At 68.3% G+C, this 54291-nt stretch carries 65 protein-coding genes; 31 read left to right on the forward strand and 34 right to left on the reverse strand.

Annotated features, from left to right (window positions below; genetic code table 11):
* The 6 genes from VHD82_RS32280 to arfB form a co-directional block, all read left to right on the forward strand.
* Positions 1-276 (forward strand): Scr1 family TA system antitoxin-like transcriptional regulator (locus VHD82_RS32280; RefSeq protein WP_325712552.1); only part of this gene is annotated, 276 nt, incomplete at its 5' end.
* A gap of 238 nt (positions 277-514) precedes the next feature.
* The gene (locus tag VHD82_RS32285) at positions 515-754 is read left to right on the forward strand and encodes a DUF397 domain-containing protein (RefSeq protein ID WP_325712554.1); all 240 of its coding nucleotides are present in this window, start codon (positions 515-517) and stop codon (positions 752-754) included.
* A 31-nt stretch (positions 755-785) separates the two neighbouring features.
* On the forward strand, positions 786-1121 hold the full coding sequence (locus VHD82_RS32290; RefSeq protein WP_325712556.1) for a hypothetical protein: 336 nt from the start codon (positions 786-788) through the stop codon (positions 1119-1121).
* Between the two features lie 117 nt (positions 1122-1238).
* Positions 1239-2762, forward strand: a complete 1524-nt coding sequence (gene purF, locus VHD82_RS32295) for an amidophosphoribosyltransferase (RefSeq protein ID WP_325712557.1) — start codon at positions 1239-1241, stop codon at positions 2760-2762.
* A 28-nt stretch (positions 2763-2790) separates the two neighbouring features.
* The gene (purM, locus tag VHD82_RS32300; RefSeq protein ID WP_325712559.1) at positions 2791-3861 is read left to right on the forward strand and encodes a phosphoribosylformylglycinamidine cyclo-ligase; all 1071 of its coding nucleotides are present in this window, start codon (positions 2791-2793) and stop codon (positions 3859-3861) included.
* A gap of 45 nt (positions 3862-3906) precedes the next feature.
* Complete coding sequence (arfB, locus tag VHD82_RS32305; protein ID WP_325712561.1) at positions 3907-4341, forward strand: alternative ribosome rescue aminoacyl-tRNA hydrolase ArfB; 435 nt, start codon at positions 3907-3909, stop codon at positions 4339-4341.
* Here arfB and VHD82_RS32310 read toward each other — a convergent pair.
* From VHD82_RS32310 to VHD82_RS32325, 4 genes are all read right to left on the reverse strand, one after another.
* A complete protein-coding gene (locus VHD82_RS32310) occupies positions 4338-4916 on the reverse strand; it encodes a VanZ family protein (RefSeq protein WP_325712563.1) in 579 nt (192 codons plus the stop codon). The genes arfB and VHD82_RS32310 overlap by 4 nt on opposite strands.
* 134 nt (positions 4917-5050) lie before the next feature.
* Entirely contained in the window at positions 5051-5947 is an 897-nt protein-coding gene (locus tag VHD82_RS32315; protein WP_325712565.1) for a Gfo/Idh/MocA family oxidoreductase, read from the reverse strand.
* Positions 5944-6804, reverse strand: a complete 861-nt coding sequence (locus VHD82_RS32320; protein ID WP_325712567.1) for a 3-hydroxybutyryl-CoA dehydrogenase — start codon at positions 6802-6804, stop codon at positions 5944-5946. The genes VHD82_RS32315 and VHD82_RS32320 overlap by 4 nt, the downstream gene beginning before the upstream one ends.
* A gap of 88 nt (positions 6805-6892) precedes the next feature.
* Positions 6893-7084 (reverse strand): DUF3073 domain-containing protein, encoded by a 192-nt coding sequence (locus VHD82_RS32325; protein WP_325712569.1) that lies wholly within the window; start codon positions 7082-7084, stop codon positions 6893-6895.
* Positions 7085-7280: 196 nt separating this feature from the next.
* Between VHD82_RS32325 and VHD82_RS32330 the strand changes: the two genes are divergently transcribed.
* Positions 7281-8174 carry a hypothetical protein gene (locus tag VHD82_RS32330; protein ID WP_325712571.1) on the forward strand — a complete coding sequence of 298 codons (894 nt, stop codon included), beginning with the start codon at positions 7281-7283 and terminating at the stop codon, positions 8172-8174.
* Here VHD82_RS32330 and VHD82_RS32335 read toward each other — a convergent pair.
* Both VHD82_RS32335 and VHD82_RS32340 read right to left on the reverse strand, forming a co-directional pair.
* A complete protein-coding gene (locus VHD82_RS32335; protein WP_325712733.1) occupies positions 8171-8734 on the reverse strand; it encodes an aerial mycelium formation protein in 564 nt (187 codons plus the stop codon). The two genes, VHD82_RS32330 and VHD82_RS32335, sit on opposite strands and share 4 nt — an antisense overlap.
* Before the next feature lie 52 nt (positions 8735-8786).
* Positions 8787-9914, reverse strand: coding sequence for a folate-binding protein (locus VHD82_RS32340; RefSeq protein WP_325712572.1), 1128 nt, complete (start codon positions 9912-9914; stop codon positions 8787-8789).
* 31 nt (positions 9915-9945) lie between these two features.
* Between VHD82_RS32340 and VHD82_RS32345 the strand changes: the two genes are divergently transcribed.
* On the forward strand, positions 9946-10800 hold the full coding sequence (locus VHD82_RS32345) for an aminodeoxychorismate lyase (protein WP_325712574.1): 855 nt from the start codon (positions 9946-9948) through the stop codon (positions 10798-10800).
* On the opposite strand, the gene VHD82_RS32350 is transcribed toward VHD82_RS32345, so the two are convergent.
* The 8 genes from VHD82_RS32350 to VHD82_RS32385 all read right to left on the reverse strand — a co-directional run bounded on the left by VHD82_RS32350 (position 10785) and on the right by VHD82_RS32385 (position 16229).
* Positions 10785-11639 carry a biotin-dependent carboxyltransferase family protein gene (locus VHD82_RS32350; protein WP_325712575.1) on the reverse strand — a complete coding sequence of 285 codons (855 nt, stop codon included), beginning with the start codon at positions 11637-11639 and terminating at the stop codon, positions 10785-10787. The genes VHD82_RS32345 and VHD82_RS32350 overlap by 16 nt on opposite strands.
* Positions 11636-12247: a 5-oxoprolinase subunit PxpB gene (gene pxpB, locus VHD82_RS32355; protein ID WP_325712577.1), complete on the reverse strand. Its 612-nt coding sequence runs from the start codon at positions 12245-12247 to the stop codon at positions 11636-11638. The genes VHD82_RS32350 and pxpB overlap by 4 nt, the downstream gene beginning before the upstream one ends.
* Positions 12248-12250: 3 nt before the next feature.
* The gene (locus tag VHD82_RS32360; protein ID WP_325712579.1) at positions 12251-12865 is read right to left on the reverse strand and encodes an FABP family protein; all 615 of its coding nucleotides are present in this window, start codon (positions 12863-12865) and stop codon (positions 12251-12253) included.
* A gap of 229 nt (positions 12866-13094) precedes the next feature.
* The gene (locus VHD82_RS32365) at positions 13095-13403 is read right to left on the reverse strand and encodes a DUF1416 domain-containing protein (protein WP_325712580.1); all 309 of its coding nucleotides are present in this window, start codon (positions 13401-13403) and stop codon (positions 13095-13097) included.
* Positions 13404-14240, reverse strand: coding sequence for a sulfurtransferase (locus VHD82_RS32370; protein ID WP_325712582.1), 837 nt, complete (start codon positions 14238-14240; stop codon positions 13404-13406).
* A gap of 37 nt (positions 14241-14277) precedes the next feature.
* Positions 14278-14706, reverse strand: coding sequence for a DUF4395 domain-containing protein (locus tag VHD82_RS32375; RefSeq protein ID WP_325712584.1), 429 nt, complete (start codon positions 14704-14706; stop codon positions 14278-14280).
* Between the two features lie 214 nt (positions 14707-14920).
* Positions 14921-15358, reverse strand: coding sequence for a thioredoxin family protein (locus tag VHD82_RS32380; protein WP_325712586.1), 438 nt, complete (start codon positions 15356-15358; stop codon positions 14921-14923).
* A 4-nt stretch (positions 15359-15362) separates the two neighbouring features.
* On the reverse strand, positions 15363-16229 hold the full coding sequence (locus VHD82_RS32385) for a DUF2993 domain-containing protein (protein WP_325712588.1): 867 nt from the start codon (positions 16227-16229) through the stop codon (positions 15363-15365).
* A gap of 189 nt (positions 16230-16418) precedes the next feature.
* On the opposite strand from VHD82_RS32385, the gene VHD82_RS32390 reads away from it, so the two are divergent.
* The 8 genes from VHD82_RS32390 (at position 16419) to VHD82_RS32425 (ending at position 23892) form a co-directional block, all read left to right on the forward strand.
* Complete coding sequence (locus tag VHD82_RS32390) at positions 16419-17171, forward strand: response regulator transcription factor (RefSeq protein ID WP_325712590.1); 753 nt, start codon at positions 16419-16421, stop codon at positions 17169-17171.
* A gap of 10 nt (positions 17172-17181) precedes the next feature.
* Complete coding sequence (mshD, locus tag VHD82_RS32395) at positions 17182-18090, forward strand: mycothiol synthase (RefSeq protein ID WP_325712592.1); 909 nt, start codon at positions 17182-17184, stop codon at positions 18088-18090.
* 212 nt (positions 18091-18302) lie between these two features.
* Positions 18303-19430, forward strand: coding sequence for a phosphate ABC transporter substrate-binding protein PstS (gene pstS, locus VHD82_RS32400; protein ID WP_325712734.1), 1128 nt, complete (start codon positions 18303-18305; stop codon positions 19428-19430).
* 159 nt (positions 19431-19589) lie between these two features.
* Positions 19590-20510, forward strand: a complete 921-nt coding sequence (gene pstC / locus VHD82_RS32405; protein ID WP_325712735.1) for a phosphate ABC transporter permease subunit PstC — start codon at positions 19590-19592, stop codon at positions 20508-20510.
* A 3-nt stretch (positions 20511-20513) separates the two neighbouring features.
* On the forward strand, positions 20514-21440 hold the full coding sequence (gene pstA, locus VHD82_RS32410) for a phosphate ABC transporter permease PstA (protein WP_325712594.1): 927 nt from the start codon (positions 20514-20516) through the stop codon (positions 21438-21440).
* 6 nt (positions 21441-21446) lie between these two features.
* Positions 21447-22223, forward strand: coding sequence for a phosphate ABC transporter ATP-binding protein PstB (pstB, locus tag VHD82_RS32415; RefSeq protein WP_325712596.1), 777 nt, complete (start codon positions 21447-21449; stop codon positions 22221-22223).
* Between the two features lie 106 nt (positions 22224-22329).
* Positions 22330-23238: a DMT family transporter gene (locus tag VHD82_RS32420; RefSeq protein WP_325712598.1), complete on the forward strand. Its 909-nt coding sequence runs from the start codon at positions 22330-22332 to the stop codon at positions 23236-23238.
* Positions 23239-23247: 9 nt separating this feature from the next.
* A complete protein-coding gene (locus tag VHD82_RS32425) occupies positions 23248-23892 on the forward strand; it encodes a GTP pyrophosphokinase family protein (RefSeq protein ID WP_325712600.1) in 645 nt (214 codons plus the stop codon).
* Here the strand turns inward: VHD82_RS32425 and phoU are convergent.
* The 5 genes from phoU to VHD82_RS32450 form a co-directional block, all read right to left on the reverse strand.
* Positions 23868-24533, reverse strand: a complete 666-nt coding sequence (phoU, locus tag VHD82_RS32430; protein ID WP_325712601.1) for a phosphate signaling complex protein PhoU — start codon at positions 24531-24533, stop codon at positions 23868-23870. The genes VHD82_RS32425 and phoU overlap by 25 nt on opposite strands.
* 76 nt (positions 24534-24609) lie before the next feature.
* Complete coding sequence (locus tag VHD82_RS32435; protein ID WP_325712603.1) at positions 24610-26751, reverse strand: LCP family protein; 2142 nt, start codon at positions 26749-26751, stop codon at positions 24610-24612.
* Between the two features lie 206 nt (positions 26752-26957).
* On the reverse strand, positions 26958-27698 hold the full coding sequence (locus VHD82_RS32440) for a GGDEF domain-containing protein (RefSeq protein ID WP_325712604.1): 741 nt from the start codon (positions 27696-27698) through the stop codon (positions 26958-26960).
* Positions 27699-27962: 264 nt separating this feature from the next.
* Positions 27963-28310 carry an MmcQ/YjbR family DNA-binding protein gene (locus VHD82_RS32445; protein ID WP_325712606.1) on the reverse strand — a complete coding sequence of 116 codons (348 nt, stop codon included), beginning with the start codon at positions 28308-28310 and terminating at the stop codon, positions 27963-27965.
* 50 nt (positions 28311-28360) lie between these two features.
* On the reverse strand, positions 28361-30049 hold the full coding sequence (locus VHD82_RS32450; RefSeq protein ID WP_325712607.1) for a bifunctional metallophosphatase/5'-nucleotidase: 1689 nt from the start codon (positions 30047-30049) through the stop codon (positions 28361-28363).
* 179 nt (positions 30050-30228) lie between these two features.
* Here VHD82_RS32450 and VHD82_RS32455 point away from each other — a divergent pair, with 179 nt between their 5' ends.
* Positions 30229-30858: a VanZ family protein gene (locus VHD82_RS32455; RefSeq protein WP_325712609.1), complete on the forward strand. Its 630-nt coding sequence runs from the start codon at positions 30229-30231 to the stop codon at positions 30856-30858.
* 190 nt (positions 30859-31048) lie between these two features.
* Here VHD82_RS32455 and VHD82_RS32460 read toward each other — a convergent pair whose 3' ends face one another.
* Together VHD82_RS32460 and VHD82_RS32465 are read right to left on the reverse strand one after the other, a co-directional pair.
* Entirely contained in the window at positions 31049-31414 is a 366-nt protein-coding gene (locus VHD82_RS32460) for a hypothetical protein (protein WP_325712610.1), read from the reverse strand.
* Positions 31393-31611: a class I SAM-dependent methyltransferase gene (locus VHD82_RS32465; RefSeq protein ID WP_325712611.1), complete on the reverse strand. Its 219-nt coding sequence runs from the start codon at positions 31609-31611 to the stop codon at positions 31393-31395. Before VHD82_RS32465 ends, VHD82_RS32460 begins: the two co-directional genes overlap by 22 nt.
* Before the next feature lie 70 nt (positions 31612-31681).
* Here VHD82_RS32465 and mug point away from each other — a divergent pair, with 70 nt between their 5' ends.
* The 3 genes from mug (at position 31682) to VHD82_RS32480 (ending at position 35194) form a co-directional block, all read left to right on the forward strand.
* Positions 31682-32236 (forward strand): G/U mismatch-specific DNA glycosylase, encoded by a 555-nt coding sequence (gene mug, locus VHD82_RS32470; RefSeq protein ID WP_325712612.1) that lies wholly within the window; start codon positions 31682-31684, stop codon positions 32234-32236.
* A gap of 198 nt (positions 32237-32434) precedes the next feature.
* Complete coding sequence (locus tag VHD82_RS32475) at positions 32435-33229, forward strand: response regulator transcription factor (protein WP_325712613.1); 795 nt, start codon at positions 32435-32437, stop codon at positions 33227-33229.
* Positions 33230-33364: 135 nt separating this feature from the next.
* On the forward strand, positions 33365-35194 hold the full coding sequence (locus VHD82_RS32480) for an acyl-CoA dehydrogenase (protein WP_325712615.1): 1830 nt from the start codon (positions 33365-33367) through the stop codon (positions 35192-35194).
* A gap of 62 nt (positions 35195-35256) precedes the next feature.
* On the opposite strand, the gene VHD82_RS32485 is transcribed toward VHD82_RS32480, so the two are convergent.
* Positions 35257-35745 (reverse strand): SRPBCC family protein, encoded by a 489-nt coding sequence (locus VHD82_RS32485; protein ID WP_325712616.1) that lies wholly within the window; start codon positions 35743-35745, stop codon positions 35257-35259.
* Complete coding sequence (locus VHD82_RS32490) at positions 35742-36056, reverse strand: metalloregulator ArsR/SmtB family transcription factor (protein ID WP_325712619.1); 315 nt, start codon at positions 36054-36056, stop codon at positions 35742-35744. The genes VHD82_RS32485 and VHD82_RS32490 overlap by 4 nt, the downstream gene beginning before the upstream one ends.
* Positions 36057-36166: 110 nt before the next feature.
* Here VHD82_RS32490 and VHD82_RS32495 point away from each other — a divergent pair, with 110 nt between their 5' ends.
* On the forward strand, positions 36167-36442 hold the full coding sequence (locus VHD82_RS32495) for a GlsB/YeaQ/YmgE family stress response membrane protein (RefSeq protein WP_325712621.1): 276 nt from the start codon (positions 36167-36169) through the stop codon (positions 36440-36442).
* 49 nt (positions 36443-36491) lie between these two features.
* Here VHD82_RS32495 and VHD82_RS32500 read toward each other — a convergent pair whose 3' ends face one another.
* Complete coding sequence (locus tag VHD82_RS32500; RefSeq protein ID WP_325712623.1) at positions 36492-36824, reverse strand: hypothetical protein; 333 nt, start codon at positions 36822-36824, stop codon at positions 36492-36494.
* Between the two features lie 135 nt (positions 36825-36959).
* On the opposite strand from VHD82_RS32500, the gene VHD82_RS32505 reads away from it, so the two are divergent.
* Together VHD82_RS32505 and VHD82_RS32510 are read left to right on the forward strand one after the other, a co-directional pair.
* Positions 36960-37676 carry a leucine-rich repeat domain-containing protein gene (locus tag VHD82_RS32505; RefSeq protein WP_325712625.1) on the forward strand — a complete coding sequence of 239 codons (717 nt, stop codon included), beginning with the start codon at positions 36960-36962 and terminating at the stop codon, positions 37674-37676.
* Between the two features lie 14 nt (positions 37677-37690).
* Positions 37691-37897 (forward strand): hypothetical protein, encoded by a 207-nt coding sequence (locus VHD82_RS32510; RefSeq protein ID WP_325712627.1) that lies wholly within the window; start codon positions 37691-37693, stop codon positions 37895-37897.
* An 84-nt stretch (positions 37898-37981) separates the two neighbouring features.
* On the opposite strand, the gene VHD82_RS32515 is transcribed toward VHD82_RS32510, so the two are convergent.
* Positions 37982-38431 (reverse strand): hypothetical protein, encoded by a 450-nt coding sequence (locus tag VHD82_RS32515; RefSeq protein WP_325712629.1) that lies wholly within the window; start codon positions 38429-38431, stop codon positions 37982-37984.
* A 128-nt stretch (positions 38432-38559) separates the two neighbouring features.
* Here VHD82_RS32515 and VHD82_RS32520 point away from each other — a divergent pair, with 128 nt between their 5' ends.
* Entirely contained in the window at positions 38560-38754 is a 195-nt protein-coding gene (locus tag VHD82_RS32520; RefSeq protein ID WP_325712631.1) for an amidohydrolase family protein, read from the forward strand.
* Here VHD82_RS32520 and VHD82_RS32525 read toward each other — a convergent pair.
* Genes VHD82_RS32525 through VHD82_RS32535 form a run of 3 tightly spaced genes read right to left on the reverse strand, consistent with a single transcriptional unit; the run spans position 38724 to position 42310 of the window.
* The gene (locus tag VHD82_RS32525; protein WP_325712633.1) at positions 38724-40586 is read right to left on the reverse strand and encodes a VanW family protein; all 1863 of its coding nucleotides are present in this window, start codon (positions 40584-40586) and stop codon (positions 38724-38726) included. The genes VHD82_RS32520 and VHD82_RS32525 overlap by 31 nt on opposite strands.
* Before the next feature lie 19 nt (positions 40587-40605).
* Positions 40606-40902: a co-chaperone GroES gene (locus VHD82_RS32530; RefSeq protein ID WP_325712736.1), complete on the reverse strand. Its 297-nt coding sequence runs from the start codon at positions 40900-40902 to the stop codon at positions 40606-40608.
* A gap of 49 nt (positions 40903-40951) precedes the next feature.
* Complete coding sequence (locus tag VHD82_RS32535; protein WP_325712635.1) at positions 40952-42310, reverse strand: carboxypeptidase regulatory-like domain-containing protein; 1359 nt, start codon at positions 42308-42310, stop codon at positions 40952-40954.
* A 57-nt stretch (positions 42311-42367) separates the two neighbouring features.
* Between VHD82_RS32535 and VHD82_RS32540 the strand changes: the two genes are divergently transcribed.
* The gene (locus VHD82_RS32540; protein ID WP_325712637.1) at positions 42368-42961 is read left to right on the forward strand and encodes a TetR/AcrR family transcriptional regulator; all 594 of its coding nucleotides are present in this window, start codon (positions 42368-42370) and stop codon (positions 42959-42961) included.
* Here VHD82_RS32540 and VHD82_RS32545 read toward each other — a convergent pair.
* Positions 42939-44732, reverse strand: a complete 1794-nt coding sequence (locus tag VHD82_RS32545; protein ID WP_325712738.1) for an NHL domain-containing thioredoxin family protein — start codon at positions 44730-44732, stop codon at positions 42939-42941. The genes VHD82_RS32540 and VHD82_RS32545 overlap by 23 nt on opposite strands.
* A gap of 385 nt (positions 44733-45117) precedes the next feature.
* Between VHD82_RS32545 and VHD82_RS32550 the strand changes: the two genes are divergently transcribed.
* Positions 45118-45345 (forward strand): hypothetical protein, encoded by a 228-nt coding sequence (locus tag VHD82_RS32550; RefSeq protein WP_325712639.1) that lies wholly within the window; start codon positions 45118-45120, stop codon positions 45343-45345.
* Here the strand turns inward: VHD82_RS32550 and VHD82_RS32555 are convergent.
* Positions 45327-46640 carry a hypothetical protein gene (locus tag VHD82_RS32555; RefSeq protein WP_325712641.1) on the reverse strand — a complete coding sequence of 438 codons (1314 nt, stop codon included), beginning with the start codon at positions 46638-46640 and terminating at the stop codon, positions 45327-45329. The two genes, VHD82_RS32550 and VHD82_RS32555, sit on opposite strands and share 19 nt — an antisense overlap.
* 69 nt (positions 46641-46709) lie before the next feature.
* Between VHD82_RS32555 and VHD82_RS32560 the strand changes: the two genes are divergently transcribed.
* Positions 46710-47141 carry an FxsA family protein gene (locus tag VHD82_RS32560; RefSeq protein ID WP_325712642.1) on the forward strand — a complete coding sequence of 144 codons (432 nt, stop codon included), beginning with the start codon at positions 46710-46712 and terminating at the stop codon, positions 47139-47141.
* On the opposite strand, the gene VHD82_RS32565 is transcribed toward VHD82_RS32560, so the two are convergent.
* The gene (locus VHD82_RS32565; protein WP_414637607.1) at positions 47138-47707 is read right to left on the reverse strand and encodes an SCP2 sterol-binding domain-containing protein; all 570 of its coding nucleotides are present in this window, start codon (positions 47705-47707) and stop codon (positions 47138-47140) included. The two genes, VHD82_RS32560 and VHD82_RS32565, sit on opposite strands and share 4 nt — an antisense overlap.
* A 35-nt stretch (positions 47708-47742) precedes the next feature.
* Here VHD82_RS32565 and VHD82_RS32570 point away from each other — a divergent pair, with 35 nt between their 5' ends.
* Positions 47743-48396, forward strand: coding sequence for a TetR/AcrR family transcriptional regulator (locus VHD82_RS32570; RefSeq protein WP_325712646.1), 654 nt, complete (start codon positions 47743-47745; stop codon positions 48394-48396).
* Here VHD82_RS32570 and VHD82_RS32575 read toward each other — a convergent pair.
* Together VHD82_RS32575 and VHD82_RS32580 are read right to left on the reverse strand one after the other, a co-directional pair.
* The gene (locus VHD82_RS32575; RefSeq protein WP_325712650.1) at positions 48389-49216 is read right to left on the reverse strand and encodes a MaoC family dehydratase; all 828 of its coding nucleotides are present in this window, start codon (positions 49214-49216) and stop codon (positions 48389-48391) included. The genes VHD82_RS32570 and VHD82_RS32575 overlap by 8 nt on opposite strands.
* Entirely contained in the window at positions 49216-50559 is a 1344-nt protein-coding gene (locus tag VHD82_RS32580) for a 3-oxoacyl-ACP reductase (RefSeq protein WP_325712651.1), read from the reverse strand. Before VHD82_RS32580 ends, VHD82_RS32575 begins: the two co-directional genes overlap by 1 nt.
* An 83-nt stretch (positions 50560-50642) precedes the next feature.
* Between VHD82_RS32580 and VHD82_RS32585 the strand changes: the two genes are divergently transcribed.
* The gene (locus tag VHD82_RS32585; RefSeq protein ID WP_325712654.1) at positions 50643-51914 is read left to right on the forward strand and encodes an acetyl-CoA C-acetyltransferase; all 1272 of its coding nucleotides are present in this window, start codon (positions 50643-50645) and stop codon (positions 51912-51914) included.
* Positions 51915-51947: 33 nt separating this feature from the next.
* Here the strand turns inward: VHD82_RS32585 and VHD82_RS32590 are convergent, their stop codons facing one another.
* Positions 51948-52451 carry a DoxX family protein gene (locus tag VHD82_RS32590; protein WP_325712655.1) on the reverse strand — a complete coding sequence of 168 codons (504 nt, stop codon included), beginning with the start codon at positions 52449-52451 and terminating at the stop codon, positions 51948-51950.
* Positions 52452-52632: 181 nt separating this feature from the next.
* On the opposite strand from VHD82_RS32590, the gene VHD82_RS32595 reads away from it, so the two are divergent.
* Both VHD82_RS32595 and VHD82_RS32600 read left to right on the forward strand, forming a co-directional pair.
* Positions 52633-53829, forward strand: a complete 1197-nt coding sequence (locus VHD82_RS32595) for an ATP-binding protein (protein WP_325712657.1) — start codon at positions 52633-52635, stop codon at positions 53827-53829.
* A 141-nt stretch (positions 53830-53970) separates the two neighbouring features.
* Entirely contained in the window at positions 53971-54120 is a 150-nt protein-coding gene (locus VHD82_RS32600; RefSeq protein WP_325712659.1) for a hypothetical protein, read from the forward strand.
* Positions 54121-54291 lie beyond the last annotated feature (171 nt).

Genomic DNA, 54291 nt, shown 5'->3' on the forward strand with positions numbered 1-54291 from the left:
CACCTGCTCGACCTGATCAAAATGCCCACCATCTCCCTGCAGATCGTCCCGTTCGACATGGCCGGATACGCCGCGGAAAGCGCTTTCTCACTCCTGCAGTTCGCCGAACCCGAACTCCCCAACATCGCCTACCTCGAACACCTCAACGGCGCGACCTACCTCGAAAAACCCGACGAACTCGAACTCTACGGACGCGCCTTCGACCGCCTCACCGTCGACGCCGAAACACCCGATCGAAGCAGGCAGTTGCTCATCAAGCGGCTGGCCGAGATCTAAGGCCGTTTTCGGTTACTGAGCGTTAGTCGCACCCCGGCGGAGATCGCCGCAACTTCACCCGAAAGATAAAGGGATTCTCGCTCCTATTTACCCAGCGGTAGGTCATTTCCGCGCCGCCGTGCACGTGCATTTACTCGTGCATTTACTCGTGCACGGCCCAGTGGTAGCTTTCTTCCTACAGTGCAGATGCACGTGCATCTGCACTGGCCGAATCAGTCGATCGGGGAAGGTGACGGCTATGGCTGAGGGAATCTTCAACGGCATGGCGGCAAACCTGTTGACCGACGCGACCTGGCGCAAGAGCAAACGCAGCGGCGCGCTGGGGAACTGCGTCGAGGTCGCGGAGCTGCCCTCGGGCGAGATCGCGGTCCGCAACTCGCGCTTCCCGACCGGCCCTGCCCTCGTGTACACGCGGGCAGAGGTCGAAGCGTTCGTCCTCGGTGCGAAGGATGGCGAGTTCGACGATGTGCTCAGCTGAGCAAGGCTGCGCGTCCGTCGACGCACGCCTGATGGACCTCATCGACCGTGGCTACCGGTTCCTGCACCCGCGGGACGGCGACGGCCGCGTGCTGGCTGTCGTCGGGATCCGGGCACACGGCGCGGTCATCGACGTCATCCGGCTCGACGCCGAGGACGACGTCGCGGCCTTCCGGGTGCCCGGTGACGAGACGAACGTGCTGGAGCCGCGCAAGATGCTGTGGCGCTGCCGGGGCGGGGCGCACGAGGTGCTGGACGAGCTGCTCGCGCTGTCCGACAGCTACCAGAACTCGGGTGGCCGTCCGGTGCAGGGCTGCTGGGTGCCCGGCGAGGGCGGCCGCGCGAAGTGGCTGACGCCCAGTCACTGAGGGTCACCCGTCCGGCGGAAGAAAGCGAGCCGAACGTCACGTTGAGTTCACCGCTGCCAAGCCGCCGGGGCGACTTACACTGGTGATGGCCTGCCCTCGTCTCCAGGGAGCTCCTTCGTGGTTGCCGACCACAACTCGCTCGACCAGCCGGAATCCGAACCCAAGGAAGAATGCGGCGTCTTCGGTGCCTGGGCACCAGGCGAAGAAGTCGCGAAGATGGCTTACTACGGGCTGTACGCGTTGCAGCACCGTGGCCAGGAAGCCGCCGGGATATCGGTGGCCGACGGCAAACAAGTCGTCGTGTTCAAAGATCTCGGCCTGGTCAGCCAGGTCTTCGATGAGCAGGTGCTGTCCTCGCTGCAGGGCCACATCGCCGTCGGGCACTGCCGCTACTCCACCACCGGGTCCTCGACCTGGGAGAACGCGCAGCCGACCTTCCGCACCACCGCGACCGGTAGCGGGATTTCCTTCGCCCACAACGGGAATCTCGTCAACACCGCCGAGCTGCGGGACCGCACGCTGGCCGCCGGGCTCAAACCGCACGGCGGGCTGACCGGCTCGTCCAGCGACTCGGACCTGGTCGCCGGCCTGCTCGCGGCCGAGGCCGCGGACAAGGGCATCGAGGCCGCGGCGCTGGAGCTGCTGCCCACCTTGCGCGGCGCGTTCTGCCTGGTCTTCTCCGACGAATCCACTCTCTACGCCGCGCGTGACCCGCACGGGGTGCACCCGCTGGTGCTGGGCAGGCTGGAGCGTGGCTGGGTGGTCGCGAGCGAGACGGCGGCGCTGGACATCATCGGCGCCTCGTTCGTCCGGGAGGTCGAGCCGGGCGAGCTGATCGCGATCGACGCCGACGGGCTGCGCTCGTCGCGGTTCGCCAACCCCGAACCCAAGGGCTGCATCTTCGAGTACGTGTACCTGGCCCGCCCGGACACCTCGATCGCCGGCCGCAGCGTGCACGGCACCCGGGTGGACATCGGGAAACGGCTGGCGCAGGAGAACCCGGTCGAGGCGGATCTCGTGATCCCGGTGCCGGAGTCGGGCACGCCGGCCGCGATCGGGTACGCCCAGGGGTCGGGCATCCCGTACGGGCAGGGCCTGGTCAAGAACGCCTACGTGGGGCGCACCTTCATCCAGCCGTCGCAGACCATCCGGCAGCTGGGCATTCGGCTCAAGCTCAACCCGTTGCGCGAAGTGATCCGCGGCAAGCGCCTGGTGGTGGTGGACGATTCGATCGTCCGCGGCAACACCCAGCGCGCGCTGGTGCGGATGCTGCGCGAGGCCGGAGCGCTGGAGGTGCACGTCCGGATCGCTTCGCCGCCCGTGCGGTGGCCGTGCTTCTACGGCATCGACTTCGCCTCACGCGCCGAGCTCGTCGCGAACGGCGCCGACCTGGACGGAATCCGCAGGCTGATCGGCGCGGACTCGCTGGGCTACGTCTCACTCGACGGGCTCATCGCGGCCTCCGAGCAGCCGAAGTCCCGCCTGTGCACGGCCTGTTTCAGCGGCGTGTACCCGATCGCGCTGCCTGACGACGCGCTCATCGGCAAGCATCTGCTGGAAGGCATGGACGGCGGCACAGGGCCCGCCCTCGCGGTCACCCCCGCCGGGTACGGTGCTGAGGATGCCGTCCGGCGTCCGTGAGTCCTGATCAGTCTGGAGTCGTCTTGCCGTGAGCGAGTCCGCCAACGCCACCTATGCCGCCGCCGGGGTCGACATCGATGCCGGTGACGAAGCAGTCGAACTGCTGAAACCGCATGCCGAGCGGACGAGCAGGCCGGAGGTGCTCGGCGGGGTCGGCGGTTTCGCCGGGCTGTTCTCGCTGAAGCTGGACCGCTGGAAGGAGCCGGTGCTCGCCTCCTCCACCGACGGCGTCGGCACCAAGATCGCGGTCGCGCAGGCGATGGACAAGCACGACACGGTGGGTATCGACCTGGTCGCGATGGTGGTCGACGACCTGGTGGTCACCGGGGCCGAGCCGCTGTTCCTGCAGGACTACATCGCGGTCGGCAAGGTGCGCCCGAAGCGGATCGAGGCGCTCGTCAGCGGGATCGCCGAAGGCTGCGTGCAAGCAGGCGCCGCGCTGCTCGGCGGCGAGACTGCCGAGCACCCCGGGCTGATGGGCGAGGACGACTACGACCTGTCGGCTACCGGGATCGGCGTGGTCGAGGCGTCCGACGTGCTCGGCCCGGACCGGGTGCGCCCCGGTGACGTGGCGATCGCGATGGGCTCCTCCGGGCTGCATTCCAACGGCTTCTCACTGGCCCGCCGGGTGCTGCTGGAGATCGCCAGGATGCCGCTGGGCGGGCACGTCGAGGAGTTCGGCCGCACGCTGGGCGAGGAAATGCTCGAGCCCACCCGGATCTACGCGAAGGACTGCCTTGCGCTCGCCGCCGAGGCCGAGGTGCGCACGTACGCGCACATCACCGGCGGCGGGCTGGAGGCCAACCTCGCCCGCGTGATCCCGCGCGGGCTGCAGGCGCGCCTGGAGCGCGGCACGTGGACCCCGGCGCCGGTGTTCGCCTTGATCGGGCAGCGCGGCAAGGTCGAGCGCGCCGAGATGGAGAAGACGTTCAACATGGGCGTCGGCATGGTCGCCGTGGTCGGCGCCGAGGACGTGGACCGCGCGCTGGCCGTGCTCACCGCGCGGCACGTGCCGGCGTGGGTGCTCGGCGAGGTGCGCACGGCGGAAAACGCCGACGACCCGCGCGCGGTGCTGTCCGGCGACCACCCGCGGTTCTGAGCAAAAGAAGTCGTCAACCGCCGGGCGGGCCGGGATCATTGGGGTATGGCTACCGACGCTGATCTCGCGATCACCCGCCGGCTGGTGATCCCGGCCGGCGAGTTGCGCGAGCGTTTCTCCCGTTCTTCCGGTCCCGGTGGCCAGGGCGTGAACACCACGGATTCGCGGGTGGAGTTGTCCTTCGACGTCGCCCGCTCACCGTCCATTCCGGACGATCTGCGGCCGAGACTCTTGGCACGACTGGGTTCCCGGTTGTCCGATGGCGTGCTGACGATCGCGGCGAGCGAGCACCGTGCCCAGCTGGCCAACCGGGAGGCCGCCCGGCTCCGGCTCGTTTCGGCATTGCGGGACGCGGCCGCGCCACCGCCCCCGAAGCGGCGCCCCACCAAGCCGAGCCGTGGTTCCAAGGAACGCCGCCTCGCCGAGAAGAAGCGCCGCGGCGACGTGAAGCGTGGGCGCGGTGGCCGGTTCGACGACTAGGAAACCGGCTCCCGCACAGCGGAACGGACCGACTGCGCGGGAATCGCCACGGGTCCGTCACGGCGGACCCAGCCGCAGGTGAGAGTCGCGGCGGCGGCGACGCCGAGCGTGTTCAGCAGGACGTCGTCGGTCGAGGTGACCCGGCCGGCGTGCAGGAAATGTTGCGCCAGCTCGATTGTCGCCGAGACGACGAAGGCGACGACCGTGATCCGCGGAATCGAGCGCAGTGCCGAAACCCGCAACGGCACCAGCACCCCGAGCGGGGCCAGCAGCAGCAGATTCCCCGCGATCTGCCACAGCGAACCATTGCCGGTGAACTCGGTGAGGATGTCCGAACCAGGCATCAGATGCAGCGAACTGCTCCGGACGGATCCGATGGGCATCATCGTCAACGCCAGGATTTCCAGTGATACCAGGAGAATCCCGACATCCAGGCCGGCCGTGCTCGCCGCGACCCATGCCGGGCGCGTGCGGGCCCGCCAGTTCGTGAGCAGCCGCCAGCCGAACAGTGCGAACGGCAACGCGATGATCGTGACCGGAACCAGAACCCCGAAACTGACCGACAGTACTTCCACGCGCACCCCTTCCCCGACGTACAAAAACGATCTTTGCAGCGGGAGGTGAGAACGGCAGAGCCAATCGAGTGCTCTTTGCGGTGAAACCCGGATGGTTTCCGCGTGTCGTTTCCGGCGTGTTAACCGGGGTTCTGCTATCGGGTCGCGATGGCCCTTGCGCGGTCGAGAATCCGCTGCAGATGCAGGCCGCGGCGGACATCGCAGGGGTGCGTCGCGGTGCCGGTGGCGATCATCGCGGCGAAGTCGTCGAGCAACGCCGTGAAGCGCTCGACTCCCGCGACCGGGTGACGGACCAATGTTCGGTAACCGTGCTCCCCGAACACCGCCACATCAGCCACCGTGGGCCGGACGGGCAGGTTGATCGACAGGGTCGCACTGCTGGTGGCGCCACCTTCATGGGTGAACACCAGGTGCCACAGATCTTCCCGCGTACGGTGCGCCGCCACGACTTCGGCGATCGGACCCAGTGCGGCGTCGAGCAAATCGATGACGTGCGGGCCGACGTCGGCCAGCGCCCCGTCCTCGTGACGCCACGGCGAAGCGCTGTATGGACCGGCGAGCAGCGCGCCCGAAAGCCAGCGCGCACTGCCACCACGCCAGCCACCGTCGGCCTTCAGCGCGTCCAGCCATTCGCGGGTTTCCATGGCATAGCGCAAGGTCAGCATCACCAGGCTTGCGACGCCCGCGCCCGTCACCGCCTCGACCAGCCGCTCCGCCGCGGCCACGTCCGGCGCGATCGGCTTCTCCAGGATCACGTGCTTGCCGGCCTCCGCCGCGCGCACCGCCAGCCCGGCCTGAACTCCGGGCGGTACCGCGAAAGCGACCGCGTCGACCTGGTCGAGCAGCTCGTCGAAGGACTCGGCGACACCGGCGCAGTGCTCGTCCGCCAACTCACGCGCGGCCTCCGCGCGGCGAGCCCAGATCGCTGTCAGCGCGACGCCAGGATGATTGCCCAAACCCGGCGCGTGCACCGATTTCGCCCACGGACCGGCACCGACGAGACCGACCCGGAGCGGCTCGTCGGAAGTCATTCGTAGGAGTAGAAACCGCGAGCGGTCTTCTTACCGAGCAGACCCGCGTCGACCATGCGCAGCAGCAACGGCGGCGGCGAGTACAGCGGCTCCTTGAACTCGTCGTACATCGACTCGGCGATGGCCTTGATGGTGTCCAGGCCGATCAGATCGGACAGCCGCAACGGCCCCATCGGGTGTGCGGTGCCCAGCTCCATGCCGCGGTCGATGTCCTCGGCCGAGGCGAACCCGGACTCGATCATGCGGATCGCCGACAGCAGGTACGGCACCAGCAGCGAGTTGACGATGAAACCCGCGCGGTCCTGCGAGCGGATCACCGTCTTCCCGAGCAGCCCCGTCGCGTGCTCCTCGGCGCGCTTGATCGTCTCCTCGCCGGTCAGCAGCGAGGGCACCAGCTCCACCAGCGGCAGCACCGGCACCGGGTTGAAGAAGTGGATGCCGATCACCTGCGCCGGGCGTTTCGTCGCCATGCCCAGCTTCATGATCGGGATCGACGAGGTGTTGGACGCGAAGATCGCGTCCTCCCGCTCGACGATCTTGTCCAGCGAACGGAAGACCTCCAGCTTGGCGGCCTCCTGCTCGATGACCGCCTCCACCACGAGATCGCGATCGGCGAAAGCCCCGAGCTCAGTGGTGAACTCAAGCCGGTTCAACGCCGCGGCCGCGTCCTCCTCGGTGAGCTTGCCGCTGCGCACACCGCGCTGCAGCGACTTCTCGATCCTCGCCTTGCCCGCGTCCAGCGCCGGCTGGTTGACCTCGGTGACCACCACGTCGGCGCCCGCTCGCGCGTGCACCTCGGCGATCCCCGAGCCCATGAGCCCGGCACCGATGACACCGACCCGCTCAATGTCCGCCACGAGAGCCTCCTTGCTCGGATCCGGACAGCACGAGGAACGAGGGCGGACCCCGGGTACCCCCGGTGCCCACCCTCGTTCTCGTCAGTCGTCAACGACGGAAGTCGTCGTCGTACTCGTCCGCGTACGGATCGTCGTACTTGTCGTCCTCGTCGTGGGAGTTCTGATGAGAGGAATTACCTGACAGCTCGCGCTGCAAAGCATCGAAGTCGGTGTCGTGAGTGCTGTATTTGAGCTCTCGTGCCACCTTCGTCTGCTTGGCCTTAGCCCGGCCGCGCCCCATGGCTCGACCCCCTCGCACAGGGACGGGGCGGCCGGGGGAAACGGCGGCCCCGCATGTCTCGACAACTATTTCCTGTCCATACCGTACCTTGTCGCGGGGGGAGAATGCGATGCGGCTTCTCCTCTCGTGGCGAGTGTCTCTCCCGCTTCCTCGAGTCGGTGCGCACCGACGGGTGGCGACGTGCCACGATTCAACCGTGGTCCGACCGTTCGTTGCCTATCTCCGGGTCTACGAACCCCTGTCCGCTTTCGGCGAACCGCCCTCTGACCAGCTGAAAAAGGCCGTCGAGGCCGCCGCGCTGACGCGAGCGTCAGCAGGCGAGCGAGAGCAGCACATGTGGCTCAAATCACAGGCTGCCGCGCCGGTCCGGCTGCTCCCGGCGGAGCTCGCCGACGGGCGCGCGGCGCCCAGCACGAACACCGACGTCCTCGTCCTCGATCCCGCCGAGGTACCCGGCCGGACCGGGCCCGGGCCGCTGGTCTGCCCGCTGGAACTGCGGGCCCGCGCGGCTGCCGCGCTCGTCAGCTTTCTCGGCGATGCGTCGCCCGCGCTCAAGGCGACAGTGCTGGAGGCCGGCGGGGTCACGGCGGAGACGGTGCGCTCCCGCACGAGCGCCGCGCTCAGCTCGCTGAACAAGGCCGCCGTACACGTCCTTTCCACCACCTGGACGGTGCCGCTGCCGTGGTTCGCGCTGGTCGACCCGGACCAGCGGCGGCTGACGCTCGGCACCGGCCTCGACGATCCCGAGCGCGAGCTGTCCTGGCGGATCTCGATGTCCGACGCGCTGAGCCGCGCGGCCGAGGCGCGCGAGCTGGTCGAATCCACCCTCGGCGATTCCGGACCGAGCCGGATCCTGGCCGAGACCGAGCGCTGGCTGGGCAACTTCGACCCGCGCTCTGCGGTGGAACTGGACTACGGCGGGCTCGTACAGCTGATCGCCGACCCGATCCTGGAGTCCGACACCTCGGCCGAAGAGGTGCACTCGATCCTGGCAGCCCTGCGGTCGGGCGAGATCGAGCAGCTAGCGGAGCTCTTCAACGACCTGCGTGAGTACTGGAGCGAGCTGGCCGCCCGCGAGCACTTCAACTAGGAGTCGTCGCGGGCGCGTTCGGCGGCGAGCAGGTCGTCGACCGACGCGGTGCCCTTCGCGTAGCGGGCGGCGATCTCGGAGTTGAACAGGTCGACCACCGCCTGCACCTCACGCCGCCGGGCCGAAACCGAGGACTCCTCCTCGGCGTAGTCGTGCACGGTCTCGACGAGCTTGTCGTCGGAGAGTGCGCCCACGTCGGTCAGATCCGAGTTACCCACCAGGGCTTCGGCCTGCCTGCGATGTTCACCCGCCCGGGACGGCTCCAGGATCTGGTGCCTGCCCGAACCACGCGCCGGCCGCAGCGCGTTGTCGGACAGGATCGTGGCCAGCCGGTCGACGATGCTCTCCCCGCCGGTACTGCGGCGCTGCTGCTCCGCGCGCACGATGTCGATCCTGGCGTGCAGGAGTCTGCGCAGGTAGGACAGGTCGGTCTCTTCCTGCGCTGCCTCGTCACGGCGCTCGCGCAGCTGCCCGAGGGACAGCTTTTCGAGGCCGTGCACGTAACCGGGAGCCAGGACGCGGTCGATGCGGCGGCGTCCTCCCGGCCGGACTTCGATCACGCCGACATCCTGCTCCATGCCGGACCTGGGCGCCAGGTCGGGTTCGTCCTCATCAGCCGCGCAGCTTCGCCGCCGCGACCCGGCCGGGCGCGGCGCCTTCCGCCGGGACCGAATCGGGGTCGACCGCCGCCTGCACCACCCTGTCCTCGTCGCCGGCGAGCAGCTCCGCATCGACCGGCGCGGATCTCTTCAGCAGCGCGAGCGCGACCGGGCCCAGCTCGTGGTGCTGGGCGACGCTGCCGACCCGGCCGACCACGCGCTCACCAAGGCGCACCGCGTCGCCGGTCTCCGGGTAGACCTCGGGCGAACCGTCCAGGTGCAGCAACACCATCCGCCGGGGCGGGCGGCCGACGTTGAACACCTTCGCGACGGTTTCCTGCCCGCGGTAGCAGCCCTTCGCGACGTGCGCCGCGGAGCCGATCCAGTTGACCTCGTGCGGGATCGTGCGATCGTCGGTGTCCACCCCGAGCCGGGGCCGCAGTGACTCCACCCGCAGCGCGTCGAAGGCCCAGCTGCCCGCCGGGCGCGCGCCCGCGTCGGTGATCCGTTGCCACCAGCCGGCCAGTTCCGATCGCGGCACCAGCAGATCGACGCTGGCACGGCCCGGCCACGGCATCCGGCGCGCGAACCCGCCCTCGACGGCCGCCACCGCGTACGGCTCCGCGCCGAGCGAGATGTCCAAAGTGGACAGGATGCGGTCGGCGTCCGGGCCGAGCAGGGTCAGCAGTGCCAGCTCGCCGGTCACGTCCGTGATCTCCACCTTGGACCAGAACTTCATGGCCTCCAGGTACTCGCGCAGGGTTTGCGGGCCACCCTTCGGCAACGCGCTGGTGGCCTTGGCGCCCGGGTCACTGTCCAGGAAGACCGCCTCGCCGATGTGCGCCAGCACCATGTGCGTGTCGACATGGCCCTGGCTGTCCAGCACCAGGGCCTCGGTGCCGGCACCCTCGGCCAGTTCCGTGACGTGCTGGGAGATCACCAGATGCAGCCAGGACAACCGTTCCGGCCCGGTCACCTTCAGCACTTCGCGATGCGACCTGTCGACCACCGCGACGCCGCGGGTGGCCGTGCGCTGCTCGGCGAACGGGTCACCCCAGTGCCATGGCACGCCTTGTTCCGGGTGGCCGTCCGGCGGCGCGATGGATCCGGGCGCTTCGAGCAGGGGTGACTGATAAGTCATACCTTCGATGGTAGGTGAGTACGGTGGGTCCATGCGCGTACTGGCTTTCACCGACGGCACGATCGCCGATCCCGACGCCCCGCACATCCGGGTGGACGACCTCGGGCTCATGCGCGGGGACGGCATCTTCGAGACAGTGCTGGTCGTCGGCGGCGAGCCACGGGAGCTCCGCCCGCACCTGGACCGGCTGGCGCGGTCGGCCTCGATGCTCGACCTGCCCGAGCCGGACGACGACGCCTGGCAGCGGGTCACCCGGCAGGTCATCGAGAAGTGGACCGCGGGCCCGGAGTTCGCGCTCAAACTCGTCTACACGCGCGGTATCGACGGAGATCCGCAGGCCAGGCCGACGGCGTTCGCGATGGGCATCCCGATCGACGAAAAGGTGATCCGCGCCCGTGCCGAAGGCGTCGCCGCCGTGACGCTGGAACGCGGTATCGACCCCGGTCTCGCCGAGCGCGCGCCGTGGCTGCTGCTGGGCGCGAAGTCGTTGTCCTACGGGCTGAACATGGCCGCGAGCCGGGAGGCGGCGCGGCGCGGCGCGCAGGACGTGATCTTCACCGCAACCGACGACTCGGTGCTCGAAGGCCCCACCTCGAACGTCATCCTGGCGCGCGGCAGGACGTTGTACACCCCGCCGGCCACAATCGGCATCCTGCCGGGCACCACCCAGGCCGCGGTGTTCCGCGGGGCGGAGCGGATCGGCTGGAGCACCAAGATCGAGCCGCTGCGGGCATCAGACCTTCCTTCCGCCGACGGGGTTTTCCTCGCGTCCTCGGTGCGGAAGCTGACCAGGGTGCACACCCTCGACGGCGAGCGGCTGCCCGACTCCACCGAGATCCACGCCGAACTCGCCGCCGCGTACGAAGACGTCTACGCGGGCAGGTAGCGGAAGCGCACGCCTGTACCGGGGCGGGCCTGCGCAAGCGCGGGCAGCGCCTTCGCCGCCACCACCCCGATCACCGGGTAACCACCGGTGGTCGGGTGGTCGGCGAGGAACACCACGGGCAGCCCGTTCGGTGGCACCTGGATCGCACCGGTGACCAGGCCCTCGCTGGGCAGCTCGCGATCTTCCTTGCGGCGCAGGGGAGTTCCGTCGAGCCGCAGCCCGACCCGGTTCGACTGGGCGGTCACCGTCCAGCGCGTCGCCAGCTGGCGGGCGGCGTCGTCGAACCAGTCGTCGCGCGGGCCGAGCAGCACCGGCACCACCAGTTCGAGAGGCGCGCGCGAAGCGGCCAGCTCGTCTTCGCCGGTCGGGACGCCCTGTGGCGTACCGAGCGGCAGCACATCGCCCGGCGCCAGCGGGGGTGGCCCTATTTCGGACAGCACGTCCCGAGACCGGCTGCCGAGTTCGGCCTCGACCGCGATCCCGCCGGAAACCGCCAGGTAGCAACGTAATCCGGTGTCCGGGGTGCCGACGCGCAACGTCTGCCCGGCGGCGAGGAACACCGGGGAATGCGAGCCGGCGGGCCGATCGCCGACCGCGACGGAAACCGGCGGCCCGGTCACCGCGACGGTGCAGGAAGCGTTGGCACGCACGGAAAACCCGCCCAGCAGCAGTTCGAGCCCTGCTGCGGCCTCGGGGTTGCCGACAAGCCTGTTGGCCAGGCGCAGCGCCGGCACATCGAGCGCGCCGGACGGCGGAACGCCCAGATGCCCCAGCCCGGTGCGGCCAAGGTCCTGCACCAGCGCGGACGGCCCGACCTCGAGCACTTCCAGCGACCTCACCGCACGCTCCGGAACCGCACGCGATCGCCCGGCGCAAGCAGCACCGGCCGTTCGGCGTGGGGATCGAACAGCTGGGCGTCGGTGTGCCCGAGCAGCCGCCAGCCGCCAGGCGAAGAACGGGGATACGCACCGGTGAACTCGCCCGCCACCCCGACCGAACCGGCAGGCACCTTGGTGCGCGGGGTGTCCAGCCTCGGCTGGCGAAGCTGTTCGGGAAGCCCGGTCAGATAAGCGAAACCGGGCGCGAAGCCGGTAAACGCGACGGTGTACTCGGCGCCCGTGTGCAGCGAGACCACCTCGTCGACGCCCAGACCGGCCGTCTCTGCCACCAGTTCCAGATCCGCGCCGTCGTAGCGAACGTCAAGCACGACGTCGCGCGGATCGACGGCGGGTGGGTTGGCCAGGTCGGCGGCCTCGACGAGCGCGCGCACCTCGGGCAGCGCCTTCGAACCGGGGCTCGTGACGACGAGTACCGTGCTGGCGCCGGGAATGACCTCGAGGACGCCCGGCACCTCGGCGGCGGCGACCGTGGCCCGCACCGCGGTCATCTCGTCCAGCGAATCGCATTGGACGAGCACCGCGTCCGCGCCGTACGGCAGCCAGCGCACGCGTCAGCCGACGACTCGGCGCAGGTAGAGGGACACATGCGGCTGCATCGGCTCGCCAACCATCGCGCGCTCCTCGACATAGCCGAGGTCACCATTGTTGACCAGGCCGTAGAGCCGCTGGGCGCCGACGACTTCCTTCGCGGTGGCCGTGCGGACCACCGCGTCGGTACCCAGCTCCCAGGACGTCTGCGAGCGCGGCTTGCCGTAGAAGATCTCGGCGATCCCGCTGGAATGGGTCAGCAGCAGCTCGATCGTGTCGTCCTCCTGGGGACGCCACCAGCCGACCTCGCGCGCGGCGGGCCGGATGACCTTGCCGTCCTCGTCGAGCAGCCAGGACCGCGCCTCGTGGTACAGGAACGGTCTGCCGTCGTGGGCGATGGTGAGTTGCTGCGCGCACCGCACCGGCCCGTCGACCGTCGGGTAGTTGATCTCGCCTTCCCCACGCCAGACCCCGACCAGTGGCAGCAACGCCAGGCAGGCGTCGTTGAGGTTCGGGCCCTCGCGAAGGTTTGCGGTGTCAGCGGGGACGGGCAGGTCCTCGAACTGCGGGAGGTTGCGCTCCCGGGTGCTCTCGGCCCGCTCTTCCGCGGCCTGGATGGCTTCGTCGCCAGTCGACATGGCCTCAGCGCTGGTCGGCGTAGAGCCGGTAGACGACGTAGACGGTGAACCAGACGATGGCGATGGCGGCGATCACCAGCAGGGTCGTAAAGAGTGCTTCCACGCCAAGCAGGATAACGCCCCCGACCCTGGTCAGCCCCCTCGCCCGTGGTGGCGAAGGACACGCACGCCGGCGCAAAAAACATGGGGCCACCGGCGGCTGCCGGTGGCCCCATGGGCGCGGAGTGGATCAGGCCACCGAAATGGCCACCTGGTGCAGCCCAGGGCCCTCGGCCGTCACCGAGGCTTCGCCGTTGCCGGAGCGGTGCAGGGCGCGCACCGTCCAGGCGCCGGGGGCCGCGTAGAAGCGGAAATCCCCTTCGGACGAAGCCTGCACTTCACCGGCGAAGTCACCTTCGCCGTTGAGCAGGCGCACGTAGGCGCCGCCAAGCGGGCCGTCGCTGCCGGACACCTTGCCGGCCACCACGACCTGACCCTGCGTGTCGATGTCGGCCGGGGTGGCCGTCTGCGCCGGGGCGCCGCAACCGTCAGCACTCATTTACTTCGCTCCCGTCTCGATCGGCACGCCGACCAGCGAGCCGTACTCGGTCCACGAACCGTCGTAGTTCTTGACGTCGGACAGCCCGATCAGCTCGTGCAGCGCGAACCACGTGTGGCTGGAGCGCTCGCCGATGCGGCAGTAGGCGATGGTCGCCTTGCCGGTGTCCAGGCCTGCCTCGTTGTACAGCTCGGTGAGCTCCTCGGCGGTCTTGAAGGTGCCGTCCTCGTTCGCGGTCTTGGCCCACGGCACGTTCAGCGCCGTCGGGATGTGGCCGGCGCGCTGCGCGGACTCCTGCGGCAGGTGCGCCGGGGCCAGCAGCTTGCCGGAGAACTCGTCGGGCGAGCGGACGTCGACCAGGTTCTTGGTGCCGATCGCGTCGACGACCTCGTCGCGGAAGGCGCGGATCTTGGTGTCCGGCTCCTTCGCGGTGTAGCTGGTGGCGTCGCGCTTGACCTCGTCGGCGTTCAGCTCGCGGCCGTCCAGCTCCCACTTCTTGCGGCCACCGTCGAGCAGCTTGACCTTGTCGTGGCCGTAGAGCTTGAAGTACCAGTAGGCGTACGCGGCGAACCAGTTGTTGTTGCCGCCGTAGAGGACCACGAGGTCGTCGTTGCCGATGCCCTTCTCCGACAGGAGGGCTTCGAAGCCCGCCTTGTCCACGAAGTCACGGCGGACCGGGTCCTGCAGATCGGTCTTCCAGTCGATCTTGACGGCACCGCGGATGTGCCCGCCGTCGTAGGCGGTGGTGTCCTCATCCACCTCGGCGAAGACCACGCCGGGGGTGTCCAGGTTCTCCTCGGCCCACTGCGTAGTGACCAGGACGTCTTCTCGGCTCATTGCTCTCTTTCTTTCTTCTTCTACTGGGTGGACTTGATCAGGACGCTTGGGGCGTGAACCGGCGGATCAGCAGGTACATCTCGCAGCCGAGGCAGAAGTTGAACGCGGCGTTGAGGAAGGCGGCCAGCAGCGCGAACGCGGTGGCCACGACCCCGACCGGCGTGCTGCCGAACGCGTAGCCGAGGGTGCCTACCACGGCGAAGACGAACCCGACGGCCTGCGCGAACCGCAGCGGGGCGGCCTCCTCGCGTTCGGTCGTCGGACCGAGGCGTGGCGCCACCAGCTTGCGGTACAGGATCGAGTACGGCGCCGGCTTGAGCCCGACGAACGCACCGATGGCGAAGACGACGGCCTGCACGGCGAGCAACGGCCACCAGCTGGTGATCAGCACGATCGCCAGCACCACGGTGGTCACGACGGCCGCGAACCTCGGGCCACGAGGGTCGACTGCTGGTCCTGCTGACATGGTGTGCCTCCCGGGGCGGGCGCGCGCCGGTACGCGCGTCGAAAACGGATTTACTACCGGGGGAAAGCGAGCTGGGAAGGCTCGTCACACCAGACACAGGCTGCTGCGCACGCGGCAGAAATCGACCGCGCGGCGTTGCGTCAGCAAAGTGGTGGGCAGCCTGTTCACGACGCCAAGGGTACTTGGCCTTCCCTACCCGTGGGAACCTCGTTCATCAGTTGGACCCCGGCGAAACCGGACGAAGGTGCTCGTCCAGGGCTTCCAGCACCGCAGCACCCTTCGGCACCCCGCTGATACGCAGCAGTTCCGTCCCAGATGGTGAGAAAGCGAGCGTGGTCGGGGTGCGCAGCACACCCAGCGCCTGCGCGACCTCGGGCTGGTCCGTCACGTCCAGTTCGACGTGACGAAGTCCTTCAGTCCGCTCCGCGAGCGGTTCCAGCACGGCGCGGGTGTGCCGGCACGGGGCGCAGAACGTGGTGGAGATCTGCACCAGGGTGACCGGCGTCCGCGGGTCGAGGGCTTCGGCGACCGAGGCGGGCAACTCCCGCTCGGGCCGCTTCGCCGCGCTGATCCGCCCGTTGCGGGCTCGCAGCAGTAGACCGGCGACCGAACCGATCACCAGCACGCCCAGCACTACCCAGACGCCGACCATGTCCTCACCTTCCCGACGAGGCCCCGCTGAACGTCACGTTCTTCGCCTCGCCCTTGATGGTCACCGAGCCGCTGTTCACCTGCACGGCGGTCGGCGTGACCTCGAAGGGCAGGCTGCCGGTGTCGATGGACGCCTTGAAGTTCGGCAGCAGGGCCTTTTGTACAGCAGCTGGAACGACAGTGGTCTCCTTGTCATTCCCGTACTGCAGCCGCTGCGGGACGATGTCGATCGAAGTGCCGTGCAGTTCGATCAGCGCGAAGCAGAAGATCTCGATCTTCTGCCCGGCGATCTGCACGTCGCCGGAGACCCGGATGCCGGCCTTGGACTTGTCCTGGTCCTCGGTGTTGGTGGCGGTCGAGTCGGAGTTGTCGGTCGCTTCCTGGCCGGTCTGCACGTACTCGATGCTGGAGGGCTCGATGCGCAGGTCCTCGATCTTGGTGAGCGGGTCGACCCTGGCGATGTCGCTGGCCTTGATGGTGACCTGCGCCTGGAGCTGACCGATCTTGATCGCGTCGGTGTTGCCGTGAATCAGGTCGGACAGCGGGGCGGTCACGTCGTTGAGCTCGGCGTTGACGGCCACGTCACGCAGCTCCTGGATCGGCACCCCGGACGCCGAAAGCGAGATGTGGCTGTAGTCACCACTGATGGCCTGCGTGGTGAACGGGAACCCGTGGATGGTCACCGACGGGTCATCGGTCAGCTTGAGCTGCTCGCGCGCCTTCTGGGACACGGTGTGCTCGGCGTACGCGGCGAGGCCGAAATCGGCCGCTACCAGCACCGCGACCAGCACCGCAAGGCTGATGACGATGCGGCGGGCGCGCCGGCCACGGCGTTTGCCATGGCCGGACGAGGCGGGGCGATCCTGGGTCACAGGTCTGCTCACTCTTCGTATCCGATCTGTCCGAATGTTCGTGCGCGCGACTGCACGGTACGGGTCACCAGTGTGACGGCACTGTGACGAGTACAGCAGAGGGGAGGTGTTTGCGGGTTCAACCGATTAGGCTCTACAGGCACCGGCCAGGGGCGTTCGACGCCCGGACAGAAAAAAGGCGGTGGGCGAATGAGCCTGGACCTGCTCGTACTCACTCCCGAGCCGGAGGCCACTGCGGTTCTGCCGGCCCTTGATCTGCTGCCCCACACCGTACGCGTGCGCGCACCGGAAGTCACCGCGCTGCTGGACGCCGGGCACCGCGACGTCATCCTGCTCGACGCGAGAACCGATCTGGCCTCGGCGAAGAGCCTCTGCCGTCTGCTCAAGGGCACCGGCGAGGACGAGGCCAGCACGCCGATCATCGCCGTGGTCGGCGAGGGTGGCCTGGTCGCGGTCAGCGCGGAATGGCGCACCGACGACATCCTGCTGCCCACCGCGGGCCCGGCCGAGGTGGACGCCCGGCTGCGGCTGGCCACCACCCGCGACGGCGGCTCAACCCAGGTCGACGCCGAGCTGCGCGTCGGTGAGCTGGTGATCGACGAGGCCACCTACACCGCGCGCCTGCGCCGCCGCACCCTCGAGCTCACGTACAAGGAGTTCGAGCTGCTCAAGTACCTCGCCCAGCACGCCGGCCGGGTCTTCACCCGCGCCCAGCTGCTGCAGGAGGTCTGGGGTTACGACTTCTTCGGTGGCACCCGCACCGTGGACGTGCACGTCCGGCGGCTGCGCGCCAAGCTCGGCCCGGAGCACGAGCAGATGATCGGCACCGTGCGCAACGTCGGCTACAAGTTCGAGCGGCCCGCGAAGGGCGGCCCCAAGCCGGGTGTCACGTCGCTCAACTTCGACACCAGCGAGCTGCCCACCGAGGTCCCCGCGCAGTAACTTCGAACCCATGCTGAACGTGGTGTGGGTGCCGGAACTGAACGAGCTCGTGACCGGCGAGGTGCGCGAGCTGCTGCTCGCCGCCCGCGCGGTGGACACCCGGCCCGAGGTGAAGGCCGAAGGTCCGTTGCCGGGGGAGTTCTCGGGTGGTCTGCACCTGCTCGGCCACGACGAAGGCAAGCTGGTCGGCTACGCGCATCTGGACACGAGTGGCGATGCCTTCGGCCGTCAGGTCGCCGAGCTGATCGTGCACCCTGATCGACGGCGGCAAGGCGTCGGTACGCGGCTGGTCGAGGCGCTGGTGGAAAAGGTCGGCGAGCCGGACAAGCTGCGCGTCTGGGCGCACGGAGATCATCCGGCCGCCGCCCGTATCGCCGAGCGCGCCGGCTTCGCCCGCGCCCGTGAACTCCTTGTCCTGCATGTGAATGTGGCCGGCGCGGACTGGCCGGAGCCGGTTCTGCGGGACGGTGTTTCGCTGCGCACGTTCGTCCCGGGGCAGGACGAGCAGGCCGTCGTCGACGTCAACGCGCGCGCCTTCGACTGGCACCCCGAGCAGGGGCAGCTCACCGTCGCCGAACTGACGAACACGGAGCGTGCAGACTGGTTCGACGCCGAGGGCTTCTTCCTCGCCGAACGCGAAGGCAAGCTGCTCGGCTTCCACTGGACCAAGATCCATCCCGCCGACCCCGGCCAGTTCGGCGGCGAGCCCGTCGGCGAGGTCTACGTCGTCGGCGTCGATCCGGACGCGCAGGGCGGTGGCCTCGGCAAAGCGCTCACCCTGGCCGGGCTGCGTTACTTGCGGGACAAGGGCCTCGCTCAGGTGATCCTGTACGTCGAGGGCGACAACACCCCGGCCATCGCGGTGTACACGAAGCTCGGCTTCACGCGCTACTCGGTCGACGTCCAATACGCACGGTGATCACGGTTTCGATCTGTTAACCGCGAGCGCGCAACCTGTCACGGATCGCAAACCCGCAGGTCACGGCTAGGACACGACAAGCTTTCGGGTGAACTATCCCACGCCTGTTCAGCGGCCTTGTTCACCTTGCGTTCACCCATACACGGCCACCCGGCCACCCTGTCTGCCTAATGTCCGGTCCCGACAAGCTCAGATAGCTGGAGGACATGACAGTGAAGATCATGCGGCCGATGGGTGCAGTCGGCATCGTGGCGAGTGCGGCACTCGTGCTCGCCGCTTGTGGTTCCGACCCGGCCTCGTCCAACAACAGCACCCCGACCTCGGGCGCGGCCGCCGCGGCGACCGGGACCGCCAAGGTGGACTGCGGGGGCAAGACCCCGCTGTCCGGCGAAGGCTCGACCGCGCAGAAGACCGCGGTGGACGTCTTCGCCCAGCAGTACGCCAAGGCGTGCCCGGGCCAGGTCGTGAACTACAACGCGACCGGCTCCGGCGCGGGCGTGAAGCAGTTCAACGCCAAGCAGGTCGACTTCGGTGGTTCGGACTCGCCGCTCTCCGGCGCCGACGTGCAGGCCGCCGCCACCCGTTGCGGTGGCAACCCCGCCTGGAACCTGCCGCTCGTGGTCGGCCCGGTCGGCATCGGCTACAAGCTCGACGGCGTCTCCTCGCTCACGCTTACCGGTGAGGTCGCGGCCAAGATCTTCAACGGCCAGATCAAGACCTGGAACGACCCGGCGATCGCCGCGATCAACCCCGGTGTGAACCTGCCGGCCAAGCCGATCCAGGTGTTCTCGCGCTCCGACGAGTCGGGTACCACGGACAACTTCCAGCACTACCTGGCCGCCGCCGGCAAGGGCGCGTGGACCCAGGGCACCGGCAAGGCCTTCAAGGGCGGCGTCGGCAACGGTGCCTCCGGTTCGAACGGTGTCGCCTCGGCGATCCGCGCGGCCGACGGCGCGATCGGCTACCTGGAGTCCTCCTACGTCAAGGACGGCATCACCGCCGCCAAGATCGACAGTGGCTCCGGCGCGGTCGAGCTGAGCCCGCAGAACGTGGCCAAGGCGCTCGACGCCGCGGTGTTCAAGACCCCTGGCAGCAACGACCTGGCGATGGACCTGGACAAGATCTACGCCGCCAACACCCCGGGTGCGTACCCGCTGCTGCTGACGACGTACGAGATCGTCTGCTCCAAGGGTTACGACGCCGACACCGCCAAGGCCGTCAAGGCGTTCCTGACCTCCTCGGCGACCACCGCCCAGCAGCCGATCGCGGACAAGGGCTTCGTGCCGCTGCCGCAGAGCCTGCAGGACAAGGTGCTCACCTCGATCGCCGCCATCTCGTAGTACCGCACCAGCTGGAAATGGGTTGGACCAACAAAACCCGATGAGCGAGCCAACCTCGACACGGACGCCCTCCGGATACCCCGGTGGGCGTCCGTTGTCGTCTCAACTCCCCCGGAGGCCACGATTTCGGCGCAACCAGTGACCACGAACCGGACGAAGGTGCGGCCGGGAGACCGCATCTTCAAGAACCTCACCACGGGCGCGGGTGTGTTCGTGGTGGCGCTGATCGGCCTGATCGGCCTTTTCCTGCTGATCCAGGCGATCCCGGCGCTGAAGGCCGACCAGGTCAGCTTCTTCTCCAACACCTGGGACACCTCCGACCCGAACAATCTGAAGTTCGGTATCCGTGACCTGTTCCTGGTCACGGTCTACATCTCCCTGGTGGCGCTGATCATCGCGATGCCGATTTCCCTTGGTATCGCGCTGTTCCTGACGCAGTACGCGCCACGACGACTGGCCAGGGCCTTCGCCTACGTGATCGACCTGCTGGCCGCGGTCCCCTCGATCATCTTCGGCCTGTGGGGCATCCTCGTGCTCGCCCCGAAGCTGTCGCCGGTCGCGCAATGGCTCAACGACGCGCTCGGCTTCATCCCGATTTTCGGGCAGGGCAACGTGTTCCCGAACTTCTCGGGCACGATCTTCACCGCGGGCGTGGTGGTCGCGGTGATGGTGCTGCCGATCATCACCTCGCTCACACGTGAAGTCTTCGAGCGCACGCCCACCACGCACATCGAAGGCGCGCTGGCGCTCGGCGCGACGCGCTGGGAGGTCATCCGCACCACGGTGCTGCCCTTCGGCAAGGCGGGCTACATCGGCGCCTCCATGCTGGGCCTCGGCCGTGCGCTCGGTGAGACCATCGCGATCGCGGTGATCCTGTTCATCCCGCGGGGTGGGCATTTCGACTGGACCATCTTCGACGGTGGCGCCACCTTCGCTTCGCAGATCGCGGCGAACTACTCCGAGTTCAACAACCCGACGTCGGCCGGTGCCTACATCGCGGCCGGCCTCGTGCTGTTCGTGCTCACGTTCCTGGTGAACTTCGCGGCGCGCGCGGTCATCGGTGGAAAGAAGGGTGACTGAGCGATGACGAGCACACTCTCCGACACCGACCGCCCGGCGCTCACGCCGGCGTTCCAGAAGATCGGCACCGCGCGCAAGGTCAGGAACGCCGTCGCCACGATCCTGGTGTGGCTGTCGTTCCTGATCGCGCTGGTACCGCTGGTCTGGGTGCTGTACACGGTGATCGCCAACGGGATCAAGCGGATTCCGTACAGCAACTGGTGGTCACAGGACTTCGGCTCGGTGCTCTCGGACGAGGTCGGCGGCGGCGTGCTGCACGCCATCATCGGCACCCTGGAGCAGGGCCTGGTCTGCGCGGTCATCGCGGTGCCGATCGGCCTGCTGGTGGCGATCTACCTCGTCGAGTACGGCGCGCGCAGCAAGCTCGCCAAGATCACCACGTTCATGGTGGACATCCTTTCCGGTGTCCCGTCGATCGTGGCCGCGCTGTTCATCTACGCGCTGTGGATCACCACGCTCGGCCTGCCCCGCAGCGGTTTCGCCGTGTCGCTGGCACTGGTGCTGCTGATGATCCCGGTCGTGGTCCGCTCGGCCGAAGAGATGCTGCAGATCGTCCCGGATGACCTGCGCGAAGCGTCGTACGCGCTCGGCGTGCCCAAGTGGAAGACGATCATGCGGGTGGTGCTGCCGACCGCGCTGTCGGGCATCATCTCGGGTGTCATGATGGCGCTGGCCCGCGTGATGGGTGAGACCGCACCGCTGCTGGTGCTGGTCGGTTACTCGGCCTACGTGAACTGGGATCTGTTCGATCATGAGCAGGCGTCACTGCCGTTGCTGATGAACAACGAACGGGCCACCAACACGATGGATCCGGGTAGCGTCGGTTTCGACCGCATCTGGGGTGCGGCGCTGACGCTCATCATCATCATCGCCCTGATCAACCTCCTCGCCACGCTCATCTCCCGCGTGGTCGCACCGAAGAAGAAGTGAGCTGGGATGGCTAAGCGAATCGACGTCAAGGACCTCGACATCTACTACGGCAAGTTCCACGCCGTGGACAGCGTCACGCTGTCGGTGCCGCCGCGCAACGTGACGGCGTTCATCGGCCCGTCCGGCTGCGGCAAGTCCACGGTGCTGCGCACGCTCAACCGGATGCACGAGGTGATCCCGGGTGCGCGCGTGGACGGCGACGTGCTGCTGGACGGGGAGAACATCTATGCGTCCAATGTGGACCCGGTGCAGGTGCGCCGGACCATCGGCATGGTGTTCCAGCGGCCCAACCCGTTCCCCACGATGTCCATCAAGGACAACGTGGTCGCGGGGCTGAAACTGGCCGGGGCCAAGAACAAGAAGCAGCTCGACGGGATCGCCGAGCGCGCGCTGCGCGGGGCGAACCTGTGGAACGAGGTCAAGGACCGGCTGAACAAGCCGGGCGGCGGTCTCTCCGGTGGTCAGCAGCAGCGGTTGTGCATCGCCCGGGCGATCGCGGTGCGCCCGGACGTGCTGCTGATGGACGAGCCCTGCTCGGCCCTGGACCCGATCTCCACACTGGCGATCGAGGACCTGATCGGCGAGCTGAAGAAGGAATACACGATCGTCATCGTCACCCACAACATGCAGCAAGCGGCGCGGGTGTCGGACCAGACGGCGTTCTTCAACCTGGCCGGGGTCGGTCAGCCCGGCAGGCTCGTCGAGCTGAACGACACGGAGAAGATCTTCTCCAACCCCAACGAGAAGGCGACCGAGGACTACATCTCGGGCCGCTTCGGCTGAGCCATTCCCCACATCGGACGGCCGGTCTCCCTGGTGGAGGCCGGCCGTCCGGCGTTGTGGCGGAAAACCGGTCGGAAGTGTCGGTGGCAGGCGATACCGTCGTGGCGTGGTTTCGGTGAACGTCGACGAATTCGGAGGGCGGCTGCCGCGGCCGCGCACACTGGCGCTGGCCGGTCGGGTACTGGGGGCCGTTCCGCCGCCGTTGCAGGTGCTGGTCGGCATCGTCAGCGTGCAGGTCGGTGCCTCGCTGGCGAAACAGCTCTTCGCGGTCGCCGGCGCGGCGGGCACGGTGTCGCTGCGGCTGTTCTTCGCCGCAGTGGTGCTGCTGCTGATCTGGCGCCCGGCGCTGCGGCTCGGCCGTCGGGCGTGGCCGGTGGTGCTGGGCTACGGCATCGTGCTCGGCGGCATGAACCTGCTCTTCTACCAGGCGCTGGCGCGGATCCCGCAGGGCATCGCGGTGACCATCGAGTTCCTCGGCCCGCTGACGGTGGCGCTCGCCGGCTCCCGCCGCCTGCTCGACGCGGTGTGGGCGCTGCTCGCCGCGGGCGGGGTGGTGCTGCTCACCGAGAACCGCGGCGACCTGTCCATGATCGGGATGCTGTTCGCGCTCGGTGCCGGGATCTGCTGGGGCCTCTACATCCTGCTCGGCGCGGCGCTGGGCGACCGGACGTCGGAGGGCAGCGGGCTCGCCGTCGCGATGGCGGTCGCGGCGATGGTGGCGATGCCGGTGGGCGTCGTCGAGTCGGGCACCGCGCTGCTTTCGCCGTGGATCCTGATCATCGGGCTCGCGGTCGCGCTGCTGTCCTCGGTGATCCCGTACTCGCTGGAGCTGGAGGCCCTGCGCAAGATCCCGCCGCGCGTGTTCGGCGTGCTGATGAGCCTGGAGCCCGCGGTCGGCGCGCTGGCCGGGCTCGTGGTGCTGCACGAGGCACTGAAGCCGATGCAGTGGCTGGCGTTGTGCTGCGTGGTCGCGGCCTCGATCGGCGCCACCCGGTCGGCCCGCTCGGCTGACTAAAGTGGACCTGTGACCGTCCTCGACGACCAGCCCCACACGGCGATCCTGCAGGACCTCGGCCGTGAGCTGATGGTCTACAAGTTCGCCGTCGACGAGCTCATGACCAAGCTGCGGATCCTGTCCGAGGAGTTCGACTTCGCGCACCAGCACGATCCGATCGAGCACATCACCAGCCGCGTGAAGCAGCCGAAGGCGATCATGGGAAAGCTGCGGCGCAAGGGTTTCGAGCCGAGCATCGAGGCGGTCCGCGAGCACATCGAGGACGTGGCGGGCATCCGCGTGGTGTGCCCGTTCATGCCGGACGTGTACATGGTGGCCGGGATGCTGGGCCGCCAGGACGACGTGGAGATCGTCAAGACCAAGGACTACATCGCGGCCCCGAAGCCCAATGGCTACCGCAGCCTGCACCTGATCGTGCGGATCCCGGTGTTCCTGTCCGACCGGGTGGAGAAGGTCAAGGTGGAGATCCAGATGCGCACGATCGCGATGGATTTCTGGGCCGCCGTCGAGCACAAGCTGTTCTACAAATACGAAGGCGAAGCCCCCGAGGACTTCGCCGCCGAACTGAGGGCGGCCGCCGCGACGGCAGCCGACCTCGACACCCGGATGACGGCGTTACACCGCCAGGCTCAAATATCCTCGTCGGCGCCGTAGCCGGGCATCTTGCCGGTGGAAACGAACACCATCCGCTTGGCGACCGAAACGGCGTGGTCGGCGTAGCGCTCGAAGAAGCGGCCGAGCAGGGTCACGTCGACAGCGGCGGGCACGCCGAACTCCCAGTCCTTCGCCATGATCACGCTGAACAGGTGGCGGTGGATCTCGTCGACCTGGTCGTCGTCGGCCTCCAGCGAGCGGGCGGCCTCGACGTCCTTGGACTTGATCACCTCTTCGGTGCGCAGCGCCAGCCGGACGACTGCGTCGCCCATCTCCGCGAAGTACGGCTTGACCGGCTCGGGCAGCGCGCTTTCCGGGTGCCGGCGGCGGGCGGCCTTGGCGACGTGCAGGGCGAGGTCACCCATCCGCTCCAGGCTCTCCGCGGCGTGGATGACGGCGAGCACGGTGCGCAGATCGGTGGCGACCGGCGCCTGCAGGGCCAGCAGTGCGTACGCCTGCTCCTCGCATTCCGCGCGCGCGTCGTCGATCTCCGCGTCCCCGCCGATCACCTGCTCGGCGAGGGAAAGGTCGGCGGTGAGCAGGGCCTTGGTGGCCTTCTCCATCGCATGGGCGACCTGGACCGACATGTTCGCCAGATTGGCGGCCAGCTCTTCGAGTTCGACGTGGTATTGCTCGCGCATGGCCACACCTTACGGCGACGGCCAGGCGAACACCGCATCGCGGAGTGAACCCCGAGTGAACCCCGGCTAACGAATGTTACTGCTCGGACTTGCTGGTGGAGCTGGGCGCGCTGCTCCGCGACCCGGCGGCGGTGGAGGTCGACTCCGGGGTCGTACCCGGTAACGCTGTGTTGTCGATGAGGGCCTGGAAGATCGCTTTCGCCTTGCTGTCCAACAACACCTCGTTACCGCGGCTGTTGGACTCGCCGGTGGTCGGCACGGTCATGAAGTTGACCTTGCTCGCGTCCAGACCCTTCATCGACTGGGCCAGTGTGAGCATCTGGTCCACGCCGATGTTGTCGCCGAAGGTCGCTTTCGCGAAGGCGGTGACGAACCCGGAAAGCTGGCCAGGGTTCGTCAGCACCCCGTGCGACATGACCTTCGTCATGAGCGAGCCGATGAACTCCTGCTGGCGCTTGATCCGGCCGTAGTCGGAGGTGACGTCCCCGATGACGTGCCGCGCGCGGACGAAGCTGAGCGCCTGGTCGCCGGAGATCGTGACGTCGCCGGTCTGCGAGACCACCATGCCCAGCACGGTGTCCTTGATCGGGGAGTCGACGTGCACGGTCACCCCACCCACGGCGTCCACCATGTCCTTGAACCCGCTGAAGTCGATGCCGACGAAGTGGTTGATCCGCATCCCGGTGAGCTGCTGGACCCATTTGGTGAGACAGCGCGGGCCACCGACCGCGTACGCGGTGTTGAGCTTGACCTTGGTGGCGCCGGGGACGACCTCGTCGCTGTAGTCGTTGGTCCCGGAGTCGAACCGGTTGCAGTCCGGGCGGGAGATCTCCAGGTCACGCGGGAAGGAGATGACCACGGCTCGCTGCCGGTCGGCCGGGATGTGGGCGAGCATCACGGTGTCCGAGCGGGCGCCCTCGACGTCGTCGGCGCTGCCGACGTTCTCCTCGGCCGTGGAACCGGCCCGGGTGTCCGAGCCGGCGATGAGGAAGTTCTCGTCACCGGTCTGGGCCGGCGCGTCCTGGATGTCGGACGAGTTCTCGTCGAGCGCGGCGATCTCGGTGAACTTGCTGTTGAACCAGGTTTTGGTACCCCAGGCCGCGCCGGTGCCGAGGAAGACCAGCGCGGCGAGCACCGCGGCGGCGATCCGCCAGCTCAGCACCGACCGGCGGGTCTTGCGTTCTTTCTTTTCCTGCAACCGGGTTTGCGGCGCGGGCTCGTCCGGGGAGGCGACCGAGCGGGTCGGCTCGGCGGCCTCGCTCTTGATCGCGCGCTGGAACGCCGTGCGGGTCTGCTCGAACAGCTGCGCCGGGCGCGCGGTGAACCTTTCCAGCCGCTGCTTCCGTTGCGCCTCCTCCGCTTCGAGCTGGTCGTGCGCAGCGGAGAACCGGGCGAGGGTGTGGTCGATCTTGCGACGCACCTTGGTGCTGTCGTCGATCGGCTCCATCTCGTCGGTCATGGTCAGCCGGTCTTCCGGCGTGATCGGCGGCCGACGCGAGAGCCCGTTGGCGCGCGGCGGCTTCGGCACTTCGGGCGGGCGACGCGCTTCCGGCGGCATCGGCGGCTCGGCACGATGCGATGCGGCGGGCGGCGCCTCGGGCGGGCGGCGCGCTTCCGGCGGCATCGGCAGTTCGGGGGCACGCCGGTTTTCCGGCGGCATCGGAGGTTTGGGCGCGCGGACCGGCGGGGCCTCAGGCGCGCGGCGCGCCTCGGGCGGCATCGGAGTCGGCTCGGCGTGACGCGGCTCGCCGGGCGCGCGGCGCACGTCAGGCGGCAGCATGGATTCGGAGCCGCGGCGGCCGTCGAACGGCTGTTCCGGCGCGCGGCGCAGTTCCGGTTCGACCACCGGGGGCCTCGGGGCGGGCGAGGGCGGGACCGGCCGCGCGGGCGGGCGTCCGGCCGGCGGTTGCGCGGGCGGCGCGGGCGTCCGGCGTTGCACCGGCGGGCCGGGTTTGACCCGCGGTGGCGGGGGCGGGGCCTGTCTACGTGCGACCGGGGGCAGCGACGGGTGCGGATCCTCCGGCTCCGGCTCGCGCTCGTGCGACGAGGGGGCGGCCGGACCGCCCGTGGCCTCGAAGTTCGGCCGGATGCCGGTGTGCTGCGCGAGCACGTCGGAGACGCTGATCCCACCGTGGGTGTCTATCGAGCGACGGCGGCGGGCACGCGGAGAGCCGCTGCTACCACGAGAACCGGGGCCGGCGGTGCGGTCGTCTGGCACCCGGTCTCCTCTCAGTCGCTAGGAGGCGGTTTTCCACCGCCACAGTGTTGATCGCCGGGGCGGCGAGCATCGTTATCGTACGGATACTTGCTGTTCCTGACGACACCCTCCCGGCACTTTTTTCACACAGAGTGCGAGAACTAGCGTTGCGCGAGACAAACCGGGTGAACCGAACGGCAGAAATAGAACGTAAGACCGCGAAAAAACTACGGACAGTACCCAATAACGGCGGCGTCGGACCAGTCGCGATAAGCAACGCGATTGCGTCCGGCATGTTTCGCGGCGTATAGGAGGTGGTCCGCCTCCAGCACCTGCCGCCGGTCACCGAAAGCGCTTTCCGCCTCATACGCGAGCCCGACACTGATGGTCACCGAAAGCCCCGGCCATAGTGCTGACCAGGGGTGTTCCGCAACCCGGGTGCGGGCTCCCTCGGCCACCCGCACCGCATCATCGGGCTGAACCGCCGGTAACACCAGCATGAACTCCTCGCCACCGTAGCGCGCGCAGAATCCGTGCTGCGGGAGGCCTTCCCGCAACAGCATCGCGACCCGGCGAAGGACCTGGTCACCAGCCAGGTGACCGAACGTGTCGTTCACGTTCTTGAACAGATCGATGTCCACCAGTGCCACGGCGAGCGGGCCGCGCGGCTCGGTGAGCAGGTCATCGAGCCGCCTGTCCAGATAGCGCCGGTTGTACACGGTGGTCAGCCCGTCGCGCAGGCTTTCTTCCAGTGCCTGCGCGCGTTCCCGGCGGAGCCGGTCGACCTCACGGCGGAACTGCTCGGGCAGGGGCGGCGGCTGCGTCCGCTGCAACTCGAGCGCCGCGCGCAGATGCTCGTACGCGCCACGCCAGTCGCCTCGTGAGGCGAGCGTGTCGGCCATCGACTCGTGCAGGGCGGGATCGTCCGGCACGACCTGCTTCGCCGACACAGTCTCCACCTCCGTCACGCAGTTCTTGTCGTCTACTAAGACGTGTGGCTTGAGCGGTGCGTACGGGCAAATACGAATATCGCTCAACCGGACGACGACACATCGCTCTGCGTGGTCGAAATGGTGTGCTCATGGCTCGGTTCCTGTCACTCACTGGCCCGAACGGTGGCCTGCCGCGACCGGCCGCGCCGGAGTTCTGCAGGTGAAACGCCTTGTCCTAAAAGGAAGTTGGCAGCACGCTCGGACGTCGGGTGCAGATCCGGCAGATCCGTTGAACAGTAATCAAGAATGCTCCGAATCGAATGCGGTGCGCAACTTGACCGGGGCCTTACGCCGCCAGGATTCGACGATCAACTCCGCCAACCGGGTGTGGTCGATGTACTCCAGATCAACCAGAATCGATGGATATCCGTCGTAATGCGGGGTGGTGAAGAAAGCCCGGTCGCCCGATGCGAGTAACGCGGCCTTCTCGCTCTCGTCGCACATCAGCACCAGCGCGCCTTCGGCTTCCGTGCGCAGCCGCGCGAATCCTTTTCCGGCCACTTTCAACGCGGGGGTGCGGTACCAGGTCGATTCCTCGACTTGCGGCAGTGCGATCCCGATCGCGACGACTTCTTCCCAGGTCGGCATGCGTCCCATTCTCGCCGGGCCGCATGCCGACCGCTTGGCAGAAAAGGGAACTACGGGGTGACGTTGATGCGGTCCGCCGGCGGCGGCGCGACACCCGGGTGCGCACCGAGGTACGCGGTGAACGCGTCGAGGTCCACCGGGCCGCCGGTCAGGTCGGTGCCTTTGGTGAACTCGGTGAACCCGTCCCCGCCCGCGGCGAGGAAGTTGTTCACCGACACCCGGTAGGTCGCGGCCGGATCGACGGCGGTGCCGTTGACCGTGAGGTCCCCGACCTTCGAGCCGATCGGCGCGGACGCCGAGTACGAGTAGTGCAGCGTGGCCGAGATCTGCAGGATCTTCGTGCCGCTCGCACTCCACTGCTGTTCCAACACGTTCTTCAGGTTCGCCCCGGTCAGGGTGATCGTCTGCATGATGTTGGAGAACGGCTGCACGGTGAACGCCTCACCGTAGGTCACCACCCCGTCGCCCTCACCGGCGGGCGAAGAGGCGTAGTTGAGGTCGGCCCGGATGCCGCCAGGGTTGGTGATCGCGATCTGCGCCCCGCTGCCGGTGGTGGCCTCCAGCTGCGCGTCGGTGATCACGTCGCCCAAGGCGGATTCGCCGGAGGGCGCCCCGGCTGCCTTGAGGTCCGCGGTGATGGTGCCGACCTGCTTGTTCGCGATGGGCGCCGATTCGGTCACCGCCTGGTCCACGAGCTTCGCCACGGCCGGATCGGGCGTGACGTCGCGGGTGACGATCTCGTTGTGCGCGGTCGAGGCCGAGCGCACCACGTCCCGGGTCCTGGTGTTGATCTTCAGGTCGGCGACGGAGAGCAGCCTGCCGAACGACGCGCCCTGGATCAGCGTGCGCGGATTGCCCGCGGGATCGTCGATCGTGCAGTTGTACTGCTGGTGGCTGTGCCCGCTGAAGATGAGGTCCACGCTCGCCGAGACGTTCTTGGCGATCTCAGTGGCAGGCCCCGGCGCGACCTTGCAGTCGTCCGGCCCGCCGCCCTCGGTGTTGTCGCCCTGGTGCAGCAGCACGACCTGTGACTTGATGCCGAGCTTGTCCAGCCAGCCGGAGGTCCGGTTGATCGCCTCGACCTCGTCGCCGAACTTCAGCCCCTCGATCGCACTCGGGGTGACGACGGTGGGCAGGTCCTCGAGCGTCGCGCCGATGATCCCGATCGGCACCCCACCGGAGACCTTGACCGTGAACGGAAGCAGCGCGGGCAGGCCGTTGTCGAAGTAGACGTTGCTGCCCAGGAACGGGAACTTGGCTCCCTTGAAGGACTTTTCGAACTGGCAGCCGTCGGTCGGGTGGCAGCCGCCGAACTGCATCCGCTGCAGTTCCTGGTACCCCTCGTCGAACTCGTGGTTGCCGACGACGGAGGCCTGCACGCCGAGTTCGTCGAGGAAGTCAATGGTCGGCTCGTCGTGGAACAGCGCGGACGTGAGCGGCGAGGCGCCCACGTTGTCGCCCGCGGAAAGGACGATCGAGTTGCGCACCTGCGATTCCAGCTGCTTCACGTGGGTCGCGAGGTATGCGGCGCCGCCGGCGTTCACGGTGCTGCCGTCCGCGAGCGTGACGCGCCCGGAGGAGCCTGCCGGTGGTTCGAGGTTGCCGTGCAGGTCGTTGAAGGTGATCAGCCGGACGTCGGTGGTCGGATCGCTCCGCTGCGCCGACGCCGGGGTGGTACCGGCCGCGACGGCGGCGAGCACGGCTGCGGCGACCGCGAGAGCACGTCTTGAGAACGTCATTTTTCCTCCGATAAGGCGCATTCCGCCCGGATCTTGCCCCCGGCACCGGGCCGCCACCAGCGCCGAAAGGTGGAAGCTGGGTAAACGTCACATGATCGGCCACTCGGCCGATGCGGCCCGGCCCGCTCCGGCTCTTCGACCGATTCGCCGGCCGGGGGCCCGGCCATAACGTCGAAGTCATGACAACCGCGCAGGTCACCGCACTGCAGACCGGACTACTCGCCTTCCTCGCGATTTGGGGAGTGGTGCTACTGCCGCAGCTGGTCATGCAGTGGGCGCGGTTCGGCAGGCTCGTCCCACGGCGGATCTTCGCGACGGCGGCCGTGCTCGGCTACGCGTGTCTGGCGCTGGCGATGGTGTTCCTGCCGCTGCCCGGCCCGCGCACGCGGCACCTGGCGCAGACCATCCAGCTGGTGCCGTTCCAGTGGATCACCGACGTGCGCACGGACATGACCGGTCCGGGCCTGCTGGGCGCGTTGACGACCACGGCCTTCGAGCAGATGGCGTTGAACGTGCTGCTTTTCGTACCGCTGGGGCTGTTCGCGCGGCTGCTGTGGAAGCGCGGTTTCGTCGGCACCACGCTGCTCGGTTTCGCCTGCACGCTGACCATCGAGCTGACGCAGCTGACCGCGAACTGGGGGACGGCGCCGTTCCAGTACCGGATCTTCGACGTGGACGACCTGATCACCAACACCACGGGCGCCGCACTGGGCTGGACCGCCGGGGCGTTGTTCCTGGTGCTGCGGGCTTCAGCGGTCCGTGCGGAGCCGGCTGGGCGCGAGCGGATCGACCTCGCCAAGACGCGATAGCCGGGCGGCTCTCTGCACGGCCTGGCGCCGGGCTGTCCGCCGGTCCTCCCAGACGACCGTCGCGGTGGCCGCGATCAGAATCAGCAATACCAGGCCGAGGACGATCGCGAACTCCACGCGCGCCTCCCTTGGCGTCGTCCTTGTGTGGCAGATCACACACAGTACGCCCCCGGTGTGCGTTTTGCCACCTTCAGGGAAGATCCGCACTGAACCAGGTGTCGGTTGAGGCGCACCAGCCACGGAAGCGCAGTCCCGCCTTCGCGAGGAGATCGACAAGTCCTGCCTGGTCGAGCCGCCGCGCGGTGAACGCCCGCACCCACTCGCGGCCGCGCGAACGGCCGATGACGGCGCTGAGCAGGTCTCTGTCGCGGGCTACCTCGGACAGGCTGATCTCCACTTCGCCGAGCGTGCCGCCCGATCCATCGGCCACTGTGTCGAACCAGCCGGCCGAGTAGCACTCGACGATGGCGCGGCCGCCGGCTGAGAGGTGCCGGCGCACAGCGGCGAGCAGCGGGAGGCTGTCCGGCTCGTTGATCAGATGGCTGGCCAGCAGCACGCAGCCGAAGCGCCGGTCCAGCCGTAAATCCTCGATGCGGGAGCAGATCTTTCGGCACCGCGGACGTACGCCAGCATCTCCGGCGAATCGTCCACCGCGGTGACCGGATGGCCCAGCTCGATCAGGCGGTGCGCGATCCGGCCGCTGCCATAGCCGAGGTCCAGTACCTCGGCCCCGGGCGCGATCTCGGCGTGCACAAGTTCGGCCTCGCAATCCGACCGAAAGCAGGCCGATCGCAACCATCGGCGCAGTACGATCCCGTTGCTGATGACCACGTTCCGGCCTACGAAGGCTCAGCTCGCGGCGGCGCAGGGCGCCCGGATCCCGGACGTGCTCGCGCCCGGGCTGCGAGTGCTGTTCTGCGGGATCAACCCCGGCCTCTACTCCGCGGCGACCGGGCACCACTTCGCGCGTCCCGGCAACAGGTTCTGGCCCGCGCTGCACAACAGCGGCTTCACGCCGCGGCAGCTGCACCCGAGCGAGCAGGCCGCCCTCCTGGACTACGGCGTCGGCATCACGAACATCGCCGCGAGGGCGACCGCCCGGGCGGATGAACTCACCGCCGAAGAACTCCGGGCAGGCGGCGAGGAACTCGTCGCGAAGGTGCGGGAGTTCCGTCCGCGCTGCCTGGCGATCGTCGGCATCACGGCTTACCGGATCGCCTTCCGGTCACCCAAAGCGACCATCGGTCGGCAGCCGGTTTCAATTGGCGAAACGGCGGTATGGGTGTTACCCAATCCAAGTGGGCTCAACGCCCATTGGACACCCACCACACTCGCCGCGGAGTTCGCCAAACTCCGGCAAAATTTCTACTCAGAGTAGTCCTACACCCGGCTGGGTGAACCCGCGTCACACCCGCCGTTCGGCCTACTCCCACAATGGACGAGGTGTCATACCTGGCCGGTCCCAGCAGGGGGGATCGGGTGGCGAACCGGCAGCGTCGGGTCGGACGGCCGAGGGGGCAGTCCGGCAGGGACGCGGTGCGCTGCCAGGTATTGACCATGCCGAGACGGAGTCGTGATGACGCGCAGTAACGAGCCCATTCGGGCACCACAGGGCTCGCCCCCGATCCGCAGCCTGGGAATCGCCGTCGTCGATCCACTGCCGTTCTGCCGCGAAGGACTCTCGGCGATCGTCACCAGGACCACCGGTCTGCACTGGGCCGGGCACGCGGGCAATCCGCATGCGGCACTGCAACTGGCCGAGCAGGTGCACCCGGACGTGATCCTGGTGGACTCCGGGCTCGACCCGCACGGACATCTGGCGAAACTGCTGGTCACCGGCGATCCGGCGGTGCTGGTGATCATGCTGGTGCGCGACGCGCACCGCACCCCGGCGTTCCTGCAGGGCATCCTGCTCGCGGGCGCGCACGGCGCGCTGCCGAGGTCGGCGGAGGCACGCCGGCTGATCGAGGCCATCCGCCGCACCCATCTCGACCGCCGTTACCTGGACCCGGCGCTGGCGCCGCTGGCCGGTCCGCAACGTCAGGGCCTGCGGCCCGGCGAATCCCTCGTCGCGGCGCGCCGCCCGCGGATGCCGCTGTCCCGGCGTGAGTACCAGGTGCTGCAACTCGTCGCGGAGGGCCTGGAGAACGCGGCGATCGCGAAACTGCTCTACCTCTCCGTGGAAACCGTGCGCACGCACGTGAAGAGCATTCTGCGCAAACTTTCCGCCCGCGACCGCACGCACGCGGTGACCATCGCCTTCCGCAACGGCATCCTCATCGCGCAGCCCGAAGACGGGCCCGAGACCAACAGCCCGACACCGGGCGCGACTCCAGCGGCCGGGGGTATGGCGGAGTACCGGTCACGCTGAACAGGGCGATTCTTGGGTCACATCCGGATGGTTTCCCTTGCCGTGGTTACCGACAGGTAATATCCTGATGTTACCGGCCAGTAGGGGACCAGCATGCGCCCAGCCGGAAGACCCGATACCCAACGGAGCGACGACATGGGCCACTACAAGAGCAATGTCCGAGACCTGGAGTTCAACCTCTTCGAGGTGCTCGGCGTGCAGAACCGCCTCGGCAAGGGCGTACTCGCGGACTCCGACGAGGAGACCGCGCGCGGTGCGCTGTCCGAGCTGAACAACCTGGCCGTCGGCCCGCTCGCGGAGTCGTTCGCCGACGCCGACCGCAACCCACCGGTCTACGACCCGAAGACGTTCTCCGCGACGCTGCCCGAGTCCTTCAAGAAGAGCTACCAGCAGCTCTGGGACGGCGAGTGGTGGCGGCTCGGGCTGACCAACGACCTCGGCGGCCTCGGCCTGCCACCCACCGTGCAGTGGGCCGCGTCCGAGCTGATCCTCGGCGCGAACCCGGCGCTGTTCATGTACCTCGCGGGCCCGAACTTCGCGATGATCCTCGACCGCAACGGCACCGAGGAGCAGAAGCGCTGGGCGCGGATCATGATCGAGCGCGGCTGGGGCGCCACCATGGTGCTCACCGAGCCGGACGCCGGTTCCGACGTCGGCGCGGGCCGTACGAAGGCCGTCAAGCAGGAGGACGGCACCTGGCACATCGACGGCGTGAAGCGGTTCATCACCTCCGCCGACCAGGACATGACCGAGAACATCATGCACCTGGTGCTGGCCCGCCCCGAGGGCGCGAAGCCCGGCACCAAGGGCCTTTCGCTGTTCCTGGTCCCGAAGTTCCACTTCGACTCGGAGACGGGCGAGCTGGGCGAGCGCAACGGCGCCTTCGTCACCAACGTCGAGCACAAGATGGGCCTCAAGGTCTCCACCACGTGTGAGCTGACCTTCGGCCAGCACGGCATCCCGGCCAAGGGTTGGCTGCTCGGCGAGGTGCACGACGGCATCGCGCAGATGTTCCAGGTCATCGAGTACGCCCGGATGATGGTGGGCACCAAGGCCATCGCGACCCTGTCCACCGGATACCTGAACGCGCTGGAGTACGCCAAGGAGCGCGTGCAGGGCGCGGACCTGACCCAGATGCTGGACAAGACCGCGCCGCGGGTCACCATCACCCACCACCCGGACGTGCGCCGTTCGCTGATGCTGCAGAAGGCCTACGCCGAGGGTCTGCGCGCGGTGTACCTGTACACGGCGTCGTTCCAGGACCAGATCTGGACCCAGGACGGAGACGAGGCTTCGCTGAAGCTGGCCGAGCGCGTCAACGACCTGCTGCTGCCGATCGTCAAGGGCGTCGGCTCCGAGCGCGCCACCGAGCAGCTCGTGCAGTCGCTGCAGACCCTGGGTGGCTCCGGCTTCTTGCAGGACTACCCGATCGAGCAGTACATCCGCGACTCGAAGATCGACTCGCTGTACGAGGGCACCACGGCCATCCAGTCGCAGGACTTCTTCTTCCGCAAGATCGTCCGTGACAAGGGTCAGGCGCTGGCGTTCGTGGCGGGCGAGATCACGAAGTTCATCGAGTCCGAGGCGGGCAACGGCCGGCTGAAGAACGAGCGTCAGCTGCTCAAGCAGGCACTGGAAGACACGCAGGGCATGCTCGGCTCGATGATCGGCTACCTGACCGCTTCGCAGGAGGACGCGGCGAACCTGTACAAGGTCGGCCAGCACACCGTGCGCCTGCTGATCTCGGTCGGCGACCTGCTCGTCGGCTGGCACCTGCTGCGGCACGCGGAGGTCGCGCTGACCAAGCTGGACGGTGCTTCGGCCAAGGACCAGGCGTTCTACCAGGGCAAGATCGCGGTGGCGTCGTTCTTCGCCAAGACCGTGCTGCCCGAACTGGCCGCGCGCCGTGCGATCGTCGAGGCTGCGGACAACGACCTGATGGAGGTCCCCGAGTCCGCTTTCTGAGTCATTTTTCCTTGGGTTGGCCCGTGCGGGGCGTCGTTCGACGGCGCCCCGCACGGCCGTTTTCAGGACCAGGCGGGGTATTCCGGGGCCACCTGCGCGTAGCGCTCCTGCCACGCTGGCAGCGGCGCGCCGTCGAGATGGGCGGCCATCCGGTCGAAGAAGGCGTGCGTGCCGGGGATGAACCCCTTCGCGTTGCGCTCGGACAGGCCGCGGTGGGTGAAGGTGAGCAGGGTGCCGTCGCCGTCCTCGGTGAGTTCGTAGCGGACGACGCTGTTCTCGACGATGCGCTGGTTCCACTCGTGCTCGAACACGTGCGGAGGCTGCCAGACGAGGATCTTGCCGGTCATCCGCTTCGCCTCGGGCGCGGCCGGCGGATCCGTCGGGTCCATGTCGATCACGCCGCCGTCGATGGTGGTCTCGCCGAACCAGTGCGCGCGTTCGGCGGGATCGGTGATCGCGGCCCACACGGTTTCGATGGGATGCGCGAGCCTGCGCCGGAAGGTCATGGTCGCCTGCTCGCCGTCGAAGCTCAGGCTGCCGAGTTCGGTCATGAGTCTTTTCCTTTGCGGTCAAGGTGTTCGGTGAGTGCGTCGAGATGGCGCGGCCAGTAGCGGCGGTACCGGGCGATCCAGCCGTCGATCTCGCGCAGACCGTCCGCGCGCAGGGCGTAGATCCGCCGCTGCCCGTCCGGGCGCACCTCGACCAGGCCGACCTCCCGCAGGATGCGCAGGTGCCGGGAGACGGCGGGCTGGGTGAGCTCCGAGAGGCTCTCCACCAGCTCTCCGGCCGGTCGTTCACGTTCGGCGAGCAGATCGAGCAGGGCGCGGCGGTGCGGTTCGGCCACGGCCTCGAACACGTCCATCCGCGAAGTATCACAAGTGGCGTATATATGTGTCAACAGATATACAAGGAGGCGGTTTGGCCGCGGCCCGGCGCGGTATCCCTACTTGGCCAGCGACATAAGGAGTTTCGATGACCATCACCGGAATCATCACGGCGATCATCGTTGGTTTGATCATTGGCCTGCTGGGTCGCCTTGTGGCTCCCGGTAAGCAGGGCATCCCGATCTGGCTGACGATCGTCGTCGGAATCATCGCGGCCTTCGTCGGCACGGCCATCGCGCGCGGACTCGGCTACGCCGACACGAAGGGTTTCGACTGGCTCGAACTGATCACACAGGTGATCCTCGCGGCCATCGGCGTCTCGATCGCCAGTGGCTTGTACGGCAGGCGAAACATCACCCGCTGACCAAAACGCAAGTGGGGACGGTGCGCTCGCACCGTCCCCACTTCGCCGTTCAGACGCGGAAGGCGGCGCAACCCACCGCGATGTAGGACTTCTGGGTGGAGCTCCAGGCGACCTCCGCCCACCGGTTGTCGGTGAGCTGCTTCTTGTCCGCGCCCACGCAGCTGTAGACGCCGCCGGTGACGTACGGGCCACAGGGCACGTCGCCGGACTGCTTGCAGGTCGAGTAGTTGTCACAGGTCAGCGTGCCCAGTAACCGCGAGCCAACGTCGGAACCGGCCCGGACGTTGAGCTTGCACTCGTTCTCCGGTGTCGCGTGCACCAGCGCCGGGGTGGCCTCCGCCGCACCCGCCACCGCGGGCATCGTCAGCATCGTCCCGGACATCGCAAGCCCCGCCGCGAGAACGCCTGCAGCCAACCGCTTTCTCAACTTTCCCAACCTCCACAGCATAGAGTTACGGACCGCAACCGACAGTATCCGATCGGACTGTGCCCCGTCTGTCGCTAGGTTGGGCGGATCATGCGGACAACAGACCTTGACCAGCGCGGACTCACCGAGATCCCGGCCGGCGTGCTGGCCGACCACGGGCTCGAACACCTGAATCTGTATCACAATGAACTGACCGAACTACCCGAAGAACTATGGGAATTGCACGGTTTGCGAGTGTTGAACCTCGCCGACAACCGGCTGCGGCACATCTCGCCGTCGATCCGGCGACTGTCCAAAGTGCACACTCTCGATCTCGGGCACAACGAGCTTTCGGCGTTACCGGAGGAAATCGGCGAGCTACCGGCGCTCTCGGAGTATCTCTACGTCAGCGGCAACCGGCTCACCGAACTGCCGGATTCGTTGTGCAGACTGAAGAATCTGCGCTATCTCGGGGCGACGGACAACCAGTTGACGCGATTGCCGGAGCGGCTCGGCGGGCTGAAGTCGCTTCGCGAACTGCGCCTGTATCACAACCGTCTCACGGCGCTTCCGGAGTCGATCGGTGAGCTGGATTCGTTGCGGGAGCTGCATTTGCGTGGCAACCGGCTGAGCGAGCTGCCGGAGACGATCGCCGGGCTGCGGGAACTGCGGATGCTGGATCTGCGGGAGAACCAGCTCACCGAGCTACCCGAAGCGCTGCGCACGTTGCCCAAGCTGCAGAAACTGGACCTGCGCTGGAACAAGCGCCTGCGGTTGCCGGAATGGCTTGGCACGCTTGAAGAAAACGACTGTTACGTACTGGTTTAGGGAGTGCCGTGAAGATGCCGGTCTTGGCGGACGGCCGGGCCACGGCGGTGGGCTCGGATCTGGACGGTGACGAGCGCGTGGACCGCGGCGGCGGAGTGCTGATCCCCGGTCTGATCGACTGCCATGTGCACGTGGCTTTTCCCCGCCCGGAGCCACTTCCGCGCAGCGCGAGGTTCTCGACGCGGTGCCGGTCCTTCGCCGCCTCCTCGCTCGCGGTGTGACGACGGTTCGTGACGCCTGGGGTGCCGACGCTGGGCTGCGACACGCATTGCGCGAAGGGTGGATCACCGGGCCGGATCTGCTGATCAGCCTGCGGCAGCTGTCGCCGAGCGGGGGCCTTGGCGATGCCTGGACCGCGGCACGGCCGACCGGGTGGGTGATCCGTCGTTGCCCGAGCGGTGTTCGACGGTGCCGACGCGGCCAGGGCGGCCGTGCGGCGCGTGGTGCGGGCCGGCGCCGAACTGGATCAAGGTGGGTGCCTCCGGGTCGATGCGATCGATCAATGAAGACACCGCGATCGGCCCCACCGAAGAAGAACTGGCCGCGCTGGTGGATGAAGCGCGCCGCCGCGGCCGGGACGTGATGGCGCACGCGCACACCGCCGAGGCGGTCACCGCCGCGGCCAATGCCGATGTGCGCAGCATCGAGCACGGATCTTTCTGGACGACGAGGCCGTGTCCGCGATGCGTACCAACGGATGCTGGTACGTGCCCACCCTTGGGCCGATCCACTGGTCTGGAAGCGAGCAGCAGCATCGGCGGTCCCTCGCGCTCGCCATCGCGGCGGGCATTCCGATCGCGGCGGGGTCCGACCTTGCCGTTCGGCCGCACCTCGAGCTGCTCGCCGAGCTGCCGCTGCCGCTGCCGGACTCGGGGACGCGGGCGTGCTCAAGGCGGCGACCAGCGAAGCCGCCCGGCTGCTGCGGCTGGAGCACGATCGCGGCCGGATCGAACCCGGGTTGCGCGCCGATCTCGTGCTCCTCCAAGGAACCGGGCTCGACGTGACCGACCTGCCCGACCGGATCCGCGCTGTCTGGCAGAACGGGTCTCAGCAGAAGACGACGGGCTTCGCCGCGTAGTGGGCCGTGCGGCTGTCGCGGCGGACTTCCGCGCCGGAGGCCAGGTCGTAGAGCACCCGGGTGTCGGTGGTGCTGAATCCCCACTGCCCGGACGAAGGGACGCAGCCCGGCGGAGCAGGCTGGACCGGCGGCGGGGTGATGTCCGTGCGCGGGCCGGTGCCGCTCTCCACCCGGAACTGCCTGGTGCCCCAGATCCGCACCGTCACCGTCGAACCCGAGCTGTACGCCTGGATCACGACGCCGCTGGTGAGGCTGTCGATGAACTGCAGATCAGCGGGCGAACCGTCGTCGTGCAGGGCGATCGCGTCGCGGCCCGCCGGGTAGCGGTCGAGGTAGTACGAGTGCTCGGTATGCCCGGCATCGGTGAGGCCGGCGAAGTACTCGGCGTTGTACAACGTGGTCGCGAGCTGCGAAACACCACCGCCGCGCACCACCGGGCCGGTGCCGTCCTCGTTCACCGGCGCAGCCTGAAAACCCGCGAAACCGTTGGTGTAGCCGGAAAGGCTGAACTTGTCGCCGGGTTTCAGCACCACTCCGTTGATCTTCGCGGCGAGGGTCTGCACGTTCTGCGCCGCGGGCCCGGACAACCCGCCGGTACTGAACTGGCCGACGATTTCCTTGACGCCCAAGGCATTGGCGTCCTCGGTGCTCAGATTCGGCTTGCTCGTCTGGTACTGCACCGTGAGGTCACGCTGGTTCGGCTGGGCGAGCAGCGCCAGCAACGGTTGGAACGTGCTCGTCCAGTCGACCTTGCGAGCATCCTCGGACGGCTGCACGGTGGGCACGTCACCCGCGAACACGAACTGCGCGTCCTTGCCCGGTTTCTCCGTACCCGCCAGCTGGGATTGCAGGCTCTGCCGCAGTTTTCCGGGATCCAGCGCCACTTGGAGCCCACCCGTGTCCTGCGCGGTGAACTGCATCGCACGGGAGATCATCGACGGTTTCAGCGTGGCGTCGGCGCCGTCACCGTGGACGTTGACCGGCTTCGCGACGGCCGGGGTGACCAGGTTGTCCAGCGCCGCGTGCACCCCGGCCGAAGTCGCCTTCACCGGTGTGGTGTCGACGGGCAGGCTGACGTCCGTCCGGTTCAGCCAATGGGATTTGACGATGTTCGTGGCCGCGGGCACGTCGCTCATCACCTGCCCGGCGCGCGGCTCGATCGCATAGGCCGTCACGCCTCCGTCGCTGCCCGGGATCGGCGTGAAGCCGATGCTGCCTTCGGTCGGCGGGTGGTCGAGCTGCTGGGTCGCGAGCGCAGTGACGGCCTGGGTGAGTGCGTCGGGATCGGTCTTGGTGACCACGTCGACGTTGCGTTCGGTGAAGAACGAGCGGACCCGGTCGACCGGGTCGAGCGGCTGGTGCCCGGCCTGAGCGAGGGTGGAGGACCAGTCGACGCCGAGCCCCGAGCGCACCGGGTCCAAAGTGGTTTCGACATCGCCGGCCAAGACCGGGATCGGCTCGGTCAGCCGCGGCTCCAGCTCGCGCCGCAGCTTGGCCTCCGCGGCCGCGCGGCTCATCCCGCCGACGTCCACCCCGGCCACCACGACCCCGCGCGGCACGTCGCCCGCGCTGGACATGAGATCGATCGTGTACAGGATGACGCCGAGGATCAGCACCCCGCCGGTGATCATCAGGACCTTGGCTGCCAGCCGTTTCCCGCGCGGGGGCGGCAGTTGGCGGCGGCCGGTCTCCAGCAGCTCGCCGACCAGTGCGTCTTCGGTGGCGTCGAGCGGTTCGTCCGCGAGGAATTCGGTGGTGGGCTGCGGTCCGATGACACGGTCGGTCCGGAAAGCGTCCGAGTCCCAATCCGGCCAGTAGTGGTCCTCCCGCACCGCGCCCCTCCTCGCGAAGCTACAAGTACAGCCCCGTCCCGTGCTCCGTGCTCTCTTCCGAGGCGACGGCGTGCACGTCCCGCTCACGCATGACCAGGTAGGCCTCGCCCTGCACCTCGACCTCGAACTGGTCCTCGGGGTTGAACAGCACGCGGTCGGAGACCTTCACGTTGCGCACATTACTGCCTACCCCGAGTACATCGCCCCAGGCGAGTCGGCGCGCCACCTGCGCCGTTGCGGGAATGACGATGCCGCCGCTGCTGCGGCGCTCACCCTCTTCCGGGGCCAGTCGAACCAGGACGCGGTCGTGCAGCATCTGGATCTCGAGTTTTGCGCCGTTGTTCGTCTCCGCCACGGGGGTAATGCTACGCACCCGAAAGAGTGGCCACAGGCTGACGCCTACTCGCGAGCTCGAAGTCCTCACGCCGGGTCACGCCCTCGCGGACGTGCATCCGGCGGACCGCGGAATGCAGTCCGGACGCGGAAACCACGAGGTCGACGAACTGGTCGGGCAGTCCGGCGACCGCGTACTCGCCATCGGCGCCGGTGACCGCGCGGACCAGCTGCTGCCCCTTGCCGTCCGTGATCGTGATGACCGCCCCCCGGACGGCCTCACCCGCAAGGGTGCGGACCGCTCCGCTGACCACCGGCATCTGCTCACCGAAGTGGTGCGCGTGCGCGGGCAGCGCCGTGGGCCTCGGCATTTCGATCGCCGGGTCCTCGACCGGCGGCTCCTCGACGGCTTCGGCGGTGCCCGCCTTGCGGCGCTGCCACAGGGAATGGCCGGCGATCAGCGCGACACCGACGAGCACCCAGGCGCAGAGCACGAGGATCGGCCGCAGTACGCCGACTCCGTTGAAGTAGAAGATGCCGCGCAGCGCTTCCATCAGGTTGCCCATGGGCATGAACGGGTGCAGCGCGCGGAAGAAGCCGGGCACCATCTGGATCGGGATCGCCCCACCGCTGGAGGGCATGCTCAGCAGCACGAACAGCCCCATCGCGACCCCGGGGAAGAACTGTTTGGCGAACGGCACCAGGCCGAACGAGGTGAGCGAAATGCCGATGCTGAGCAGGAACGCGAGCGGGATGGCCAGTGGGTTCGCCGGGATGACGTGCAGCGCGACGCCGCCGGCGAAGCCGATGACGCTCAGCACGGCGCCCCAGCCGACGAGGGTGAAGAGCTTCGCGCGGCGGCTCAGTGTGACCGCCCGCAGCATCATCATCACGACGATGTAGGACGGGATGTTCCAGACCAGCACCAGGTAGAACATGCCGGTGCCCATCGCGTCCCCGCTCGCGGTCGGCGCCAGGTCCACGGAATGCAGCGTCAGCCCGCTCTGCGCGGCGATCGGCGTGAACACCTGGTTCAGCACCGTTTCGAGCATGTAGCCGTCGGCCTTGGCGACGAACAGGGTTCCGGTGGTCGCGTCGTACCCGGCGGTGCTGTCCCTGTCGAGCACCGCCTGACGGGCGGCGTCGGCGCTGGCGGCGGGTTCGATGTCGAACCCGCCTGGGCTGGCCTTGTCCAGCGCGGCCTGCAGCTGGGTCGCCGCGGCCGGGTCGGACACCGCGATTTCGACGTGGTGCGGGGTCGGGGAGTGGAAGGCGAGCAGGTAGCAGACCAGGAACCCGCACGCGAAGAACAGCGGGAACCAGAGACTCTCCGCGAGGGTGCGCACTGTCGAGGGCTTCTTCTCCGTCGCCGTCTCCACCTGATCTGCCATACGTACTACGTTACGCTATTTTTGCAGCTACTGCAAAAATGCAGTACTGTAAGAAACATGACAGCGACGGGGCTGCGCGAGCGCAAGAAGGAAGCCACGCGGGAGGCGTTGCGGCATGCGGCCGTGACCCTGTACCGCGAGCACGGGCCGAACTCGGTCACCGTGGAGGAGATCTGCGCCAAGGCGGGCGTATCACCACGAACCTTCTTCAACTACTTCGAAACGAAGGACGAAGCGGTCCTTTCGCTCGACGTCAGCACGGCGGCGTTGCGGGAACGGATCGTCGAGCGGCCCGCCGACGAGAGCCCGTTGACGGCGGTGCGCGCGGTGTTCGCCGCACGGTTCGCGGACGTCACCAAGACCGCGGTGTTCCGCGAACGCACCCTGCTGCTGCGCGAATATCCCGAGCTGGTGCCCCGGATGGCGCACACGAACAAGGCATTCGAGGAGGCCGTGGTGAGCGGGCTCGCCGAACGCACCGGGCTGCCGGCCACCGACCTCTACGTACGCACCACCGCGGCGGCCGCGTTCGTCGCGAACCGGGTGGCGATCACGTGCTGGCAGCCGGATTCAGGCCTGGACCTGGTCACCCTGCTGCATCAGGCGATGGATGTGCTCGACCGCGGGCTCACGCTGCCCCGGCCAGAATGAGCCGCAACTCATTCGGGCCGTCCGGCGAAAGCTTGATCGGCACGCCCCAGTCCTGACGCGTCACGCGGCAGACCGGGTGCTCGGCCTCGCCGTCACAGCTCGCCGCCTGCGCCACGATCTGCAGCACGCCCTCGGTGTGTCCCTCGGCGAGCTTGATCGTGCGGGTCAGGTCGGTGTCCGTGCCACCGCCGTCGGCCAGCAGCTCCGGCGGGGAGGCGCTGATCTCCAGCCGAGTGGACGGGCCGAACCGGTCGTCGAGCTTCTCGCCCGGCGGCGGGGTGAACACCACGGACAGCTCGACTTCGCCGGGCGCGAGCAGGCTGGGCGGGCGGCGCACCGCGTGCGCGTCACCCGTGACGTGCTGCGTTCCGTCCGGCGCGAGCGGCAGCGCGTGCAGCCGGTTCGCGGCGGATTCGACGACCAGCAGCGCTTCGTCGGTGACGAGCAGGCCCGACGGCTCCGCCAGCCCGTCCGCGAGCGTGTCGACCTTGCGGGTTTCCGGGTCGTACCGGCGGATCGCGCCGTTGTAGGTGTCGGCGATCGCGATCTTCCCGTCGGACAGCACGGCCACGCCGAGCGGGTGCTGCAGAAGCGCTACGGCGGCTTCGCCATCGCGGTGGCCGAAGGAGAACAGGTCGGTGCCGACCGCCGTATGCACTTCGCCGTCCTCGATCCAGCGCAGCGCGGACGTCTCGGCGTCGGCGAGCCACAGGCGTTTTCCTTGCACCGCGAAGCCGGAGGTCTGCGCGAAGAACGCTTCGCCGACCTTGCCGTCCCGAAGCCCTTCGACCGTGGTGCCGGCCAACCTGGACACCGTTTTCCCGACCGGTTCGAACACGCTCAGCGTGTGGTTGCCCGCCATCGCGATCACGACGGATCCGTTCCACCAGGCCACATCCCACGGGCTGGTGAGGTCGACCTCCAGCGCGGGCCCGTCGGTTTCGCCGTTGCGCCACTGGTTTCCGGTACCGGCCACAGTGGACACTTCCCCGGTGACGAGGTCGATCCCGCGCAGCCGATGGCCCGCGGTGTCAGCGACGACGAGGTGGTAGCCCACCTTGTCCGCGATTTCCCGTGGTAGCAACGCAAGCCCGGACGGCTCGGCGAAACTGGCCACGTCGAACGCCCCGTCGGCGGCGCCGCGCGCACCACTGCCGAAGCGGCGCACGACCGTCTCACCGTCGGAAGCGAACTCGACGATCGAATGGTGCGCGGTGTCCGCGACGAGGATGCGCCCCTCCGCGGTGACCACGGCCTTGCTCGGAAAGCTCAGCTCGCCGGCCTGCTGCTCGGCCGGCACGTATGGGCTGCCGCCACGGCGAAGCGTGCCCTTCGCCTCGTGCGTCTCGACCAGCTCCGCGATCACCCTGCGCAGCGCCTCGGCATGCCCCTCACCAGCGGCGACGTGCACGACGTAGCCCTCGGGGTCGACGATCACCAACGTCGGCCACGCCTTCACCGCGTACTGCGACCACGTCTCCATGTCCGGGTCGTTGAGCACCGGGTGGTGCACCTCGTACCGGCGCACAGCCGCCTCTATCGCGGCCGCTTCGCCCTCGTGCAGGAACTTCGGGGAGTGCACGCCGATCGTGACCAGCACGTCGGCAAACTCCTCCTCCAGCGGGCGCAGCTCGTCCAGCACGTGCAGGCAGTTGATGCAGCCGGAGGTCCAGAAGTCCAGCAGCACGATCCGGCCGCGTAGCTCGGCCAGCTCGATCCGCTTACCGCCGGTGTTGAGCCACACATCCCCCGACAGCCGGGGCGCACGCACCCTGGCCTGGCGTTGCACAGAAGTCACTCCGGGTGCAACGACCACCCTGCGTGACCTTGTTCCCTGCATCCACCATGTGGAATTTCACAACATCGGCGTGGCAGGGTCGACCCGTGCGGATCGCGATAGTCGGTTCCGGCGGAGCCGGGAAATCCACCCTGGCACGACGGCTGGGGGCGGCGCTGGGGCTGCCCGTGGTGCACCTGGATGAGCATTACTGGCAGCCGGGCTGGACACCGACGTCTGCGGACGAATGGCGTGGCAGACAGCGGGAACTGCTCGCGGGCCCGGCCTGGATCGCCGACGGCAACTACGGCGGCACGATGGACATCCGCTTCGCCGCCGCGGACCTGGTGGTGCTGCTCGACTTCCGCGCCGGGTGCGGATGCGGCGCGTGCTGTGGCGGGTCGCCCGCGGCTGGGGGCGGGATGGGCAGGCGCCGGGCTGCCCGGAACGGTTCGACGCGGAATTCCTGCGCTGGGTCTGGCGCTGGCACACCGACAGCAGAGCGCGGGTACTGCGCAAGCTGGCGGAGCACGGAAAATCGGCGCGGCAGATCCTGCTGTCCAGCGACCGTGAGGTCGAGGAGTTCGTTCACGGCTTCGGCCGCTGACGGACGCAGGCCTCGGGCAGTTCGGTGTCGATCAGTTCGACGTCGCGTGCGTTGAGCCACGGCTGCCCATCCTCGATCACCTTGAACGCCACCCGCTCCAGTCGGCAGTCGGTCAGCCACCACAGCCGCGGCTGGCCGGCAGCCCAGCGCAGGTCCAGCAGGCAATCGGTGAGCCGCGAGTCCTCGATGGTCAGCCGCTGGCCCACCCCCCTCGCCTCGGGGAACAGGGCCTGGTTGAGCAGCGAGAAGTCCAGCTCCGCGTCGGCGAACTCGCAGCGGGAAAACCGCAGGCCACCACCGATGAGGTCGTACTGCGAGAAGTTCAGCCGCCGGGCATCGAAGAAGCACCGGTGGAAGTCGACCGAGCCCTCGTGCTGAGTACTGCCGGAGAAATCCAGCTCCACCCCGCCGAACTCGGTGCCGACGAACTCCAGTTTCGCGGCGTCGCAGGACGCCCCGGCGAACGTGGTCGTCTTCGCCGCGAACAACGCGCCGTGGCAGCTGAACCCACCCTGGAACTTGGTGTTACGGAAGGAAGTGAGCTCCCCGGTGAACTTCACCCCATCGAAACTCACGTCGCCGTCGAAGCGCAGGCCGCTGAAATCGGCGTCGTCGAAGTCCATCCCGGTGAAGTCGAACGCGAGCCCGTTCCAGCCGCCGCGGTCGGCGAGTCTGGCCCGGATCACCCGCAGGACCGCCTCGCGCACCTGCTCTTCGCCTTCGTCCGCATCCTTGGGTACGCGCAGGTAGCCGCACAGCACATCGACGCAGACCTGGCGCTGGTCCTGCCATTCGTCCGCCAGCCCGGCCATCGCGTAGGCACCGGCGAGCCGGACGGCGGCGCTCTGGTGCGCGAGTTGTTCGGCGGCGGTGCCGAAGCGCTCGTTGAAGCCTTGGGCGCGTTCCCGGTCCGCTCGTTTCACCGCGAGCTGGTGTTCGGCTTCCGTGACCCGTTGCTTGCGGGTGTTCACCGCGAGCAACACGACCCCGCCGAGACCCGCCACGACGGTCAGCACGATACGCAGGAGATCCAGCATCTGCCCGGTGTCGAACGCCCCCGCCGAGGGCATCTTCGGCCAGCCGAACGCCCACAGCAGCGCAGCACCAGCAGCCACCGCTACCGACAACGCGAGCAGCAGCCAGCGGATCACGGTCACCGCGAGCGCGGATTCTTTGCGTGTCGCGACGCGGGACAAGGGGACATCGAGCCGCCAGCTGCGCCTGCGCAAGGTCAGCACCACGACAGCCGCACAGGCCAGCAGGGCGATCAGGAGATACCGCAGCCAGGTCGACACAACGGGTGACCGTAGCCGGTCTCACCGATGTCCCGGGAGCAAATCGGGCGGCCCGCTCGTTCACCGGGTATGGCCCTCTTGTTCCTGCTCTATGTGGTTGCCGAGGTGGCCGCCGTCTGGGCGGTGAGCTCGGCCATCGGTGTACTCGGCACGCTCGGTCTGCTGATCCTCGGTGCCTTCCTCGGTTCCTGGCTGGCGCGCCGCGAGGGAGCCCGCGCGGCCCGCTCCTTCATGGCCGCGGCCCGGTCCGGCCGGTCGCCGCAGGCCGAGGTGACCGACGGGATGCTCGTCGGGTTCGGTGGGCTGCTGATCCTGGTGCCCGGTTTTCTCAGCGACATCGCCGGTCTGCTGATGCTGCTGCCGCCAACCCGCGGCGTGCTGCGGCGGTCCTGGCTGCGCCGCGCCGAACGCCGGATGACAAACCAGCCCGGCCGCGTCATCGTCGTGGACAGCGAAGTGGTGCCCGACGACAAGAGCCACCCGGTGATCGAAAGCAGCTAAGCGGGCTTCGGCAGGTCGAAGTAGCTGGAAAACCGCACTGCCGGGGCGTACTCGCCCTTGACCCGGACCTTGCCGGTCACGAACATGGCCGCCACCGCGGCATTTCCGGTCGCCATTCGGAAGAAATCGTCCGCGGCCACGGTGATGGTGGTATCCGGTTCGCGGCCGAGGTCGGCGCCGGATGCGCAGAGACCGTCCTCGATCACCGTCTGGAAACGGTCGAATCCGCCGTCCCCGTCGCCGCCGGAAAACCGCCAGGTGACCACCACCGACGAGTACTTCGCTTTTTCCGGCAGGAAATGATCCGACATCCGGCGGAAAATCTCATCCAGGAACACCCGGCGTAGCTCCGGATGCGCCGCCAACGCCTTGAGCTGCTCCTTCGACGCCCGGCGCACCACATCCGCCAGCGTTTCCGTGGACAGTCCGCGCAATTCCACGCCCGCCTCGACGGTGCCCAGCATATGCAGGGTTTCCAGCAGCCTGATGAACTGATCCGCGGTCAGCTTTCCCAGGTCGATCCGGCGCGCCAGTGCGTCGATGACATCCGAAGACACGCAACGCATTCTAGCCGCGAACCCCGACGCGGTAGCGTTTGTGTGTGACCGACGAAGTGAAATCCCCGCCGCCCCGGTCGAGACGGCTGCCAAGGGCTGTGCGCGAACGGCAGATCCTCGACGCCGCGGTCGAGGTGTTCTCACAGCACGGTTACCACTCGGCCTCGATGGACGAGATCTCCGACGTGGCCGGCGTGTCCAAGCCGATGATCTACTCCTACCTCGGCGCGAAGGAAGATCTGTTCGCCAAATGCATCCGCCGCGAGGCGAACAGGCTGCTGGAGGCCGTGCGCACCGGGGTCCGCTCCGAACTGCCGCCGGACATGCAGCTGTGGCACGGGCTTCGCGCGTTCTACCGCTTCGTCGCCGAGTACCGCGATTCGTGGACGGTGCTGCACCGCCAGGCGCTGACCGTCGGCGGGCAGTTCGCGGGCGAGATCAACCTGTTGCGCAGCAAGGCGATCGACATGGTGGCCGCGCTGGTGGTCACCGCGGGCACGAAGAAGGGGCTCGGCGAGATCGCCGAGTTCTCCGGGCCCGCGCTGGCCGTCTCACTGGTCGGTGCCGCCGAGTCGCTGGCGGACTGGTGGCTGGATCATTCCGACGTGTCCGACGGCGTGCTCGCCTCGTGGCTGATGAACCTGGTCTGGCTCGGCTTCAACGACCTCGTCGAGGGGCGGGTCTGGCGGCCTAGCTGATCGTGCCCTCCAGATGTGGCTTGGGTTTCTTCGCGTTCCACAGCTCGAAGGCCCAGCCGTCGCCGGTCCGCCACGAGGTGAACGCGACCTTGGCCGGCAGCAGCACCGGCAGCTTGAACCGCACGTCCACGGTGTAGGCGTCGGGCAACCTGCCCTCGAAGGCGGCGAGCACCCTGGCCTTGGTCCACATCCCGTGTGCGATCGCCGACGGGAAACCGAACAGCTTCGCGGTCAACGGGTGCAGGTGGATCGGGTTGCGGTCACCGGAAACCTCCGCATAGCGCCGGCCGATATCGCCGGGCACACGCCAGATCGCGTTCGGCGACGGCGCGGCGAGCTGCGCACCGGAGGACGAACCCGAGCCGCCGCCGCGCCGCAGGTAGGTGCTCACCTCCGACCAGACCACACCGTCCTCAGTGGACAGTTCGCTGAGCACGTCGAACTGGCTGCCCTTCTCGTGCGGACGCAGGTTCTGCGCGCGCACCCGCATGCTCGTCCGCTCGCCGAGGCGCACCGGCCGGTGCTGGGTGATCCGGTTGGCCACGTGCACCATGCCGAGCAGGGGAAACGGGAAGTCCTGCTGCGTCATCAGCGCCATCTGCAGCGGAAATGCCAGCATGTGCGGGTACGTCACAGGTAGCTCGTCGGCGAGCCGGAACTCGCAGACCTGGTTGTACGCGGCGAGATGCGCCGGGTCGATCTCGATCCCGGTGCGCAGGTATTCGGTGTCCGGCAGCGAATCGCCCTCGCTCCGGGGCAGCAAAGCCTTGGCATACAGCGGGGCCAGCCGCGGCGCCGCCTGCAGTTCCCTGGTCGTCATCACGCCCCCAGCAGCGCCTGGCCGCACACCCGGACCACGTTGCCGTTGACCGCGGCCGACGCCGGATTCGCATACCAGGCAATGGTTTCCGCCACGTCCACCGGCAGCCCGCCCTGGCCGAGACTGGACAGCCGGCGCCCGGCCTCGCGGATGAACAGCGGCACCGCGGCGGTCATCTTCGTCTCGATGAACCCGGGCGCGACGGCGTTGATCGTGCCGCCGTACTCGGCCAGCCTCGGCGCGGCCTCGTCGACCATGCCGATCACGCCTGCCTTGCTGGTGCCGTAGTTGGTCTGGCCGACGTTGCCCGCTATCCCGGCGATCGAGGAGACCCCGATGATCCGGCCGTTCTCGTTGAGCACCTTGTCCGCCAGCAGTTTGTCGTTGACGGCGAGCTGCGCGGCGAGGTTCACGGTGAGCACCGCGTCCCAGCCGCCTTCGGTGAGGTTGCCCAGCGTCTTGTCGCGGGTGATCCCGGCGTTGTGCACGACGACGTCGACCCCGCCATGCCGTTCCTTGAGGTACGCGGCCAGTTTGTCCGGCGCGTCCGCGGCCGTGATGTCCAGTTGCAGCGCGGAACCGCCGATCTTGTTCGCCACCGCGGACAGGTCCGCGCCCTGGGCCGGGATGTCGAGCGCGACCACGTGCGCACCGTCGCGGGCGAAGACCTCCGCGATCGCCGCGCCGATCCCACGGGAGGCGCCGGTGACGAGCGCGACCTTGCCGTCCAACGGCTTTTCCCAGTTCTCCGGCACCGGCGCGCTCGGAATCCCTTTCGTACCAACGCGGATCACCTGCGCGTCGACGAAGGCGGACTTGGCCGAGAGCACGAACCGCACGGTGGACTCGGCGGCTTCCTCGGCCCCCGGAGCGACATAGACGAGCTGCGCGGTGGCGCCACGCTTCAGTTCCTTGCCGACCGAGCGCACGAAACCTTCCAGCGCACGTTGCGCGATCCGCTCGCGGCCGTCCGCCAGTTCCGGCGGGGTGCCGAGCACGAGCACCCGGCCGCAGGTACCGACCTTGCGGATCACCGGGTGGAAGAACAGGTACATCTCGCGCAGCTGCTTGGGGTCGGTGATCCCGGTGGCGTCGAACACGAGCGCGCCGTAGCGCTGGCCCTCGGCCGCGGCGGTCAGCACCTCGATGCCCGCGTCCTTGAGCTGCACTTTCAGGGTCTTCTCCAGCCGCCCGCCGGGCGCGGCACCGAGAAGTGCGGGACCATCGAGTGCAGGCTGTCCCGGCCGATAGCGGCGCAGCGTGACGGGATTGGGCAGACCCAGCTTCGGCACCAGGAACTTCCCGACCGGGGTTTTGGTGAACTGCTGGTAGCGGTCGGCCATCACGTTCTCCTTGCGTCGCCTTACCTACTCACGAGTAGGTTACACTGTTCCCAGAGACTCACCAGCCGAGCCGGAGGAAATCCATGGACGTCCGCAGGGTCGCGATCATCGGCGGCAACCGGATCCCGTTCGCGCGCTCGAACGGCCCGTACGCCGGCGCCTCCAACCAGGACATGCTGACCTCGGCCATCGACGGCCTGGTCAGCCGGTTCTCGCTGCAGGGAGAGCGGATCGGCGAGGTGGCCGCGGGCGCGGTGCTCAAGCACGCGCGTGACTTCAACCTGGCCCGCGAGTGCGTGCTGGGCAGCAAGCTCGCGCCGGAAACCCCCGCGTCCGACGTGCAGATGGCCTGCGGCACCGGGCTGCAGGCGATCGTCAACGTGGCGAACAAGATCGCGCTCGGGCAACTCGACTCGGCGATCGCGGGCGGCGTCGACACCACCTCGGACGCGCCGCTGGCGGTGAACGACGACCTGCGCCGGATCCTGGTCCGGCTGAACTCGGCGCGTTCGCTTGGCGAGCGGCTGCGGCTGCTCACGAAGCTGCGGCCCGGCCAGATCGTGCCGGAGATCCCGCGCAACGCCGAGCCGCGCACCGGGCTTTCGATGGGCGAGCACGCGGCGTTGACCGCGAAGGAGTGGGACATCAGCCGCCAGGCGCAGGACGAACTGGCCGCCACCAGCCACCAGCGCCTGGCCGCCGCGTACGACCGCGGGTTCTTCGACGACCTGCTCACCCCGTTCCTGAAGCTCTCGCGCGACCAGAACCTGCGCGCCGACTCCACGGCCGAGAAGCTCGCGAAACTCAAGCCCGTGTTCGGCGGGTCCGGCGGCACGATGACGGCCGGCAACTCCACCCCGCTGACCGACGGCGCCTCCACGGTGTTGCTCGCGACGGAGGAGTGGGCCAAGGAGCGCCGCCTTCCCGTGCAGGCGTATCTGACGTTCGCGCAGACCGCGGCGGTGGACTACGTACATGGCGGCGAGGGCCTGCTCATGGCGCCGGCCTATGCCGTGCCGCGGATGCTCGCCAAGGCCGGATTGTCCTTGCAGGACTTCGACTTCTACGAGATCCACGAGGCCTTCGCCTCCCAGGTGCTGGCCACCCTGAAGGCGTGGGAGGACCCCGCGTTCGCCAAGGAGAAGCTCGGCCTGGACGCGCCGCTCGGCCCGATCGACCGCGCGAAGCTGAACGTGAACGGTTCCTCGCTCGCGGCGGGCCATCCGTTCGCCGCCACCGGTGGGCGAATCGTGGCGACACTGGCCAAGCTCCTGGCCGAAAAGGGTTCCGGGCGCGGCCTGATCTCCATCTGCGCCGCAGGCGGGCAGGGCATCACCGCGATCTTGGAGAAGTAGCCCCGCTCACGCGATACCGCCGCGGCCGGCTTGTCAGCCGGGGAGCTTGTCGCGGGCCGTGTCGGCGGTCTTGTGGACCTGCTTGTTCGCCTTCTTCGCCGCGCGGCGGGCGCGCCAGCCGAGCGAGGGCTTGCCCTCGGTGTCGGCCGCCGCGATCAGCAGGCCGCCGGCGAGCCCGGCGTTCTTCAGGAAGTGGATGATCTGCTGCTGCTTCTCCTCTTCCTTGGCCTCCCAGAACGGGTGGCCGGCGACGGTGGTCGGCACCAGGCTGCCGATCAGCGCCAGCGCAGACAGCCGCGGGAGCTTGCCGAAGGCGAACGCGGTGCCGGCGACGATCTTCACGCCCGCGTCGATCCGGACGAGGGTGACCGGATCGGTCGGGACGGCCTCGGGCAGGTTGTCCCGCTGTTGGCCGACCGTCTTGTCCAGCAACGGCTTCGCCACCTCGGCATGCCCCTCCGCCTGGCGCAGTGCGTTGATCCCGCCGTAGATGAAAATCGACGCGAGCAGGGGTCGAGCCAGTCGACGCAAGATCACGGTCTCCGCCTTCCTCAGTAGCAGTCTCTCCCCGGCAAGTTACCCACTATCGCCCTTCTTCAAATGTCTAACACTCTATTGTCTGAACACTAGATTGTTCTATACGACGATAGCGACACGCCGATCGGGGAATCTGGGCAAATATCAGGTGAGCCCTAGAAAGCTCGATACCTTCGTAGCCGTGGATCCCATCCGCAACCCCTTCGCGCCTGGCGCCGGGCAGCGGCCACCCGAACTGGCCGGCCGGGAACGCGAGCTGCACGCCTTCGAGGTGGTGCTGCAACGGGTCGCGCGCGGGAAACCGGAGCGCAGTCTGGTGCTGACCGGGCTGCGCGGAGTCGGCAAGACGGTACTGCTGGGCGAGCTGCGCTCGATGGCGGTCAAACACGGCTGGGGCGCGGGCAAGATCGAAGCCAGGCCGGACGCCGAACTGCGCCGGCCACTTTCGGCCGCACTGCACCGAGCGATCCGAGACCTCGCGGTCCGCCATCGCGCGCCGGACAGGGTCGAGGAAGTGCTCGGTGTGCTCAAGGCCTTTGCCTTGCGCGCCAACAAGTCCGACGCGAAACTGCGAGACCGCTGGCAGCCCGGGATCGACGCGCCCGCGGCGCAGGGCCGGGCCGATTCCGGGGACATCGAGATCGACCTTGTCGAGCTGTTCACCGATGTCGCCGAGCTGGCCGCGGACGTGGGCACCGGCGCGGTGTTGCTCATCGACGAGATGCAGGACCTCAAGACGCCGGACGTTTCGGCGTTGTGCGCCGCCTGCCATGAGCTGTCCCAGTCCGGCGCCCCGCTGGTGGTGGTCGGCGCCGGACTGCCGCACGTGCCCGCCGTGTTGTCGGCGTCGAAGTCCTACTCCGAGCGCCTCTTCCGATACGCGAGGATCGACCGGCTCGACCGCAGCGAGGCCGATCGCGCCGTGCTCGCGCCGATCGAGCGCGAGGAAGCGGGCATCGAACCCGAGGCACTGGACGCGCTGTTCGACGCATCCGGTGGCTACCCGTACTTCATCCAGGCCTACGCCAAGGCGGCCTGGGATGCCGCGCCCGCCGATCCGATCACGATGCAGGACGTGCAGATGGCCGCGCCCGAGGCCGAGCAGGAACTGGCTGTCGGCTTCTTCGGCTCCCGGTACGAGCGGGCGACCCCGGCCGAACGCGAGTACCTGATCGCGATGGCCGAACTGACCCAGGGCCGCGACGAGGGCGCCGGCACCTCGGATATCGCTGTCTACCTCGGCCGCAAGCCTTCCTCGCTCTCCCCGGCCAGGGACAACCTGATGAAGAAGGGCCTGGTCTACTCCGCCGAACGCGGCCATATCGCGTTCACGGTGCCGCATTTCGGGCACTACCTGCTCGGCCGCACCGACGATTGATCTCTCTGCGACTTTCTAGCCTTTGGGCTAGATATCAACATCGTCCGCGATATGGTTGATCTTCCGATGATTCATCGGTCAGTAAGCCATATCATCGGACAATCGTTGGAAACCTTGCAAAAAAGGGCGCATACTGGACTTATGACGAACATTGCCGCCAAGCTCCGCGCACGGCGCGCGGAGGCCCGTACCCGCCGACTCGTCGACAACGCCATCGAGACCGCAGGCTCGCCCACGGTGCGCCAGGAGCTCATCGCGATCGCCCAGGCGCGTCAGACCCATTTACGCTGAATGTCCACCTGATCGAGTGAGCTAAACCACATAAGATCTGGGGTGTAACGCCGACGGTAAAAGCGGCGATACCCCTGATGACCCCGTGATGCTGGCGGACCCCCGACCTGGCAGCATCACGGGGTTTTCCATTGCCTCCAGACCCCTTGCGCGCCGCGCTACTCTTTGACC

This window comes from Amycolatopsis sp. (assembly GCF_035546795.1).
In the GTDB taxonomy this organism is placed as follows: domain Bacteria; phylum Actinomycetota; class Actinomycetes; order Mycobacteriales; family Pseudonocardiaceae; genus Amycolatopsis_E.

Coding starts and splice junctions, on each gene's coding strand:
- VHD82_RS32480 (WP_325712615.1), top strand. CDS start 33,365: ATGGGCCACTACAAGAGCAATGTCCGAGACCTGGAGTTCAACCTCTTC.
- VHD82_RS32485 (WP_325712616.1), bottom strand. CDS start 35,745: ATGACCGAACTCGGCAGCCTGAGCTTCGACGGCGAGCAGGCGACCATG.
- VHD82_RS32375 (WP_325712584.1), bottom strand. CDS start 14,706: ATGTCAGCAGGACCAGCAGTCGACCCTCGTGGCCCGAGGTTCGCGGCC.
- VHD82_RS32530 (WP_325712736.1), bottom strand. CDS start 40,902: ATGCTGCACGACCGCGTCCTGGTTCGACTGGCCCCGGAAGAGGGTGAG.
- VHD82_RS32585 (WP_325712654.1), top strand. CDS start 50,643: ATGGACGTCCGCAGGGTCGCGATCATCGGCGGCAACCGGATCCCGTTC.
- VHD82_RS32575 (WP_325712650.1), bottom strand. CDS start 49,216: ATGACGACCAGGGAACTGCAGGCGGCGCCGCGGCTGGCCCCGCTGTAT.
- VHD82_RS32565 (WP_414637607.1), bottom strand. CDS start 47,707: ATGCGTTGCGTGTCTTCGGATGTCATCGACGCACTGGCGCGCCGGATC.
- VHD82_RS32600 (WP_325712659.1), top strand. CDS start 53,971: ATGACGAACATTGCCGCCAAGCTCCGCGCACGGCGCGCGGAGGCCCGT.
- VHD82_RS32550 (WP_325712639.1), top strand. CDS start 45,118: ATGCGGCGCGTGCTGTGGCGGGTCGCCCGCGGCTGGGGGCGGGATGGG.
- pstA (WP_325712594.1), top strand. CDS start 20,514: ATGACGAGCACACTCTCCGACACCGACCGCCCGGCGCTCACGCCGGCG.
- VHD82_RS32390 (WP_325712590.1), top strand. CDS start 16,419: ATGAGCCTGGACCTGCTCGTACTCACTCCCGAGCCGGAGGCCACTGCG.
- mug (WP_325712612.1), top strand. CDS start 31,682: ATGACCACGTTCCGGCCTACGAAGGCTCAGCTCGCGGCGGCGCAGGGC.
- VHD82_RS32360 (WP_325712579.1), bottom strand. CDS start 12,865: ATGTCGACTGGCGACGAAGCCATCCAGGCCGCGGAAGAGCGGGCCGAG.
- VHD82_RS32285 (WP_325712554.1), top strand. CDS start 515: ATGGCTGAGGGAATCTTCAACGGCATGGCGGCAAACCTGTTGACCGAC.
- VHD82_RS32450 (WP_325712607.1), bottom strand. CDS start 30,049: ATGACGTTCTCAAGACGTGCTCTCGCGGTCGCCGCAGCCGTGCTCGCC.
- VHD82_RS32315 (WP_325712565.1), bottom strand. CDS start 5,947: ATGACTTCCGACGAGCCGCTCCGGGTCGGTCTCGTCGGTGCCGGTCCG.
- VHD82_RS32380 (WP_325712586.1), bottom strand. CDS start 15,358: ATGGTCGGCGTCTGGGTAGTGCTGGGCGTGCTGGTGATCGGTTCGGTC.
- VHD82_RS32510 (WP_325712627.1), top strand. CDS start 37,691: ATGCCGGTCTTGGCGGACGGCCGGGCCACGGCGGTGGGCTCGGATCTG.
- VHD82_RS32540 (WP_325712637.1), top strand. CDS start 42,368: ATGACAGCGACGGGGCTGCGCGAGCGCAAGAAGGAAGCCACGCGGGAG.
- phoU (WP_325712601.1), bottom strand. CDS start 24,533: ATGCGCGAGCAATACCACGTCGAACTCGAAGAGCTGGCCGCCAATCTG.
- VHD82_RS32345 (WP_325712574.1), top strand. CDS start 9,946: ATGCGCGTACTGGCTTTCACCGACGGCACGATCGCCGATCCCGACGCC.
- VHD82_RS32445 (WP_325712606.1), bottom strand. CDS start 28,310: ATGCCGACCTGGGAAGAAGTCGTCGCGATCGGGATCGCACTGCCGCAA.
- VHD82_RS32580 (WP_325712651.1), bottom strand. CDS start 50,559: ATGGCCGACCGCTACCAGCAGTTCACCAAAACCCCGGTCGGGAAGTTC.
- VHD82_RS32495 (WP_325712621.1), top strand. CDS start 36,167: ATGACCATCACCGGAATCATCACGGCGATCATCGTTGGTTTGATCATT.
- mshD (WP_325712592.1), top strand. CDS start 17,182: ATGCTGAACGTGGTGTGGGTGCCGGAACTGAACGAGCTCGTGACCGGC.
- VHD82_RS32455 (WP_325712609.1), top strand. CDS start 30,229: ATGACAACCGCGCAGGTCACCGCACTGCAGACCGGACTACTCGCCTTC.
- arfB (WP_325712561.1), top strand. CDS start 3,907: ATGGCTACCGACGCTGATCTCGCGATCACCCGCCGGCTGGTGATCCCG.
- VHD82_RS32505 (WP_325712625.1), top strand. CDS start 36,960: ATGCGGACAACAGACCTTGACCAGCGCGGACTCACCGAGATCCCGGCC.
- VHD82_RS32500 (WP_325712623.1), bottom strand. CDS start 36,824: ATGTCCGGGACGATGCTGACGATGCCCGCGGTGGCGGGTGCGGCGGAG.
- pstB (WP_325712596.1), top strand. CDS start 21,447: ATGGCTAAGCGAATCGACGTCAAGGACCTCGACATCTACTACGGCAAG.
- VHD82_RS32560 (WP_325712642.1), top strand. CDS start 46,710: ATGGCCCTCTTGTTCCTGCTCTATGTGGTTGCCGAGGTGGCCGCCGTC.
- VHD82_RS32490 (WP_325712619.1), bottom strand. CDS start 36,056: ATGGACGTGTTCGAGGCCGTGGCCGAACCGCACCGCCGCGCCCTGCTC.
- VHD82_RS32535 (WP_325712635.1), bottom strand. CDS start 42,310: ATGGCAGATCAGGTGGAGACGGCGACGGAGAAGAAGCCCTCGACAGTG.
- VHD82_RS32340 (WP_325712572.1), bottom strand. CDS start 9,914: ATGACTTATCAGTCACCCCTGCTCGAAGCGCCCGGATCCATCGCGCCG.
- VHD82_RS32370 (WP_325712582.1), bottom strand. CDS start 14,240: ATGAGCCGAGAAGACGTCCTGGTCACTACGCAGTGGGCCGAGGAGAAC.
- VHD82_RS32365 (WP_325712580.1), bottom strand. CDS start 13,403: ATGAGTGCTGACGGTTGCGGCGCCCCGGCGCAGACGGCCACCCCGGCC.
- VHD82_RS32475 (WP_325712613.1), top strand. CDS start 32,435: ATGACGCGCAGTAACGAGCCCATTCGGGCACCACAGGGCTCGCCCCCG.
- VHD82_RS32515 (WP_325712629.1), bottom strand. CDS start 38,431: ATGCTGCTGCTCGCTTCCAGACCAGTGGATCGGCCCAAGGGTGGGCAC.
- VHD82_RS32290 (WP_325712556.1), top strand. CDS start 786: ATGGACCTCATCGACCGTGGCTACCGGTTCCTGCACCCGCGGGACGGC.
- VHD82_RS32325 (WP_325712569.1), bottom strand. CDS start 7,084: ATGGGGCGCGGCCGGGCTAAGGCCAAGCAGACGAAGGTGGCACGAGAG.